Annotated in this window: 51 protein-coding genes and 2 pseudogenes (2 of these 53 cut by a window edge); 11 read left to right on the top strand and 42 right to left on the bottom strand. The window is 40.0% G+C overall.

Annotated features, from left to right (window positions below; all coding sequences use genetic code 11):
• Positions 1-503, top strand: the end of a protein-coding gene (locus tag VLA57_RS11220; RefSeq protein WP_011513008.1) for a D-alanyl-D-alanine carboxypeptidase family protein. It extends 664 nt beyond the left edge of the window; only the last 503 of its 1,167 coding nucleotides appear in the window; its start codon lies off the left edge, out of view; it ends in the stop codon at positions 501-503.
• A gap of 113 nt (positions 504-616) precedes the next feature.
• Here VLA57_RS11220 and VLA57_RS11215 read toward each other — a convergent pair whose 3' ends face one another.
• The 12 genes from VLA57_RS11215 to VLA57_RS11160 form a co-directional block, all read right to left on the bottom strand.
• Positions 617-2,473 carry a sensor histidine kinase gene (locus VLA57_RS11215; protein WP_201532098.1) on the bottom strand — a complete coding sequence of 619 codons (1,857 nt, stop codon included), beginning with the start codon at positions 2,471-2,473 and terminating at the stop codon, positions 617-619.
• 228 nt (positions 2,474-2,701) lie between these two features.
• On the bottom strand, positions 2,702-4,144 hold the full coding sequence (gene der / locus VLA57_RS11210) for a ribosome biogenesis GTPase Der (RefSeq protein WP_011513006.1): 1,443 nt from the start codon (positions 4,142-4,144) through the stop codon (positions 2,702-2,704).
• Positions 4,145-4,560: 416 nt separating this feature from the next.
• Positions 4,561-5,769, bottom strand: coding sequence for an outer membrane protein assembly factor BamB (bamB, locus tag VLA57_RS11205; protein ID WP_133105242.1), 1,209 nt, complete (start codon positions 5,767-5,769; stop codon positions 4,561-4,563).
• Positions 5,770-5,995: 226 nt separating this feature from the next.
• Positions 5,996-6,790: a YfgM family protein gene (locus VLA57_RS11200; RefSeq protein ID WP_133105243.1), complete on the bottom strand. Its 795-nt coding sequence runs from the start codon at positions 6,788-6,790 to the stop codon at positions 5,996-5,998.
• Between the two features lie 50 nt (positions 6,791-6,840).
• Entirely contained in the window at positions 6,841-8,145 is a 1,305-nt protein-coding gene (gene hisS, locus VLA57_RS11195) for a histidine--tRNA ligase (protein ID WP_133105244.1), read from the bottom strand.
• A gap of 64 nt (positions 8,146-8,209) precedes the next feature.
• Positions 8,210-9,325: a flavodoxin-dependent (E)-4-hydroxy-3-methylbut-2-enyl-diphosphate synthase gene (gene ispG / locus VLA57_RS11190; RefSeq protein ID WP_011279968.1), complete on the bottom strand. Its 1,116-nt coding sequence runs from the start codon at positions 9,323-9,325 to the stop codon at positions 8,210-8,212.
• Positions 9,326-9,416: 91 nt separating this feature from the next.
• On the bottom strand, positions 9,417-10,232 hold the full coding sequence (locus VLA57_RS11185; RefSeq protein WP_133105245.1) for a helix-turn-helix domain-containing protein: 816 nt from the start codon (positions 10,230-10,232) through the stop codon (positions 9,417-9,419).
• Positions 10,229-11,161, bottom strand: a complete 933-nt coding sequence (gene pilW, locus VLA57_RS11180) for a type IV pilus biogenesis/stability protein PilW (RefSeq protein ID WP_227673154.1) — start codon at positions 11,159-11,161, stop codon at positions 10,229-10,231. The genes VLA57_RS11185 and pilW overlap by 4 nt, the downstream gene beginning before the upstream one ends.
• 230 nt (positions 11,162-11,391) lie before the next feature.
• Entirely contained in the window at positions 11,392-12,633 is a 1,242-nt protein-coding gene (rlmN, locus tag VLA57_RS11175) for a 23S rRNA (adenine(2503)-C(2))-methyltransferase RlmN (RefSeq protein ID WP_227673033.1), read from the bottom strand.
• Positions 12,634-12,970: 337 nt separating this feature from the next.
• Positions 12,971-13,402 (bottom strand): nucleoside-diphosphate kinase, encoded by a 432-nt coding sequence (ndk, locus tag VLA57_RS11170; RefSeq protein ID WP_011512998.1) that lies wholly within the window; start codon positions 13,400-13,402, stop codon positions 12,971-12,973.
• 299 nt (positions 13,403-13,701) lie between these two features.
• Complete coding sequence (locus tag VLA57_RS11165) at positions 13,702-14,991, bottom strand: adenylosuccinate synthase (protein WP_133105247.1); 1,290 nt, start codon at positions 14,989-14,991, stop codon at positions 13,702-13,704.
• Between the two features lie 184 nt (positions 14,992-15,175).
• The gene (locus tag VLA57_RS11160) at positions 15,176-16,480 is read right to left on the bottom strand and encodes an ATP phosphoribosyltransferase regulatory subunit (RefSeq protein WP_333954962.1); all 1,305 of its coding nucleotides are present in this window, start codon (positions 16,478-16,480) and stop codon (positions 15,176-15,178) included.
• A gap of 507 nt (positions 16,481-16,987) precedes the next feature.
• Here VLA57_RS11160 and VLA57_RS11155 point away from each other — a divergent pair.
• Together VLA57_RS11155 and corA are read left to right on the top strand one after the other, a co-directional pair.
• Entirely contained in the window at positions 16,988-17,377 is a 390-nt protein-coding gene (locus tag VLA57_RS11155) for a DUF2237 family protein (RefSeq protein WP_133105248.1), read from the top strand.
• Positions 17,378-17,438: 61 nt separating this feature from the next.
• A complete protein-coding gene (gene corA, locus VLA57_RS11150; protein ID WP_133105249.1) occupies positions 17,439-18,653 on the top strand; it encodes a magnesium/cobalt transporter CorA in 1,215 nt (404 codons plus the stop codon).
• 131 nt (positions 18,654-18,784) lie between these two features.
• Here the strand turns inward: corA and VLA57_RS11145 are convergent, their stop codons facing one another.
• The 14 genes and pseudogenes from VLA57_RS11145 to VLA57_RS11080 form a co-directional block, all read right to left on the bottom strand.
• A complete protein-coding gene (locus VLA57_RS11145; RefSeq protein WP_133105250.1) occupies positions 18,785-19,282 on the bottom strand; it encodes a phosphate-starvation-inducible PsiE family protein in 498 nt (165 codons plus the stop codon).
• A gap of 160 nt (positions 19,283-19,442) precedes the next feature.
• Complete coding sequence (gene folD, locus VLA57_RS11140; RefSeq protein WP_201532100.1) at positions 19,443-20,339, bottom strand: bifunctional methylenetetrahydrofolate dehydrogenase/methenyltetrahydrofolate cyclohydrolase FolD; 897 nt, start codon at positions 20,337-20,339, stop codon at positions 19,443-19,445.
• 394 nt (positions 20,340-20,733) lie between these two features.
• Positions 20,734-22,176, bottom strand: a complete 1,443-nt coding sequence (locus tag VLA57_RS11135) for a capsule assembly Wzi family protein (RefSeq protein ID WP_333954960.1) — start codon at positions 22,174-22,176, stop codon at positions 20,734-20,736.
• A 261-nt stretch (positions 22,177-22,437) separates the two neighbouring features.
• Positions 22,438-23,634, bottom strand: a complete 1,197-nt coding sequence (locus VLA57_RS11130; RefSeq protein WP_333954959.1) for a DegT/DnrJ/EryC1/StrS family aminotransferase — start codon at positions 23,632-23,634, stop codon at positions 22,438-22,440.
• An 83-nt stretch (positions 23,635-23,717) separates the two neighbouring features.
• Positions 23,718-24,377, bottom strand: coding sequence for an acetyltransferase (locus tag VLA57_RS11125; RefSeq protein ID WP_333954958.1), 660 nt, complete (start codon positions 24,375-24,377; stop codon positions 23,718-23,720).
• On the bottom strand, positions 24,370-24,993 hold the full coding sequence (locus VLA57_RS11120; RefSeq protein ID WP_333954957.1) for a sugar transferase: 624 nt from the start codon (positions 24,991-24,993) through the stop codon (positions 24,370-24,372). The genes VLA57_RS11125 and VLA57_RS11120 overlap by 8 nt, the downstream gene beginning before the upstream one ends.
• A gap of 105 nt (positions 24,994-25,098) precedes the next feature.
• Positions 25,099-26,220 (bottom strand): glycosyltransferase family 4 protein, encoded by a 1,122-nt coding sequence (locus tag VLA57_RS11115; RefSeq protein WP_333954955.1) that lies wholly within the window; start codon positions 26,218-26,220, stop codon positions 25,099-25,101.
• On the bottom strand, positions 26,213-27,106 hold the full coding sequence (locus VLA57_RS11110) for a glycosyltransferase family 2 protein (protein ID WP_333954954.1): 894 nt from the start codon (positions 27,104-27,106) through the stop codon (positions 26,213-26,215). The genes VLA57_RS11115 and VLA57_RS11110 overlap by 8 nt, the downstream gene beginning before the upstream one ends.
• Positions 27,106-28,146, bottom strand: coding sequence for an EpsG family protein (locus VLA57_RS11105; protein WP_333954953.1), 1,041 nt, complete (start codon positions 28,144-28,146; stop codon positions 27,106-27,108). Before VLA57_RS11105 ends, VLA57_RS11110 begins: the two co-directional genes overlap by 1 nt.
• 52 nt (positions 28,147-28,198) lie before the next feature.
• Positions 28,199-29,079: pseudogene (locus VLA57_RS11100) on the bottom strand (IS982 family transposase).
• Positions 29,080-29,143: 64 nt separating this feature from the next.
• On the bottom strand, positions 29,144-30,259 hold the full coding sequence (locus VLA57_RS11095) for a glycosyltransferase (protein WP_333954952.1): 1,116 nt from the start codon (positions 30,257-30,259) through the stop codon (positions 29,144-29,146).
• Positions 30,259-32,037 (bottom strand): hypothetical protein, encoded by a 1,779-nt coding sequence (locus VLA57_RS11090; protein WP_333954951.1) that lies wholly within the window; start codon positions 32,035-32,037, stop codon positions 30,259-30,261. The genes VLA57_RS11095 and VLA57_RS11090 overlap by 1 nt, the downstream gene beginning before the upstream one ends.
• Positions 32,038-32,086: 49 nt before the next feature.
• Complete coding sequence (locus VLA57_RS11085) at positions 32,087-33,091, bottom strand: glycosyltransferase family 2 protein (protein ID WP_333954949.1); 1,005 nt, start codon at positions 33,089-33,091, stop codon at positions 32,087-32,089.
• Complete coding sequence (locus VLA57_RS11080) at positions 33,088-34,092, bottom strand: polysaccharide pyruvyl transferase family protein (protein WP_333954948.1); 1,005 nt, start codon at positions 34,090-34,092, stop codon at positions 33,088-33,090. Before VLA57_RS11080 ends, VLA57_RS11085 begins: the two co-directional genes overlap by 4 nt.
• A 320-nt stretch (positions 34,093-34,412) precedes the next feature.
• Here VLA57_RS11080 and VLA57_RS11075 point away from each other — a divergent pair, with 320 nt between their 5' ends.
• The 4 genes and pseudogenes from VLA57_RS11075 (at position 34,413) to VLA57_RS11060 (ending at position 36,167) form a co-directional block, all read left to right on the top strand.
• A complete protein-coding gene (locus VLA57_RS11075; protein ID WP_333954946.1) occupies positions 34,413-34,718 on the top strand; it encodes an IS630 transposase-related protein in 306 nt (101 codons plus the stop codon).
• Between the two features lie 86 nt (positions 34,719-34,804).
• Positions 34,805-35,257, top strand: a pseudogene (locus VLA57_RS11070) (transposase).
• A 77-nt stretch (positions 35,258-35,334) separates the two neighbouring features.
• The gene (locus tag VLA57_RS11065; RefSeq protein ID WP_333954945.1) at positions 35,335-35,775 is read left to right on the top strand and encodes a helix-turn-helix domain-containing protein; all 441 of its coding nucleotides are present in this window, start codon (positions 35,335-35,337) and stop codon (positions 35,773-35,775) included.
• 8 nt (positions 35,776-35,783) lie between these two features.
• On the top strand, positions 35,784-36,167 hold the full coding sequence (locus tag VLA57_RS11060; protein ID WP_333954944.1) for a transposase family protein: 384 nt from the start codon (positions 35,784-35,786) through the stop codon (positions 36,165-36,167).
• 87 nt (positions 36,168-36,254) lie between these two features.
• Here the strand turns inward: VLA57_RS11060 and VLA57_RS11055 are convergent, their stop codons facing one another.
• Entirely contained in the window at positions 36,255-37,223 is a 969-nt protein-coding gene (locus VLA57_RS11055; RefSeq protein WP_333954942.1) for a glycosyltransferase family 2 protein, read from the bottom strand.
• A gap of 114 nt (positions 37,224-37,337) precedes the next feature.
• Here VLA57_RS11055 and VLA57_RS11050 point away from each other — a divergent pair, with 114 nt between their 5' ends.
• Together VLA57_RS11050 and VLA57_RS11045 are read left to right on the top strand one after the other, a co-directional pair.
• A complete protein-coding gene (locus tag VLA57_RS11050; protein WP_192529622.1) occupies positions 37,338-37,688 on the top strand; it encodes an IS630 transposase-related protein in 351 nt (116 codons plus the stop codon).
• Positions 37,663-38,187, top strand: a complete 525-nt coding sequence (locus VLA57_RS11045) for a transposase (protein WP_333955006.1) — start codon at positions 37,663-37,665, stop codon at positions 38,185-38,187. The genes VLA57_RS11050 and VLA57_RS11045 overlap by 26 nt, the downstream gene beginning before the upstream one ends.
• Positions 38,188-38,378: 191 nt before the next feature.
• On the opposite strand, the gene VLA57_RS11040 is transcribed toward VLA57_RS11045, so the two are convergent.
• From VLA57_RS11040 to VLA57_RS11000, 9 genes are all read right to left on the bottom strand, one after another.
• Positions 38,379-39,191, bottom strand: a complete 813-nt coding sequence (locus VLA57_RS11040; protein ID WP_333954940.1) for a glycosyltransferase family 25 protein — start codon at positions 39,189-39,191, stop codon at positions 38,379-38,381.
• 1 nt (position 39,192) lies between these two features.
• Positions 39,193-40,134: a polysaccharide pyruvyl transferase family protein gene (locus tag VLA57_RS11035; RefSeq protein ID WP_333955005.1), complete on the bottom strand. Its 942-nt coding sequence runs from the start codon at positions 40,132-40,134 to the stop codon at positions 39,193-39,195.
• A gap of 70 nt (positions 40,135-40,204) precedes the next feature.
• Positions 40,205-42,004, bottom strand: a complete 1,800-nt coding sequence (locus tag VLA57_RS11030) for an ABC transporter ATP-binding protein (RefSeq protein ID WP_333954939.1) — start codon at positions 42,002-42,004, stop codon at positions 40,205-40,207.
• Between the two features lie 11 nt (positions 42,005-42,015).
• A complete protein-coding gene (locus VLA57_RS11025) occupies positions 42,016-43,059 on the bottom strand; it encodes an NAD-dependent epimerase/dehydratase family protein (RefSeq protein WP_333954937.1) in 1,044 nt (347 codons plus the stop codon).
• Positions 43,060-43,081: 22 nt separating this feature from the next.
• Entirely contained in the window at positions 43,082-44,359 is a 1,278-nt protein-coding gene (gene tviB, locus VLA57_RS11020; RefSeq protein ID WP_333954936.1) for a Vi polysaccharide biosynthesis UDP-N-acetylglucosamine C-6 dehydrogenase TviB, read from the bottom strand.
• Between the two features lie 64 nt (positions 44,360-44,423).
• Positions 44,424-46,385, bottom strand: coding sequence for a polysaccharide biosynthesis protein (locus tag VLA57_RS11015; RefSeq protein WP_333954934.1), 1,962 nt, complete (start codon positions 46,383-46,385; stop codon positions 44,424-44,426).
• Positions 46,386-46,437: 52 nt separating this feature from the next.
• A complete protein-coding gene (locus tag VLA57_RS11010) occupies positions 46,438-48,705 on the bottom strand; it encodes a polysaccharide biosynthesis tyrosine autokinase (protein ID WP_333954933.1) in 2,268 nt (755 codons plus the stop codon).
• A 74-nt stretch (positions 48,706-48,779) separates the two neighbouring features.
• Positions 48,780-49,211 (bottom strand): low molecular weight protein-tyrosine-phosphatase, encoded by a 432-nt coding sequence (locus VLA57_RS11005; RefSeq protein WP_201551143.1) that lies wholly within the window; start codon positions 49,209-49,211, stop codon positions 48,780-48,782.
• Positions 49,212-49,230: 19 nt separating this feature from the next.
• Positions 49,231-50,307, bottom strand: coding sequence for a polysaccharide biosynthesis/export family protein (locus tag VLA57_RS11000; RefSeq protein WP_333954932.1), 1,077 nt, complete (start codon positions 50,305-50,307; stop codon positions 49,231-49,233).
• Between the two features lie 575 nt (positions 50,308-50,882).
• Here VLA57_RS11000 and rluB point away from each other — a divergent pair.
• Positions 50,883-51,836, top strand: a complete 954-nt coding sequence (rluB, locus tag VLA57_RS10995; RefSeq protein WP_133105277.1) for a 23S rRNA pseudouridine(2605) synthase RluB — start codon at positions 50,883-50,885, stop codon at positions 51,834-51,836.
• 105 nt (positions 51,837-51,941) lie between these two features.
• Here rluB and VLA57_RS10990 read toward each other — a convergent pair whose 3' ends face one another.
• The 3 genes from VLA57_RS10990 to VLA57_RS10980 form a co-directional block, all read right to left on the bottom strand.
• Positions 51,942-52,499, bottom strand: a complete 558-nt coding sequence (locus VLA57_RS10990; protein ID WP_133105278.1) for a hypothetical protein — start codon at positions 52,497-52,499, stop codon at positions 51,942-51,944.
• Between the two features lie 83 nt (positions 52,500-52,582).
• Entirely contained in the window at positions 52,583-53,194 is a 612-nt protein-coding gene (locus VLA57_RS10985; RefSeq protein WP_333954931.1) for a hypothetical protein, read from the bottom strand.
• A gap of 312 nt (positions 53,195-53,506) precedes the next feature.
• On the bottom strand, positions 53,507-54,265 hold the full coding sequence (locus tag VLA57_RS10980) for a hypothetical protein (RefSeq protein ID WP_333955004.1): 759 nt from the start codon (positions 54,263-54,265) through the stop codon (positions 53,507-53,509).
• Between the two features lie 144 nt (positions 54,266-54,409).
• On the opposite strand from VLA57_RS10980, the gene VLA57_RS10975 reads away from it, so the two are divergent.
• Positions 54,410-55,012 carry a LysE/ArgO family amino acid transporter gene (locus tag VLA57_RS10975; RefSeq protein WP_133105281.1) on the top strand — a complete coding sequence of 201 codons (603 nt, stop codon included), beginning with the start codon at positions 54,410-54,412 and terminating at the stop codon, positions 55,010-55,012.
• A gap of 128 nt (positions 55,013-55,140) precedes the next feature.
• On the opposite strand, the gene VLA57_RS10970 is transcribed toward VLA57_RS10975, so the two are convergent.
• The 3 genes from VLA57_RS10970 to VLA57_RS10960 all read right to left on the bottom strand — a co-directional run.
• The gene (locus VLA57_RS10970) at positions 55,141-55,782 is read right to left on the bottom strand and encodes a MarC family protein (protein ID WP_083759462.1); all 642 of its coding nucleotides are present in this window, start codon (positions 55,780-55,782) and stop codon (positions 55,141-55,143) included.
• A 394-nt stretch (positions 55,783-56,176) separates the two neighbouring features.
• Entirely contained in the window at positions 56,177-57,037 is an 861-nt protein-coding gene (gene nadC / locus VLA57_RS10965) for a carboxylating nicotinate-nucleotide diphosphorylase (protein ID WP_333954929.1), read from the bottom strand.
• Between the two features lie 153 nt (positions 57,038-57,190).
• A protein-coding gene (locus VLA57_RS10960; RefSeq protein ID WP_011512952.1) for an NUDIX hydrolase crosses the window boundary here: on the bottom strand, positions 57,191-57,671 show its 3' end. Its footprint extends 611 nt past the window's final position; only the last 481 of its 1,092 coding nucleotides appear in the window; its start codon lies off the right edge, out of view — the gene reads right to left on this strand; it ends in the stop codon at positions 57,191-57,193.

The following is a 57,671-nucleotide window of genomic DNA, read 5'->3' as shown; positions in this document are numbered from 1 at the left end:
ACCCTACTGTTGATGGTCTAAAAACAGGACATACGGATGCAGCTGGGTATTGCTTAGCAGCCTCGAGCAACCGTGAAGGTATGCGCTTAATCTCTGTCATTATGGGCACTGAAAGTCAGCAAGCACGTGCTGATCAGTCGCGTGAATTGCTCAATTGGGGTTTTGGTCACTTCACAACGGTTACTCAAGCACCTGCTGGTCAGTTTGTCAGCAAAGTTCCTGTCTGGTTTGGTGAAGCAAAAGAGATAGAAGTAGCGACTGGTGATAATTTGCAGATTTTGACCACTAAAACTCAAAAGAATAAAATCACTACTGTGGTCGATATTCCTGAAAGCTTAGAAGCGCCTATCAAAAAGGGTCAAGAAATCGGTAAAATGATGGCTGTGATAGATGGCAAAGCAGTGGCTTCTGTGCCTGTGATTGCGACAAGCGATATTGAGCAATCAGGCTTTATGAGCCGTATCTGGCAACGTTTTTCTCGTTGGACCCAGAACTTATTTTAAGCACAATGATAGCGTTTTGAAATAATGCTTTTATCATGAAGTTCAACATAAAAAAGACGTCTCATATCGAGGCGTCTTTTTTATGTCTACTTACTTTGTAAGTCTACCTATTGTTATGACCATGTCAGCCAGCTTTTTAGTAAATCACTTAGCGCTTTGTCTTCATATTTGGCAACTTCGCAGTAGTCTATACCTGCAGCCTTTAGACCAAACTCAAAATCGGCTAAATATTTTGCTTGCTGCTGTGGATACCAAAACACCAGTAACGTTCGATATTCTGTCTCAGCCGCACGAATATGACTCGCTAATGAGGCTGCTTTTCTGGGGAACACATCTTCTGCAAACATCAGCATGTCAAATTGCTTTGCATGTACCTCATCTATAACCAGCTGTTCATGTTGATAGCAGGCCACATCAGCACCCAAATGCTGTAATTGATCTACCAACAACCCTTTTTCATGATAGTAGTAATAAATAATTTTTAAGCCGCGCAGATGTTGCTGTTGTTGAGAATGGTGTTGATTAGACATAGGAATAGTAACTGTAAAATTCGTACCAACACCTAAAATGCTATCCACTTCAATGCTAGCCCCCATCAGCTGAGCCATTTGCTTAACCACTGGTAGACCAATTCCCGACCCTTCGTATTGACGGGTTTGCGATGAATCTACCTGAAAAAATGGATTAAAAATATCTTCAATAAAACTGCTATCAATCCCGATACCACTGTCCTTTACGCTAATCTGCCAGCGATTGCTGTTATCAAAATGGGTCAGTTGCGACGTAATGGTGATTTGACCTGCTGGTGTGAACTTCATGGCGTTACTGACCAGTATCGCTAAAATTTGCTGTATTCTTTCAGCATCGCCTTCGAGGATATAATCGTTATGATGGATATGACTGATTAACGTTAAGCCCTTTTTCTTAATAGCTGGCTCAAACTCTGCCAATAAGTCAGCGATTAGTTGCAATGGATTAAATTCGTGCACATGTAGGCTGATTTGACCTTTCTGGATTTGATTTAACTGAATAATTTGATCTAAGGTTAAGACCAGCTTTTCACTACCCTCTCGAATAATATCAACCGCGTCTCTTTGCTCGTGATTTAACTTTTCATCATCTAGTAGCTGTAAGCCGCCAACGATCGCATTTAGTGAAGTTTTTAGCTCATGGGTAATCATACTTTGAAAATTATGTAGCTGCACATCAAGCGACACATCTTTATGATGCAGTTGTTGCTCGAAAGCCGCAAGTGCCTCATAATCTTGCTTTGCGATTTGTAGGCGATCAAATAGGGTAATAAAAGCCTGTTTAATCTGTACCAACTCCTGAAACTCAAAACGCTGCTGAATCAGAGGTAACTGCTCAATATCTGGATTTTTTATAACTATATCGCAAGCTGCCGTCAGATTGGCGATATCTTTTGACGGCCAATTCAGCTTACGCAGGATAAACAACGCCCAAATAATCGCCAATAGCGTTGTCATAAGCCATAGCAGTAGGTTCTTTTTAATCCAATTTTCACGCAGCGTCGCCACATCTAAAGTGATATTCAGATAACCAACCAAAGCATCTTCTTTAGGTGAAATAATTTTATTAGTAGGATCGCCAACGACTGGATAGTTAAAGCTAACTGTATTAGCAAATAATGCATTTTTCCAATCATCTCTTAATTGATTGGCTTCAACAATAGGCTGAGAGGTGGTATAAAATAAAATGCTCTCAATGCCTTGTTCTTTTTCTAATAAAAAACGTATTTGTTCATCGACGATATCGGTGGAATCTGCTATCGATGCGCTGATGGTCAGTAATGTCGCTAAATCCTGAATATGCTGGCGCGTATCTTTGTAATAGTGAACAAAGCCATAAATAAAAGACACTAATAGACCTGCTAAAACAGCCAAAACCATGGTCTGCATGATAGAGTGCCAGATAAGCGTAGGAAGTGTTTGATGCGGGCGGTTGTTCATATCACTCAACTGAGTTAGACAACTTTTGATTATAGTACAGGTATTTTATAGCGGTTATAAGTGAAAATTGATATTTTAAGGCAATTAATAAATAGTGCCCTAAATTGCAAAATGCCATGACAACTGATGCAGCCGTCATGACGAAGCACATTTAAAAAGCCTGATAGATAGTATCAAAGGATTTTTATCGGCTAGCTACTACTCGCCAAAAGCGCAAATATGATTGCATTAACGCTTTTTATCTTTGTTGGTAAATCTCGGCTTATCTTTGGTGGTAAATTTCTGCGCACGATTACGTTCACGTTGACGTAACTGTTGGGTTTTGGCTTTGGTTGGCGTATCGCTTTTATTAGCATACGGGTTTTCATTCAGTTTAAAGACCACGTTTAGTGGCGTGCCTTCTAACTTAAATACCTGACGGAATTGATTTTCAAGATAGCGCTGATAGCTCTTAGGTAACGAACCAGTTTGATTGCCATGAATGACGATAACGGGCGGATTGTGTCCACCGATATGCGCATAACGCAACTTAATACGGCGACCAGCGACCGTTGGCGGTGGATTGGCAGTAACAGCATCTTGCAAAATCTGCGTCAAACGGTTGGTTGATACCTCAAACATTGACGATTGATAAGCACGCAAAATAGACGGATATAAATTACCCACGCCTGTACCATGCAATGCTGAGATTTGATGAACTTTTACGTAAGGGATAAAGTTAAAACGGCGATCCATCTCAATCTTGATATAGTTCTTTTGATCAGCAGTCAGACCATCCCACTTATTAATTGCAACCACTAGCGCACGACCTGCATCCAACGCATAGCCAATCATATGCAAATCTTGATCGACAATACCTTCATGAGCATCAATAACAATAACGGTTACGTTAGAGTCTTCAATCGCTTGTAAGGTTTTGATAACTGAGAATTTCTCAACTTTTTCATCGATTTTACCACGGCGACGAACACCAGCCGTATCAATCAATACATAATCTTTACCTTCACGCGTATATGGGATATAGATACTATCACGAGTGGTACCCGGCATATCAAAGACGACAACGCGGTCTTCACCAAGCAAACGGTTGACTAGCGTCGATTTACCAACGTTTGGACGACCGATAATAGCAAGTTTCAAACCTCTTGGCTCAACCACATTTTCTTGACTAGGCATATCAGCGGTTAATACTTCGAGCAGATTGCCGACCCCGCGACCGTGACTTGCCGCCATTGGATATGGTTCGCCTAGACCTAATGCATAAAATTCAGCAGGCGCCGAATCATGCACACCATCGACTTTGTTGGCAACGACATATACAGGCTTGCCAAGGGTGTGTAAAAACTTACCAATCTCGGCATCGGCACCAATCATCCCTGCGCGTGCATCAACCACAAATACAATGATATCGGCTTCATGAATGGCAGTATACGACTGCTCAGACATATAATCATCAATATCTCCTCTGCCATCGTCCGCTTCACCAATACCACCGGTATCAACGACAATAAAAGCTTTGTCTTCGTAGGTCGCATCACCGTATTGACGGTCACGAGTCAATCCTGACAAATCAGCAACCAATGCCTGCCGACTTTTAGTGAACTGATTAAATAAGGTGGATTTACCGACGTTTGGACGACCAATTAAGGCGACCACAGGCTTGATACTCATGGGTTACTCTCAGTGAAAGGCACAATGACGGACAGTGCAACTACTTAGATACAATCTCTTTTACAACGTAAATTTACCGTTATAAAAAAGCAAAAAGTAGCAGCCGTTGACCGCAAATTTAAATGAATGATAAGATAAAACGATAGTCAGAAAATAGTTCTTGGCTATCTTACAATGAATAAATGATATTCAGAGGAATGCATCATATATGGATATTATCTGTCACTATTATATATAGATAACGCCAATAATGCACCGGTCGCATAGCGTACGCGAAAGCCGATATGTAAACAAGCAATTTTACAAGGCATTAAACGCTGACTATGCAGCGTTTTCTGTTCATTTTACTACTAGGCCACCTATTTAATGAGCAATATAGAAAAATGCCCATTAAATAGGACTGCAAGTGACTAAGATTAGCGTGCCAACTGCCAAATCGCTACTTGACCTGAGGTGCTTTGGGTCATTAAGCGGCTGCCTTGCACTTGCAAATTGGTCAATGCGCCTTTGGTCTGTACACGGCTGACAATCTTACCCGTGGCTGGGTCAAATAAATGCACAACCCCATCAAAATCACCAACTGCGATATAGTTACCAATCATCACAGGATTGGTCAAATGGCGATAGGCCAATTCTTCACTTTCCCAGAGAACAGCACCATTACTGCGGTTGTAAGCAACCACTTTACCGTCTAAGCTTGTCGCAACCACTTGCTGATTGTTGACTGCAAGCGCTTTTAAACTGGCAAGCTCATTAACAAACATCACTTGGCGCGATGCCAAATCAATACCGAGTAACTGACCACTATAGCTAATGGCAAATAACTGATTGTTATCTACAATTGGCATACCATCAACATCGCTCATGCGTTCAACTTCGCTGCTGCCTGTACCCACACCAACGCGTCTTGACCATAGCGGCAAACCATTATCTACCGTGACAGCATGTAAGCGTCCATCGGCAGTCGCTAGCAACGCTGTCTTAGCATCTAATAACGTTGGTGCAGCGCTACCGCGTACACTAATCGCTGGAACTTGGGTAGCAAACTGCCAAACTGACTGACCAGTCTGCAGCGATAAGCCATGTAGAAAACCATCATTGGCTGACAAGATAACGCGGTTATTGCTAATGAGCGCTGGCGTTAATACTGAACCAGTAAGCTGTTGCTGCCAGCGTTTTGCACCTGTTACACTATCGAATGCCATAACCAGACCGCCACGAGTACTAATAATAGCAGTTTGGCTTAGCTCGTCTATCGCAACACCACCTGTAATCTGGTCGCCAACATTTACTGACCATAAACGCTGACCAGCTTTGTCAAAACCCACCAAATCACCACCGCGCGAGGCAGTAACGATTTGCGAATTGGCATAGCCGACTTGCAAAGTAAGCGGATCTTTTTTACTGACGTTTTTATTACCAAGGTCGGTACTAAAAACCGGCTGCAATACGCTAACAGGTTGCACGATTTGTACCAATTTTACAGGGTCGTTGACGACTGGCTTGATACCTCGATTACACCCAATGACCGCAGTTGCCATCACTGCAATTACGGCTACATGCATGGCCGTTGAGCGCATGGTCTTGGCTTTGATGGTTTTGTTAAAGCGAATAGCTTGAGTCATTATAGGTCTCACTACAAATAAATTAATCATTAATAAATTAGCATTTAATCAGTGATAAAAAACGATAATAACTTAGTACAAATAAGTATTAGTTACCACCATATTACTTCCGACTGATTAGGCTACTTCCTTTGTAGAACGGTTTGAGGTATTACCATGTCTATCGAAATTAGTACTCAAATTTTTGATACTAAGTCTTTATTGCCGAATATTTAGCACTACTATTTTATGCACCAGCACCGGTATTGGCTGCTACTGAATCTTCGCTTACTGGTGCTTGCGATGTTGCCGTAGACTCTTGAATAAGGCTGGTCTGCTCAGCGATAGGCTCAGGGACGATACCCAAACTTTCCATTTTCAATGCCAATACTGCGCGAGTTTCTTGACGCTCACGTAATAAGCTCCAAGCATTATTATAGGATTTAATCGCTGAATCTGAATTGTCTTGTGCCAAATAAATATCACCCAATAATTCTTGCTGACTGGCTTCAAATGAGCTTGGCATATCACGACTGGCTTCTGTCAATGCTGCTTTTGCATCGCCTGCTGCCAAAAGCGTGGTCGCATAGCGCAAACGGGTAATTGCCTCTAGACCTGCATCACCCAAATCTATCGCCAATGCCTTTTTAAAGGTCTCGCCTGCTGCTTTAAAATCATCATTGTCAACTTGCTGACGCGCTTTAATCATTAAAGCCTGCCAAGCATAGACCGATTCTCCATGAGTGCCAACTAAAGTATCAATGTTCTTATCTAGCTGAGTACGACTCTTCTCTAACGATGCTTTTGCCTCCGCTCCTAGATCTGGATTTTGCGATGCCAAGCTCACTTCTTCATTAAGACGTTGAATATCCGCATATTGATCGGCTGCAACGGTATCGACACGTGCATGATTATCCTGCCAATAAGTCCAGCCAAAATAAGCGGCTAACGCCAATAAAATCGCGGTGACAATATAGCTGCCATACTGCTTTAACGCTTGCATTGAGTTGTCTGCATTCGGCGAATTAGGGGTCAGAGCCATATACTTTTACCTGATCAATTTATATTAAAGTGCTAATGCTACGCTCACTACTATTTATGGCGAGAAAAGTTATCTTTATCCGACAGCCAATCTTGCGCTGCTGTTTTTTGTTCGCCAGTTTGCATATCTTTGATGCTAATGGTTTTATCATCCAGCTCTTGCTGGGCGATAATAACGGTCAATGCAGCACCTGACTTATCCGCCTTTTTCATTTGTGCTTTTAAGCTGGTGGCACTTGCCATTTTGACGCGCAAATCTGGACGGCTATAACGCAGGTTTTGCGCATAACTAATACCCGCACTATAAACCTCAGGATGGGCGACCACAAATACATCACAAGCAGGCATATCAGCAATAGGTGCGACAACTTCCATAAGAAGTAATAAACGCTCAAGTCCCATGGCAAAACCAACTGCAGGTTCAGATTTAACCGGTTTATTATCACCTTTACCATCACGGTTATCAGCAGATTTTAGCTGTCCAACCAAACCATCATAGCGACCGCCGGCACAGACAGTTGCTTGGCTACCAAGTTTGTCAGTCACCCACTCAAAAACAGTTTTATTATAGTAATCAAGACCACGCACCAGATGCGGGTTGATTTCAAAGTTGATACCAAGCTCCGTTAAATAAGCTTGTACTTGCTTAAAATGCGCCACGCTTTCTTCACCTAAAAAGTCAGCAAGCTTAGGCGCGTCTACCAATAGGGCTTGGGTGCTGGCTTCTTTGCTGTCTAAAATACGTAGCGGATTGGTCGTCAGGCGGCGCTTACTATCCTCATCTAACTGCTCTTGCTTATCGGTCAGATAGGTGACCAACGCTTCACGATAAGCATGACGCTCATCAATTTCGCCCAGACTATTTAGTTGCAAACGCATCTCATCTTTTAGACCCAGCTCTTGCCACATCAAATGAGTCATCGCAATCAGCTCGGCATCAGCGTCTGGTAAGGCACTACCAAAGCTTTCAACACCTATTTGATGAAATTGACGATAGCGACCCTTTTGTGGGCGTTCATAGCGGAACATTGGACCAATATACCAAAGCTTAGGCGTATCACCGCGTAGTAGATTGTGCTCATTCACCGCTCGTACTGCCCCTGCCGTACCTTCAGGACGCAAGGTAAGCGGCGTTGGTGGATCAGATTTATCGGTAAAGCTATACATCTCTTTTTCAACGATATCCGTAGCACCGCCGATCGCGCGAGCAAACAAATCGGTTTGCTCAACGATAGGCAAGCGAATATGCTCATAACCGTATCTGCCTAGCACATTAGCCAATATAGACTCTAGATACAGCCATTTTGCAGACTGTGCAGGCAAAATATCATTAAACCCTTTAATCGCTTTAATCATGGTACAGTTATGTCCTTTAAGTTTTAACAAACAGCTCTATAATTTTTATTAATAAAACGCTTTATTATCTAACACGTATAATCTCGTTTTCGCGTTTTTTTGCTAATTCTTCTGCATGGGCGCGTACCATACCTTCTATCTCATCAACCAGATTATCTGTATCAATCAGATGACTTTTTTCGCCCATACGATAAACCAATGATTTTGGTGCGGCGCCAACAATACCGATATCAGCTTCCTTCGCTTCACCTGGACCATTTACCTTACAGCCAATCACTGATAAGTTCATTGGTTCACGAATATCCTCTAAACGCGACTCTAACGCGGTCATCACTCTAATCACGTCGAACTCTTGACGTGAGCAGCTTGGGCAAGCAATGAAATTGACACCATTAGAGCGAATATTGAGCGATTTTAAGATATCAAAGCCAATCTTAATTTCTTCTTCTGGCTCTGCAGCTAAGGAGATACGAATCGTATCACCAATACCGTCTAATAATAAACCACCCAGCGCGATAGCAGATTTGACCGAACCAGTACGGTAAACACCAGCTTCAGTCACACCTAAATGCAGAGGATTATCAATTTGTGCTGAAATCAGACGATAGGCATCCATGGTCAAAAATACGTTGCTGGCTTTAACCGATACTTTATATTGATCAAAATTAAGACGTTCTAATATATCAATATGACGCATTGCCGATTCGAGCATCGCTGCGCCATTTGGCTCTTTATACTTACGCTGAATGTCTTTTTCTAAAGAGCCAGCATTGACGCCGATACGAATAGGAATATTGTAATGCTTGGCACAGGCGACTACTTCGCGTACTTTAGCGTCACTACCGATATTGCCCGGGTTAATACGTAAACAATCTGCGCCCGCTGCCGCAACGGCTAAAGCAATTTTGTGGTCAAAATGCACATCTGCTATCAAGGGTACGCTGACCAACTTGCGAATTTCACCAAACGCTTTAACGGTATCCATCGTGGGAGTAGAAACTCGCATCAAATCAGCGCCTGCTTCAACACAGCGCTCAATTTGGGCAACAGTCGCTGCCACATCGCAGGTATCGGTATTGGTCATACTTTGCACACTAATCGGCGCATCACCACCAATCGCGACATCACCGACATATATTTTCTTCGTAAGACGACGGTTAATAGGTGCTGACGTTGACATAGACAAACCCTTTCATGAAAGCAGTAAAAACGAGAATAACAATAAAAACAAGGTAATACTATTTACTTTAAAAACTGAACCAATTGATAAATTAAGGTGCCAATTCAAAACTGGCTTGGCTACCATTTGCATAGCTGTTTAAAGCGACAGATTGCTGATTAAGCATCAAGCGCACGTTATTGATATCATCGATCTGTACATTAAAAGGTGGCATACCTGATAACTGATAATCACCCGCATTCTGCGAGCCCGCTATCAAGCTGCTACCAGTAGCATCTGTAATAGTGACGACAGCAGCATCCGTCAGCTTAACATCCAAAGTGGCAGGAGCAACGTCGCCACCGCCCAAGTTTAGTGCTGAACCTGAAGCGCTAACACCTGTAACATCGGTATTAATAGCTGCGCCTTGTGCTTGTTCTACTGCTGAGATATCTTCAGAGCTAGATATAGGCTGCTCGGTATTTTCCTTGCTGGCATTACTAACCATACGGAATAGGAAAATCGCTAAAATAATGACACCGATCACTGCGATAATTAGTAGCGGATTAAAGCGAATACGATTGTGTGTATCACGCTGTAGCGTACCCATAGGCTGCAGTGGCGACTGAGTATTATTAGCCGAACGCGATTTCAGCTCATTTGGGTAAGCGGCATCAAAGCTACTGGCTATTCTGACTGGGTCGAGACCCAAATATTTGGCATAGTTGATCGCAAAACCGCGCGCAAACGCCACTTGCGGTAAATCTGCAAAATCTTCATTTTCTAACGCTTGCAGGTGACGTTTTAAAATAAACAATTCATTTGCCGCGTCGTCCAAGCTTACTTGCTTAGCTTTGCGAGCTTGCTGCAACATGGCACCAAATGATCCCTGAGCGTTAAAGTTTGTGTTTGATGATGGGGTGGTCATTTCCATGGTGCCTCTGGATTGTTAAGCCAAGTCTTTAGTTGTTTTGCTTCATCACTTAATGGATAAGCAGATAAAAGTTGCTGTGCCAATTGTTGGCGTGTCTTGATGTTTTTTTGCGCTGCCGCCAATTTGATGCCTTGTAGGAGCAAGCGTGGACTAGCACCCTGCCCTTGTACCAATATCAAGGTCTCATCATAGAGCCTTTGTGCCTGCTCAATACGCTGCTGCTCAAGTAATAAATCAACCAGTTCAATATGCGCAATAACGCTATTTCGATTGCCATCTAAAGCCCGTAAAAAAGCCTTTGCCGCTGCAGGATGGTCATTGAGCTGAAGGTAGGTACGACCTAAGTTCTCTAACGCCCCAATACGACCTTCGTAACCAAGGGCAGCACCTGCGGTTTCAAACTGCTCAGCTGCCTCTTTATAACGCTTCATCTGAGATAAATACACGCCATAATTATTGTGAGCTTGATCAAAATCTTTATCGAGCGCAATGGCTTTTTTAAAGTATTGATCCGCTTTTTCAAGATTAAGACGGCTGCCTTCTTGCTGCAACAAAACGCCCATCATATCATAGGCGGGCGCATGACGGCTATCGGCAGCAAAGGCTTTTTCGAGCTGTCTTTGGGCAGCATCAAGCTCGTTTTTGCGGATATATTGTGCAGCAAGTGTCGTTCGAACGCGAGCAATTTCTTGCTGATCCAATTTACGGTTGTCATTGGGTTGCGTTGAGGTTTGATAAGGCGTGCCCGTTATTAGATCGTTGGTTGGCGTGCTTTGACAACCAGAAATCAATAAAGCGCTTAGCGTGCCAGCAAGCAATACACGATGAGCGCTTTTTCTAACAAAAACTGTAGCGCCCAACTGTCTCGCTGCATGAGAAAGAGATGTTTGATACTTGAACTGACAAGAATTTTTAGAAGTCATTATAGCCGCCATCATAAAACTGTGATTCAATGCGCTGAATTAATGCGTTCGATCATAGAGGAATCAGTTTAATAGATTTAGCCTCCATAAGTACAATTTAGTTGTCATTAATTGTCTTGTTCCCTTAGCGTCAGCATTGGCGACTACATTTTATTACCGTTGTGATGCAAAAAAGACAGCTCAACATCTATATTCCAGAAAAAAATTGCGCAGTCAGTCTCACTATGTCATCAGATATTCTCGCGATCCTTGATGCTTTGCTGCCATGCGGCTGAACGACGCGTTCTATCAGCGACTTGCCCAACCAATTGCCCACAAGCGGCGTCAATATCATCGCCACGCGTTTGACGAATCGTACAAACAAAACCTGCTTCACTTAATATATTACTAAAAGCATGAATACGATTATTACTCGACTTATCATAATTTGCATGTGGGAACGGGTTAAACGGTATCAGGTTAATCTTACTGGGTAAATCACCCAACAATGTGACCAATTGCTCAGCATGCTCATTACTATCATTGACACCATCTAGCATCACATATTCAATAGTCACGTGTTTCTTGTGGCGTGGGTTCACATCAAAAACGTAATTTCTCGCCGCTGCCATGAGCTGCTCTAATGGATATTTTTTATTAATCGGCACTAATTCATTACGCAGCTCGTCATTTGGCGCATGTAATGAAATCGCTAAAGCCACGTCAAGCTCCTGTGCCAACTCGTACATTTTTGGCACCACACCTGAAGTCGACAAAGTAACACGGCGCTTTGATAAACCATAAGCATGGTCACTGAGCATCAATTCCATCGAGCTGACAACAGGACGGTAGTTTAGTAACGGCTCACCCATACCCATCATGACGACGTTGGTGACGTTGTTTTCCCACAAGCTATGGTCAACATTTTCTAAACTATCATTTTCATCAGTCATATAAGAGGCATTTGCCACCCATAATTGTCCAAGAATCTCAGCCGCCGTCAAATCGCGCTCAAAGCCCTGCTTACCCGTACTACAAAAACTACAGTCAAGTGCACAGCCCACTTGCGAAGAGACACACAAGGTTTTACGACCGTTTAATTTGCTATCATCTGCGGGAATCAATACGGTCTCAACCAATGAACCGCCAGTGACTTCAAATACCCATTTACGCGTGCCGTCATCACTATATTGACGATGAATCACTTTTGGCGGAATGACACAGGCATTGGCTGATAATTTATCACGCAAAGATTTACTCAGATTGGTCATTTGCTCAAAATCAGTGACACCCTGCTGATATATCCACTTGATGACTTGCGTCGAGCGAAACGGCTTTTCGCCAATACTCTTAAAGTAATCCGCCAGTTGCGCTTGTGTCATACCTAGTAGATTGGTTTTCGCCTGCGCTTCATCTACCAGTTTTATACTCTTAGTAGTTTTAGCAGGTACATGTTGGACGTCAGTTTGAATAGGGCTTTGAGCAGTTGACATAATAAATAACCTTTTTGCATCTACTGGTATGAGCGATGCAATTGTTGAGATGGGTGTTGCTAGACGTACTCAATATATGAGTGCATGAGCAATCCGTTATGAGCGCATTTTTTACCAAAAACTGAAAGCAATATGCTGATAAAGGATTGATAACGCTATATAAAACTAATAATGAGGGAGAAAAGCTAAAATTTCAACACATAGTCAGACTATTATAATAGCTAAAACGGCTTATACCAAAAGATATAAGCCGTTTCGCTACACTAATTATTAATCAGCGCTATTATTATGCATAACAACCATTATGCACAAAAGTGGCTATTAATAAATACTGCTATTAACGCGTACGTGCACACACTTCTTCTTCATTGAAGAAGTAGCTGATTTCACGTGCTGCTGATTCAGCTGAATCTGAACCATGAACCGCGTTTTCATCGATGCTGCTAGCGAAATCAGCACGGATAGTGCCTTCAGCTGCGTCTTTTGGGTTAGTCGCGCCCATGATATCACGATGCGTAGCGATCGCATTTTCGCCTTCTAATACTGATACCAGTACTGGACCTGACGTCATAAATGATACTAGGTCGTTGTAGAATGGACGCTCAGCGTGCTCAGCGTAAAAACCGCCCGCTTTTTTATCATCAAGTTGCATCATTTTAGCAGCAACAATTTTTAGACCTGATTTTTCAAAACGATCGTAGATAGCGCCAATGTTGTTGCCAGCGACTGCGTCAGGTTTGATGATAGATAGAGTACGTTCGTTAGCCATGAAAAGCTCCTAATAAATAAGTGAGAAGTTAAATAATTTACATTGTCTGTGATCATTGCGCTGAGCGAATTCATTTATGAATGTCCAATGCGGATACGCAATACGATGCTCAGCGAATGATTGCTGCCTATTATAATGATTAAGACTGTAAATGATAGGATTAATTTACGGTTGTAACTTGCACAAAAGTAAATTGGATAAGCTTTTACTGCTCATCAATCTTTGATTTATCAAAAACAAAACCCCAATGTTTAGCATTAGGGTTTTGTGAATTAAACATATAATAGCGTTATAACCAATTAAGCATCATACGGGTCACGTAATACAATCGTCTCTTCACGATCAGGACCGGTTGAGATGATATCAACTGGGCAACCAATCAATGCTTCAATACGTTTGATATATATTTTGGCATTTTCAGGCAGCTCATCGTAGTTAGTGATACCAACCGTTGATTCGCTCCAGCCTTGTAGCGTTTCATACTTTGGCGTTACCGCTTCGTAGAACTCTGCATCATGCGCGCCTGCACACTCAGTCTCAGGTAAGTTATAACCCACACCGATTAGCAATTCTTCTAGACCATCTAACACGTCAAGCTTGGTTAGGCAGATACCTGACATAGAGTTAAGTACCACTGCACGGCGTAATGCTTCAGCATCGAACCAACCACAGCGACGCGCGCGACCAGTCGTGGCGCCAAACTCATGACCGACTTTGGCTAAATGTGCACCAACATCATCAAACAATTCAGTTGGGAATGGACCGCTACCAACACGGGTGGTATAGGCTTTCGTGATACCAAGGACATAATCTAAATATAATGGACCGATACCCGTACCTGTAGATACACCACCAGCAGTCACGCTTGAGCTGGTTACAAACGGATAAGTACCGTGATCGATATCAAGTAATGTACCTTGCGCGCCTTCAAACATTAGGTTCTTGCCAGCAAGACGCAATTGGTTCAAATCTTCAGTGACATCAGTTACCATGCCTCTGATTTCTTCTTTCCACTCTTTACAAAGCTTAAGCGTCTCATCAAAATCAATCGCTTCAACTTTATAATACTGAGTCAGTTGGAAGTTATGATATTCGATTAAGTTACGTAGTTTTTCTTCTAAGTCATCACGGAACAAATCAGCAAGCTTGATGGCACGGCGCGCAACTTTATCTTCATAAGCTGGTCCAATACCACGACCAGTCGTACCGATTTTACCACTACCGCGCTTGGCTTCACGCGCTTGATCAAGGGCAACATGATATGGCATGATTAATGGGCAGTTAGGAGAAATACGCAGACGCTCACGTACTGGTACGCCATTCTCTTCTAAACCTTTCATCTCTTTAAGTAGTGCATCAGGTGCTAATACCACGCCATTACCGATAAAGCAGGTAACGTCTTCACGCAAAATACCAGATGGGATTAGGTGTAAGACGGTGGTTTTACCATCTACAACTAACGTATGTCCAGCGTTATGTCCGCCTTGGAAGCGTGCAACTGCTGAGGCTTTTTCGGTTAGTAAATCGACGATTTTACCTTTACCTTCATCGCCCCATTGGCTACCTAAAACTACGACATTCTTACCCATGATAAATCCTTACCTTAATATATTGAGGTGTGTGCAATAAGTGTTTAAAACTACCTATCAAAACGAAAGTAATGCTAAAAACGATACTTTAAACAAAGTATATTTTTAACGACTTAATCACTAAATATCTTTTTATAGCAAACGCTTTTTTTATAGCATTCATAAATGTTAAATATTTTCAAAGTTAAACCGCGTGTAGCTGCCATTGGTTATCGACAAGGCTTAAACGATGAGTCATACCCACTGGAATATCTTTTGCCGTTAATGGCATGGTCACGCGATAGCCCTGCTGACGTAAGCTTGCCACTTGCTGTAATAATAGCTGCAGCTGCTCACTACCCAAATCCTTGAAAGCGTCATAATCGACCAGCACAATAACAGGTGCATCAAGCTGAGTATGCGCGAGCAAACGGCTGACATCCATACTAAAGCCGGTCGCTTGACGTGGCTGATTCGTGGCTAATTGATTACTTTTCATACCATCAAAGCGCCCGCCACGTACCAGCGGCTGAGTTTCACTATTGATATAACCATTGAACACAATGCCCGTATGATAATGATAGCCTGACAGCTCGGTCACATCGATACTGACCGCACACTGCCACTGTACTTGCAAGTGCGCTTTTAGACGTTGCAGCTCATCAATAGCTGTGACAATTTGAGCGTCTTGTTGCGCATTCTCTGACAATCTGCCAAGCAGATTTGCAATGTCATGACCAAAGCGCGCCAAGGTATAAAAATCGCTACCCAGCGGTAGCGCTTGGCAAACCTGCTTAAGCTCTGGCAAGTTCTTATTCGCATAAAGCTGCATCAATTGCTCAGTATCACTTTCTGATAATACTGCCAATTCTGCCAAGCGCTTAAATATCGCTACATGACCCAAATCAACGTGTAATGCTGCGCTCATCTCTAGGCTATTGAGCATGCTAAATAAGACATCAATCAGCTCAATATCTGCTGCAATGTACTCACAACCAAATATCTCAGCGCCTAATTGCAACGGTGTACGTGAACCAAAAAGCCCCGATGGCAAGGTATGAATGACATCGCCTGCATAGCAATAACGCGCGATTCCATCACCGCCATGATGTGCATCAATACGTAGAATCTGCGGCGTGATATCCGCGCGTATACCCATTAAGCGACCAGTTAGCTGATCGATAATCTTAAAGGTTTGACGCTTTAGATCTTCTGAGGCACCGCTCAGTAGTGATTCGGTAAACTCAATCATTGGCGGATTGACCAACTGATAGCCATGGCTGATAAGTTGCTGGATCAATTGATGTCTAAGCACTTCTTGCTTATGGGCGTCTTCAAATAACACATCGACCACCCCATCAGGCAACAACCAGCTATTAGCAACATCGCTGGCAAGATTGCTAAGATAAGGTAAACGGTTGGGTGCGGCGGTATTATCAGCGGGCTGAGTAGCCGCTTGCTTGAGGGTATTTTGCAGGGCAGGTTTTGCAGAATCAGAACTGGCAGACACAATAAATCCTTGTTTGGCGTATCGCTTACCAAAAGCGCGGTAAAGATGCGGTACTTAAAGGTTATATTTCCAATTGCATAGACATCAGGCGTTTTTTATTTTTCACGCGCAACATCACTGACCCAATTATTGATAAGCAAACTAGGTAACCGCAAAAGGGTGAGTAATAGTATTAGTTGGGATGATAAGACGAGTATCTTTATGCGCTAAAATTTATGTGATAGAAAACTATGATAAATAATCAAGGCACTTTATGCTTTAGTTTAGCATAGCAGCTAAGCTTCGCCTAGTGACAATTAACGGCAATCGCCATCTAATTTATTCTATTAACCTTAAAAACTGTCTTTTTTATGACAGATTTATCATCATAAATACCGTATTTCTATAGAGACAATATAGTGTTAACGGCGCAATATTTCCTTTAACTATCTGTTGCATCTATCGTTGAATAACGTCTTAGATGTGCACTCATGTTACACTAGCCTATATTTTTATTTTGGAAGCCTTATGTCCTCTGATTATCATCCAAATCCTGCTACCAACCAAGCCAATGTGCTTGGCACTGCCCTAGCCAGCTGTTGTTTTGATCCGCTTACCGGTTATTATCGTAATGGCTTTTGTCATACGGGCAACCATGATGTTGGTCAACATACCGTTTGCGCCAAAATGACCAGCGAGTTTTTAAACTTTTCAGCCAGTCGCGGTAACGATTTGATTACGCCATTGCCCGAGTATGGTTTCGCCGGTCTACAACCAGGTGACTACTGGTGTATTTGTGCGCTACGTTGGGTTGAAGCACTCGATTTAGGCATGGCACCACAAATCAAGCTTGAAGCATGTCATGAGAGCTTATTAAATTTGGTCGATATTGAGACGCTAAAACGCTTTGCCTTGTAATCCGCATCAGTTGCAGAAGTTATTTTATATTTATTTTTATACTTAGACAGAAGGAGTAGGTATGAATCAAGATGATGACCTGATTGTCAAAACGGCAACGCGTATCACACCTGAGTCTAATGTCAGTCTTATTGACGCCACTATCATAGACGAGCACTCCTATTTAGACAATTATGACAGCTATATCTATGGCGATTCTGATGCAACGGTCGAGGACACTATTGAGACCATGACCGTCTATGATCCAGACTCTGAACGCTATGAGGATATTGAGCCACTCAGTGCTAATGAAGTGGTCAATTGTTATGCTTATTCCCGTAAAACCGGTGAGCAGCTTAATAAAATAGCGCTCAGGGATGTCAGTCGCGCCTTGAGCAATAGCGGTCAGTTTATCTGGTTAGGTCTTTATGAGCCTAGCTTACAGACAATATCCGAGGTAAAAGAAGCCTTTGATCTGCATGAGCTTTCAATCGAAGATGCCTTTGCCGATCATCAGCGCGCCAAAGTTGAAAGCTATGATAATGATACGATATTTGTGGTATTGCGTACTGCTAAGCTTGAAGGTAATGTCATCCGCTATGGGACTACCGCGATATTTATGGGTAAAAACTATCTGATTACGATTCGTAATGGTCCTTCTAACTCCTATGCGCCGGTACGTGAGCACTGTAATCGCCGCCCTGAAAAACTTCGTATGGGACCTATATTTGTCTTGCACGCTGTTATTGATTTTATCGTCGATAACTATATGCCAGTGACCGACCGCTTAGGCAGCTATTTACGTGAGCAAGAGCGTAATATTTTTACTTATGAATTTAATAAAGAAACGCTTAGAAATCTATATGAATTAAAATCACAATTGGTGCATATGCGTGCAGTAATTTTACCAGTGCAGGATATCTGTAGCTTTTTTATAAACCATCAAAAAAGCGATCTGGTCTCACCATTTTCGCATGCTGCAAAACCCTACTTTCGAGATGTGAATGACCATTTACTGCATTCTTTAGATGCCATCAATGGTTTAAATGAGATGCTCAGTGTGGTGATGAATACCTATCTTGCTATGGTAAATATGGGACAGAATGAGGTGGTTCGCAAGCTTGCTGCTTGGGCAGGTATTTTGGCAGTACCGACGGCGATTGCGGGTATCTATGGGATGAACTTCGACTTTATGCCTGAGCTACACTGGCAATATTCTTACTTTATCATCATGGCGGTTATCATTTCACTATGTAGCTTTTTATACCTTAACTTTAAGCGCTTAGGCTGGTTATAAGATAGTGTTTTAGATGAAAAAAGGGCTGCCATATATATATGGAAGCCCTTTTTTTATTAACAGATATTAACTATCGTTAGTAACTCATCGACACCTATCATCCCTTTATTCATGATATTTATCGATAAAAATTATTTAAGAGACTGCTTATTATCAACACAAGGCAAATGATGCTCAGTACTGGTCACTTGATGGTCTTTCAAATAATCTTCTGGTCGCCCAAACATCTTAGCCGTCCAAGTTAATATAACAATTGACGCACTCAGCACCATAATGGCAAAGGAAATCGTTGCTAACAGCCATAAGTGAAAGTTATCTGATACCGCCTGTACATCGACGACTAAATGTCGCGATAACGCCGTAATCGCAATAAATATCAAGAACTGCACTGGCAAACGATGAGTCTTAAAATAGATCCCTATCATCGCTAACAGCTCTAGATAAATAAAGAGTAATAAGATGTCTTTCAAATCCGCTGAACCTTTTTGAAAGATGACAAAGAATTCTTTGCCCGCTGTCCAAACCACCACTACACTGATTAAAAATAAGATTATGTAATGAGAGACATCGACGAACTCTCTACCAATACCTTGTAATCGCTCATGAATATCCACGTTATTTTTAGCCATGTTAGATCCTATCAACGGTAAAGGGGTTGATTTAGCCTGAGTCTTTGTGCTGTCTACTGTGAAGTCTCAGGCTCCTTATCTATCGGCAATCGGTGCTCTTATGCTTAACTCATTAACTCATTAACTCATTAACTCATTAACTCATTAACTGATTAACTGATTAACTATTGTCTAAACCGGCAGCTTTTTCAGCAGCATCAACGGTCTGGCGAATAAGGGTATTAATCGTCATAGGCCCAACGCCACCTGGTACAGGCGTATAAGCACTAGCGATATTTTCTACACCTTGCAATTCGATATCGCCGACGCCGCCATTATCCGTTGGATGAAAGCCTGCATCAATGACCACAGCACCCGCTTTAATCCACTCTGCTTTAATCAATTCAGGTACGCCGACTGCACCAACTACGATATCAGCACGCTTAATATGAGACTCTAAATCTTGCGTTCTTGAATGGCAGATTGTTACTGTACAGTTGGCATTTAATAGCATCATCGCCATTGGTTTACCTAAAATGGCACTACGACCTACTACCACGGCCTCCAAACCAGCCAGCTCAATATTATGCTGCTCTAGTAAATGCATGATACCTTGCGGGGTACATGAGCCATAAGCGGACTGCTGCATTGCCATACGACCAAAGCCAAGACAGGTCACACCATCGACGTCTTTTGCCAAGTCAATCTGCTCAAAGCAAGCACGCTCATCAATATGAGCCGGTACTGGGTGCTGCAGCAAAATACCATGAACATCTGGACTGCTATTCAGCTCGTCTATTTTTGCTATCAGCTCTGCAGTCGTTGTCGCACTTGGCATCTCAACCCTAATAGAATCCATACCGACACGTTTACAAGCATTGCCTTTCATACGTACATAGGTCGCAGAAGCCGGATCATCGCCGACCAATATCGTCGCTAAGCTTGGTGTACGTCCTGTCTTAGCTTTAATAGCGTCTACACGCGTACTCAGTTGCTGTTCTATTTGTTTAGCAAGTGCTTTACCGTCCAAAACGGTAGCAGATCCTTGGGCAGTTGACGTAATAGACGCAATTGACATAGTAACTCCAATAGAGGGTGCGATAAAAAAAGTAAAGACAGCGCCGCAATTGCTTGCATGCCTGTCTTATCCTTGATCAAGGTATGATTGATACTCATATTGTACCTGCCTGAGCCAAAAAATCCTAGCACCCTATATTCGATTCAATTTAAAAAGAACACCGTACTGCTGGGATAAATTTTACGAAGCCTCTGGAGTGCGAAGCGCACAGCAAGCGAGAGAAATTTATCCCAGTGTAATGCTATTCTAAGCATAACTCCTTTATATTGAACTCACTATATTAAAAAGCCATAATTAAAAAACAATAACGTGACCATAAAAAAGTCGATCTATTAAATATTAATAGACCGACTTTTTGTTTTCAAGCACTGTCGTGCATTGATTAAGCAAGCATTTAATAAGTCTGCAGCTCAATACCTATACCTACGCCAACATCAGTGGACTGGATATCTGAATCTACGGCCCAAATTCGGCTAGAGATAAGTGCTTTGGGATTGTATTGATGCTCCCAAGCCACATCAATACTGGTCAACTTATCAGTCTTTGGAAATGCTTGATTAATGGCTTCATCGGCTTGATTCACCTTAGCATGCTGTACTTTTGCATTGATAAAGTTACGGTTATCGAGCCATAAGCGACCACCAAGCGCAATACTTTCCGCATCGCCGCCTAGCGCATAGCCTAATGGGAAACCTTGCTGATAATAGCCGTCGGTATAAATACTATGATCATAAGAGATGCCGCGTACCTCACCACTAGTTCGAGTATCCGTATATTCTGCATACAGCTGGTACGGTTTGCCATATGCAGCAGACGCATAATCAACACCGGCTAGATACATATTTTTCGCGGGCAAGCCGCCTGCTTCATCTTCACCCACGTACTGTGCATAAACGCCTGCAGGTACATTCACTAATGGCGCTAAACTTAAGCGCGCATCGAAACCGCCCAACTGATTAGCGGGATCGCCTCGCTCGTTGCCACCATTATCTTTGGTTCCTAAAAGAGCATCAGTAAAGGAGCCAAAACTCTCTGGACGACCCTCACCGCCCCACATAAAGGTACGAGAAGCCCCGACTTCTAACCATTCCCAAGGGCTAGCGGTAAGTCTTGCACCAAACAGCTTAGCATCAGGAATCGCTTCATAATCTTCAAACTGACCTGCAAATAGCTGATATTGCCAAGGTCCGACCCACGATAAATATTGTGATGTCGGTGCAGCTTGTTGGTCACGCTGCATGGTAAAACCTGCGACCGGCAAGCTTGCATCGCCTCGAATCAGGCTACCATCATGACCAGGTCCCCACCATGTAGGAATTTTACCTGCAATCAACCATTGATTAGCTGCGGTACCAGCAAGATATGAGCCTTCAAAGCTAACGTCTGAGCCATCTTCAATGAGTTTGTCATTTTTTAGATTGGCTTGTAGATTAAATTCCCACTCTGCTTCGCTAAGTGACACCCCAACGCTTGCTTGTTGACCAGCAAGTTGATCATCAGCAAATTTTTGTGGTAGCTGATCTCTATCGGTTTGTATATGCAGTGCTGCCGAGCCTTTTACTACTGAGTCGCGGTTTTGATTCAATCGCGTTTGTACCGACTGCAGGATCTGCTGCTGCGCTGGCGTCTGGGCATTAGCGCTATTTAAAGCGCGTTTGATCTCATTAGCGGTCAGCGGCCAAGTACTGGTGCTAATCTGCGCGACCCCTTGAGTATTGAGCCAGTCAAGGTCTGCCTTGAGTTTAAGATCATTCATATACAGATTTTGTGCCGATGCCAACATCGACACTGAGGATAAGACACTCAAACCCAATAAAATGCTTAGCTTCTTGTCCATGGTCACATACTCTTCGGTTATAAAGGGTTTATTATAAAAGCTAATGGTTTATAAATGCTAGGGGTCAAACAGTAATCTGCATTAACGTCACTGAATTCAACCACTAATATATTATTGGTCATGCACAGTTGATTCTAAATAAAGTAAATACATCATGTTTTGATGCAGGACTGGTATAAATTTTTCTGGCGTGCTGTGCCTGCGCAGACAGAGGCTGCAAAAAATTCATTCCAGTCCCGCTGTATCGTTTTTATACTGGGCTTAGTATATGTTAGCAAATACGTTATCAATCGCCTTTACTGTTTGCTTAATCTCTTCTTCCGTTAGCGTAGGATGCACTAAGAACATCAAGCTGGTTTCACCCAATTGTTTTGCCATTGGCAATCTGCTTTCAGGACGTAAGCCTGTATTATCAAATGCTTTTTCCAGATATACCTCAGAAGCGGATCCTGAAAAACAAGGCACCCCTAAGTCATTTATCTCTTGAATAATACGATCTCGTGACCACTCTTTCGGTAGGTTATCTGACTGCACATAGACGTAAAGCTTATAATAAGCGTGGGTAGAATCTGCAAACTGCACTGATTCTTCTAATCTAGGTACAGAAAGATAGCCTTTTGCTTCCCATTGAGCACAGGCATCTAAGATAGCTTGAGCATTAACCGTACGTTTGGCTGTCCAATCAGGCATTCTCGTTAATTGAATACGACCAATCACACCTTGCATTTCAGTCATGCGCCAATTGGTACCAAAGCTTTCATGTAGCCAGCGATAGCCTGGTGGATGCTCGGTCTCGTAAACCGCCGCGTAGCTTTTGCCATGGTCTTTATAAGCCCACATCTTGCGCCATAACTGCTCATCATTAGTGGTGACCATACCGCCCTCACCGCCTGTGGTCATCACTTTATCTTGGCAAAAGCTCCACGCACCGATATGGCCGATACTACCAACACTACGACCCTTATAACGCGCACCGTGCGCCTGTGCACAGTCCTCTATCACATATAGATTATGCTGTTCTGCCAACGCCATGATGCCATCCATATCACAAGGCCAACCTGCCAAATGCACACAGACGATAGCTTTGGTTTTATCTGTCAGTACTGCGGCGATTGACTCAGGGGTGATATTACCGGTAGCCTCATCGACATCAGCAAAAATAGGGGTCGCTCCCGCATTAACCACTGATGAGATACTCGCAATAAAGGTACGCGGCGTGACGATTACTTCATCGCCTGCGCCGATATCTAACGCTTGTAAGGCAACGTCTAATGCCAACGTACCATTACCCATTGCAATGGCATATTTGCTATCAGCCCATTTAGCGAATTCCGTCTCAAACTGACGACACTCTTGCCCTGTCCAGTAGTTTACCTTATTAGATAATAATACTTGACTGACCGCATCAGCCTCTTCTTGAGTAAAGCTTGGCCAAGGTGAAAATGGGGTGTTTAACATAGTTGCCTCGATGGTGCTTATTTATAATTGACGATTAATAACTTATAACGAAATATTTAATTCTGAGTTTTTATTTATACTTTTTATTTATTGAGGGGTCTTGCAGGATTACCAATCACGACTGCGCCAGCTGGGACGTCTTTGGTAACAACCGCTCCCATTCCTACAATGGCACCTTTACCAATAATTAATGGCTTATCAGGTGTGCCTTGTTTGATGACTGCCCCTGTGCCGATATAAGCATGGTCATGGATATGAATATTGCCATTGCAACTGACACGTGGGGCAAAGGTGACATAGTCGCCAATCACGCAATCATGTTCGACATAGCTATATAGATTGGCATGGAAGCATTTACCGATAGTCACATTCGCAGCGATAGTGACAAATGGACTGATCGCAGCACCGGCAGCTATACTGACTGCATCCATAATTAAGGTGGTCGTTCCTTTTACTGTCCACAACGAGATACCATCTTGAACCAATTTATCTGCAATTTTTTGACGAATGCTGCTATTAGCAATGGCAATCAGGACAAATTTATCATCACAATTTATACTCTTAAATTTTGCATAATTCATCGCCGTATAGCCGTTAACATTAGTATCTTTATCTAATGCGTCGTCAATAAATACGATTTGGCTATTTTCTTGAGCATCTAATCTTTGTAATTGATCAACGGCTACCGGCATTAAGCTACGACCACAGCCTGAGGCACCATAGACGGCAAATACTTTACTCATAGCTATTTTCTAAAGCGGACTGGTCTTGAGAGCCAGTGAACTTACTCATTGTCGCTTCACCATCAGCGCTAATACCGTCTTTGATGACTACTTTTTTTACTGTTTTAAGTAGTATCTTGATATCTAACCAAAGCGATTGATTGTCTACATACCACGTATCAAGCTCAAACTTTTTATCCCAACCAATAGCGTTACGTCCATTCACTTGCGCATAACCCGTAATCCCAGGGCGTACATCATGACGACGCGCTTGCTCTTTACTATATAGCGGCAGATATTCCATCAATAACGGGCGTGGTCCGACTAAGCTCATATCGCCTCTGACAACATTCCACAGCTCAGGCAGCTCATCCAAACTACTATTACGTAGCATTTTACCAAAGTCAGTCAAGCGCTCACTATCAGGCAAAGGATTGCCAGCACTATCTATGGCATCCTTCATGGTACGAAACTTAATCATCTCAAACGGCTTACCGTCTAGACCCGGGCGGGTTTGACGAAATAGCACTGGCGAGCCTAAGTTCTTTTTAACTTTGTAAGCAGTGATGGCGTATACCGGAGATAAAGCGACCAAAGCGGTGGTCGCAGCAGTGATATCGAAAAGGCGTTTGATCATAGTTTTACTCCAATATGAAATAGATATTAGCAGCAATTTTATTTCGTTTATAAGCTTGTCTTATTGGATTGTTTGGTTGAATATAGTTTAAATGGTATGCCTATACTATAAAAACTTATTATAAATCTTCGACATAGCTTTTAGTGAGTTCTTAATCTCAAATTTGGTCGCTTTCTTGACAGCTTCTACAGACATTCTGCGACGAAACTCTTGATCTTCGGACATTTTATATATCGCATTAGATAAAGCTATAGGATCGTTTTGTGGCACTAAAATACCATTTTCTTCGTGATCTATTACTGTACGATGGCCTCTGTCAATAGTAGCAATCACAGGCACTCCACACATCATAGCCTCGACTAGATTTATGCCTAGACCTTCTTGACGGCTAGAAGACATCGCTACATCAGAAACTTGATAGTATTTTTCTACGTTAGTCACAAAACCTAAAAATCGTACTTGTTTATCAAGATCATTATCTACCACATACTGTTTGATCTCATCTAACAAGACACCTCTTCCAGCAAGAAGTAATATGAAATTATCCATTTTATTCAATAGCAACTTAATAGCATCAATCAGCAACCTATGATTTTTTCTCTCAATAAATTCAGCCGCATATATCATCACAAATGTATCTTCGTCTATATCAAGGCTCTCTTTTAATGATGCCTTTTGCTTTTGTGATGGTGGTTCAAATCTACTAGCATCTACTCCAATACCTGGTATCAAATAATAGTCAGTAGAGGCCGAGCCTTTTTTACTTATAATATCTAAGTCTTCTTGATTGATACAAACAATCGCATCCGTTAGATATGACATCATCACTTCAATAGGGTAGTAGGTTAACCACGACCACTTGCTACCTCCTTTGAAAAAATGAAAACCATGAGCTGTATATATTAATCTTGCCCCCTTCTTTCTTGACTCAACCGAAGCTAATCTAGATAGCACACTAGCCATAGGCGTATGACAAGTAATCAAAGAATAATTATTCTCGTTTATTACCTCACGAAGCTCGAACAGACTACTAATATGAGTTAAAGATAATGGAGACCTTTCAAACTCTATATCCCATACCTTAGAAACGTTAGAATCAGAGAAACCTCCTCTACAAGCTACGTGGACTTCATAACCTTGATCGTGAAACCATTCCAAGTAGGGTCTATGAAAAGCATGAAGATGAACAGCAACTGATGCTACAAAAAGAACTTTCTTCTTAATCATAATCAACACCTGGAACTGTCGTTGAATTGACTTTAGTCATCAACTTGTTAAACTGCGCTATGCTTTCAGAACTAGCATTCTTTTTATTTCTTCGATGAAGTAGGTAGTCGAGAGTGCCCGTAATATTCATAGCTTTAACCACACCAGACTTCACATATGACTTAGTAATATATTTCAACTTATCACGTTTTTTATTAATCATACGAGCATGATTATTTCTCTCTAGCTTATAGGCTCGCAAAAGTTTTTGAGGAGTAACATTACCCTCTTCTCTATACATATATAACGGTTCTTTAATAGAAATAGCACGAAAGTCTCCTACTTTTGCAGCTCTGAGCCATAGATCACTATCTTGCCCTAAAGGCAGTGATTCATTATAAGTGTTACGTTCGTACCAACTTTTACGAGCTATAAGACCTGCATGCAAAAATCCTTGAGATTTATCTATTAGCCCTTCAAAAGTGTAGTTTTGCTCATCAGCACCTCTATAACCATTAAAAGAGCCATCGTCTTTTATTGAATATGTACCGCATGAAGCAAGATCATATTTTTCATTATTAATTAAAATCTCTAATAGAGTCTCTATTCTATTTGGCGCCATCATATCATCAGCATCCATACGGGCGATGAAGTCATACTTAGCCATACTTACTAATTGGTTAAGACGCCCTGCTAATTTGCGGTTTTCACCATCTGAATAGACAGTAACTCTAGGATCATCTATCGATTGTGCTATCTCTAATGAGCGATCTGTCGACCCGTCATCAATTAATATAAGCTCCCAACTTTCATGAGTCTGTGCAAATACAGAACGGACTGCATCTAATAACGTAGATTCTGCATTATAAAAAGGAATACAAATGGTCACATAAATATCTTTAGGCATTAAAATATCTCAAAAATAGGATTAATAATATATGGAGACAAGTTACTAAAAGCAGAGGTGGTTAAGATAAAATAAATAATAAACAAAATTACTGCCGAACTAGTTATATAGATATTATTTATTCTCTTAAATATTATTGGTAATATTAAAATCAGTGTCCAAGTAAAATAGGTAAGCAAACGCTGTGGCCCTGAAGGGTTTGCACCTAACATAGCAATGGGTATAATAAAAACCACTCCAATAGCATAAAAGGCAAACAGTTGCATAAACTGTTTATCTCTAACCTTATATATGCGGATGATAAAATATATCACGAATATAAGTATCGTATAGAAGCCTAGTGTCACATAACCACCACCTTCTTGATCTGCAGCGGCATAACTCTCATACCTTTTATTAGAAGCAGAAACATATTCGATTAAAAACCTACTAACAAATAATGAACCTAAAAAGGTTGCTAAGATCTTATAAATAGGTTTTATTCTTAGATTTACTAAAAAGTAAAATGGGATCATAAATAATGCAGTGTTATGAAATAACGAAGCTAAAAAACATATTATTAGATAGGGAATCAATCTTTTTTCTAATAGATAGGGTAAGGCAAGAGCAAATATAGCCATCGCTAAACCCTGTCGCAAACCATTAAAAAAGAAAGTATAGACGCCTAAAGTTATAAACAAAAATATAGAAAACCAATAATTCACGCTGTATTTTTTTATAATAGTGAGATAGCAATAGACAACTATTAAAGCCGTAATAAAAAACAGCCAAAAATAATTATGAGTTAACCTTAACAGAGTATATTCAAGTAATTGGTACCCAGGCTCGATCAGTGTATCAAATTGGAAATTATAAATATCTAAACTATATCTAAAGTCTTTAGTGTAAGTTCCTGAATCCGTACCCACACGAAAACTACGAATTCCGGCGAACAGAGATAAGGTTATTAGAGGTAACCAAAAAGACTTACGGCCTAAAGCTTTCTGTTCTAACAATATCCAAAATACAACGAAGCTAAGAACTAATAGATACGGCAGCATTTAGCCCTCTTTAGAATAGGTACAAAATAATTTATAGATTTATACCCCACTCTCAACTTGAAATAAGCAAATCAAACTGAAGAGGCGGATTACCAAGTTTTTTGTTGAGTACAAAGCACAGATTGTGTGAAAGAATCTTACGAATCAATCGATGAGACAAATGCCATAAATCTCTTGCTCGTACCCTTTGTATATTAAATCGTTCTGATAACTGACCAATGACTGTTTCAACGATACGGCGGGCTTTCATCAGCCGTCTTACCACAGGTTTGGGTCTATCCTCTTTCATGTTAGCTCTGAGTGGCGTTTGTAAATCTACTCCTTGAGCGTCGTAGTACGATGTCAGACTCGGGCTGATATACCCTTTATCAGCGCCAAGTAGCCCATGAATATGAGTGGTGATTTCTGGGGCAACCGCTCTTTCATCAACATTAGCAGGAGCAAAGGTAAAGCCTTTAATCATGCCCGATAAGTTAACAAGCAAATGTCCCTCAAAGCCATAGTATCTCTCTTGCTTAGCCGCACAGTAGCTAAAAGCCGCTAAGTCTTGATAGTTTTTATGCCGATAAGCGCGTCCATAATGACAGACGGGTATCGGAAAGCCATCCATAAAATGAATGTTGTCACGGCCTTCAATTTGACTGACTTTATCTTGTATCTGCTGTTTGACTTGACACAGATTGGCGCAGTGCTTTGCGAAGTTAGGGTATGAGCCGATGGCTGGAAACCAGTCTTGCCAATGCTGGGTAAAGTATTGCCAAATCTGTTTGTCTTGATCAAGGTGTAAAAATTCACCGACCATCTCCATGCAAATGATCTCAGGATCACTTAGCTTTGCGCGTAACCTGCACCTCGCAAGGGCTGGGTGACGACTATTTTGTAATATTGCTCTACCATTAAATAGATATTGATGATAAATTCGTCTATGGGCATCTCACAACTCCATTGTATTCTTGGTCGAAAACAATAGATTAGTGAGGTGCTCTTCTTTTTTCAATCACTTTCGAAGTTGAGAGTGGGGTAGATTTATATAAAATTGTGTGAGCGTTGCTGCATTGGTTGCGACGTCAAAACCATGTACTTTCATAGAGTTAGTTATCTCTTGCTTATTAGGTTTTGTTGTCTGCAAATTTATTAGACTGTTTGCCCAGTCATTTACCGAAGCAAGAGGTAAAAACTTAACCAGTCCTAAACCTAAATCTACCTCGGTCGATACTTGGTCTGAGACTAACGCCATTAAACCCACTGTCTGACTCTCCACTAAAACTACAGGGAAACCCTCATGTAAGGACGGCATTATCATATAGTCTGCGCTAGCCATCAGTTCTGTGATATCAGTGCGCACGCCTAAAAATTTAATATTATTCTCTAACGATCTATCTTTTACTTGTTGCTTTAGATCATCTTCTAGTGGACCCTGGCCTACTATGTACAAAGCAAAATCAATATGACGGTTTTTTAGCTGTTCAGCTATTTTCAAAGAAAACTGATGATTTTTCACTTCATTCAGTCGGCCAACCTGAATAATCTTTATGCCATTATCACCCAATTCTCGACTGATATAATTTCGTGACTTGTCAGCTACTCCTATCATTTTTTTTATATCGACAGCGTTTGGTAGTAACCATACTTCCTTACTAGTACCAAATAAATATTTGGCAGCCAATTCACCGCAGGCAATTTTATAAGTAGCTACTTTGCGATTGGTAAATAGAGCCCACTTTTCATATATTTTTTTAACCGTATTAGATTGACCGTTACTAGTACTATGAGAATGTGAGATACGATGCTTTACTCCAGCTCCCTTAGCAGACAAAAGGTGAAATGCATTACTTAATAACATATGCGCATGGACAATTTCATACTCTGGGTGCTGTCTTAAAAATCTTTGAAGCTTCAACATGCGCTCAATAGGGTTATTAGCTATTATAGGAGTAATTTTGCCACCTAGTTCTATAATCTCACCATCGTAATCACCGGCTTCACCTGCGAAGGTTATGAAGTCAAATTGAATTTGAGTACGGTCGATATGCCGATATAAATTCATTAGCATCGTTTCTGCCCCAGCACGATCCATTTTACCAACTATTTGTAAAATTCGTTTGGCAGCCATTATACACTTCCTTTGATGCTCTTCGCATCAGATTCATACATGGTGATAACTTTTTCTGCTAAAACCATACGATAAGCGATAGTTATTACGGATAGCTTCTTAGAGCGCTTAGATTTAAGATAGGCTTTAGGTAAAGCTGGTAAATGGTTAGACAACAACGTCTGAATTTTTTGAGAAACTAAAGCCTTCTTGGAAACTGCTGAATGTTGTTTTTCTAATGATAGGAATTCCTGCTTAGAAAGAACCTCGTGAACAGACTCAACCAAACTCGAAGAAAGGTATTTATCTTCTATAAGAAGTGCAAGCTTATCCAGTAAATACTTTTGACCTTTCTTATTATTAAAGTACGAATCCATCGATCGTAAAGAACCTACTGCATTAGAAGAAACTCTACTACGGTCATATTTTTGCCAAAGCTTTTTAATATGTAGCTTGTCTCCTTTATCTTTGTCAGGCAATCCCATATATAGGTTAAATAAAGACCAACTTAGCATTGGACTTCTACTCTCTGTAAATCCACTTATCTGATCTGAGAAGGCTGATATTACTATAGGCAGACGCCAGCTAGTATAAAGTCGATCTCTCCATCTTATTAACGACTCTCCATCCAGACGCTTCATTACATACTCATTTTGCAAGTCTATATATTTTTTTAAGCTAAAATCTATTGAATTCGCATAATCTGTAAATAGCTCTAAACCTTGATGGGCTCTTGCTTGGATAGGATTAATATCTAAACCTTCAGTAAATGGAATATCACCTCTTATGATCATTCGATATCCACTTTGAAAAAACTCATTCCACATTTTGTAACCATCTGCAAATGCATTAAAATGATCTATGCGTCCTTCGCTTGATTCTATAAAACGATCTAGAACTTGATCATAATCATCAATCTCATGAGGTAGAGACATATCTAACAGATCTTTCTTATAAAAGCTTGCTACGCGCTGTGCAGCTACTTTATCATCAAAAATACCTTTCTGTTTTGGCGCGCCCCAGTTGACCAAAGACAAATTATTATCGAGATCTAAATTTTTACTGAGCGCCAAGAGCAAGCGGCTATCCAGTCCTCCAGATAAGGGCATTAATACTTGACCTTTGGGATATTGATTAATGATTTGGTTGAGCGACTTTGTCACTTGACTCTTATAAAGCTCAAGGTAGTCACTCATTTTCGTACTACCCGACGGAGGTAGATCCATACCTGGTTTCTGTGTTGAGTCAATGTACCAATCAGTAACGTTAAACCTGTATTCTAAATGCGGGAGGACCTGTTTAATATCCTTATCCCAAGAAATAAACGGCCCCTGAGACCCTGAAGAAAGATACCAAGCAAGCGTTTCTTCATTAAGGTTAAAAGAACCTTTGAGAGTAACGACTGCACGTTGCGAGGTAGAAACTATAAGCTTGGTATCATCGAGGTAATACCATAAAGCCCGCGAACCAAACTGATCTGAAAAAAACGATGCTCCTTCTTTAGTGTTTTTGATGATCGCGTAAGATCCGTCAGACTTAGGACTACATGTATCTGAATGGTCACTGGCTGACTGGTGTAGCCAACCAATAATTAATGCGCCTTTTTCTGGTTTAGCAATATTCTCACTATTCTGAATAGCATAAAAAGAGTGCGATTCATCTGGCCATACTTCTACCGTATTTTGACTTTTCCCTTTAATAACTACTGGCGTTATTAAGTTGCAAGTTTGTTCAAGAGCTTGAAGTATATTTGTTGATTCAACAGTTTTTCGAGTTTTAACAAAGATATAGTTTGCCATGGGAGACTTTCTTTTATAGTTTATTTTGTAATAGAAAACAGTAAGGTTATTAGCGAGCTTGCCTACGTGCTGAAGATAGTTGATTAATAGCTTTTCGCAGGCTTATAACAGCTGGCATAGCGATATTTACAGGCAGCTTTAAACTTAGGAGTAGAAGCCGAACTTTAAGTGAAGGTGAACTATAATTGTCATACTTACTCATTACTTCAATATGTTCTTTTGCTTTTATAACACCCTCTTCAAGGTATTGACTATCTATCGTCGTTAATACAAACCAGATTCCCCTGTAAATCTTGTTCGCTAGAACGGTTTTAGCTTGTAAAGATAGTGAATACTGTTCAGCTATCTTTACAACCAATCGATGGGATGAAAATATATGGAGCAGCTTCTGATCACCTGATCCAGTAATAGAATCACCACGTTGACGATAATGGTAATATCCGTCGCTAACTACGACAATTTCAGATGCTACGGAACCTATTTCCCAATGAAATGGCCAGTCTTCATAATATTGCCCTACAGGAAACTGTAAACCTTTACTACGTACCAATTCAGTACGCATAAATTTTAACCAAGCAAAATGTGGATACTTAAAATAATCTGTTTGAGCTATAGACTTGTAGCCATTAAGCCTATTTTTTAATTCTGGAATCACCTGTACTGGCTCGCCATCCTGAAAAGGCTTGACCGTAAGTAAGACAACATCAGCAACCGACTCCAATGCTCCTTGCAAACAAGCCTCAACCAAGTTCAAATCAATGATATCGTCAGAATCAACGAACATCATATATTCGCCTGTCGCAGATTCCATACCTGTATTACGGGCAGCAGATAGACCACCATTTTCGCTATGTTGAATTAGTTTTATTCGGTTGTCTTTGAGGTATGGTTGAAGTGCTTGTTTGGAATTATCAGTGGAGCAATCTTCGACTACAATAATTTCAAGATTTTTATAAGTTTGCTGCGTGACGGAGTCAAGGCAAGTATCGATATAGATTTCCACGTTATACACTGGAATGATAATGCTTACTAACGGTTTTTCTGTCATATTCATATATTAATCAGCACTTTTTTCAGATCGTTGTATACAGTTATATCAACTGGAGAATCTTTTAAATTGCCTTTGGGCACTGATAGTAGCTTGGTAATAGATTCATCAATACTATCAACTTTATCTAACTCTAAAAAAGTCAGTCTTGGGTGATCACGCAGCCAATCCAGCTGCGTTTGTCTGATCTTATGATTGGAGTTTGGTAGTACTAAGCATGGTGTCCCTGAAAGCAAACATAAAATCATACCATGTAGGCGGTCAGTGACTACTAACTTAGCAGCACGAAATTGACTGAGCTTGTCAGCTAGTAGTTTTGCACAGTGGATCTCATTTAGTTGTGAACCACCAGCATGGGTATCAGTCTTCTCGATTTTGTAACCCGTATCAGCCAAGGCTTTATCAACGATAGCATATTGCGTAGTCGTTAGAGCGACCTCTTTATCATCTCGTAAACATCGTAAAATACCTGAAGGCTCTAAAATATCTGTAGCGCCAAGTGACGCTGCTGTGGCGCTCATCACGATATCTGGCACTAAGCCAATATTAACGTTATTGTATCGATTAAAAAGCTCAATAAGCTTAGTCTGCGTAATAGACTCTCTTGCAAAAACATATATATCCGGATGTTTAGAATATGTCTTTACGATGGTTTTCAAGGCACGTTTGGACTTAGTAGAGTTATCCCAATCAAGCGTCTGTGGAAAACAGACTATACGATTAGAGGGAAAAGACTTAATAACTAACTGGCGCAGCTCCTCGATATCAGCATAGATGCCGCCCATGTTGCCACCACCAATAATAGTAACAATATCATCGGCCTTTACTTGCTTCTTAATAGAGCTAAGTACAAACCTTGTTTGGCTGATAGGGATACTGACAACATGATAGCTACTAAGTACATTTTCAAGATATTGCTTTTGAGCATAGGAAATAGCGATGTCGCCAATATTTCCGTAGTCTGCGGATAAGAAAATGAAGCAGCGCTTTCCATTTGTTAATGTCAAATCTCTTTCATTAATATACGCTGACAAAGATTGCTTTATCCTGAGTGGAATTAGTTTTTTTACGATGGTAACGTTCACTTGAGGCATTCCTTATCTTTTTCATATTAAAATATTTATAGGTGGTTTTTCTATTTCTATCTACTTATTTTAATATATAGAAGCACTTGTATTAGACTGCTCTAACTCTCAAAGAATAGAGAGTATTAAATCTATGTTGTACTCTAAATATACTTCTCTACCTTGATTATGTTACTTAGTATAGTCTAATCCAAAGAAAACCGATACAATCCTATTAACAATTGCATTTAATTAAATAAACGATGACTTATTCAATAGACTATCGCAAACAGGTACTTTCTAGCATCACTGATGGTATGACCATACGAGAAGCTGCGCTATTTTATGGACTTAGCACCAGCACCATTCACAGCTGGCAGAAGAAATTAGCGCCTAAAACAACCAGAAATAAAGCACCGACTAAAATACCTGATGACGCATTAATTGAAGACGTAAAAAGATATCCAGATGATTATAACTATGAAAGAGCTCGTCGCTTGAACTGTAGTAAAACGGGCATCTTCAATGCTTTAAAGCGTCTTGGTATCAGTCAAAAAAAAAGACCTTAGAACATCCAAAAGCGTGTCCGATAAAAAGAGCGATATTCCAGAGTAGGCTTGATCGCTTTACTCAGCAAGGCTATCCCATTGTCTATATGGATGAAAGCGGCTTTGAGGCTGAAACCATTCGTTCTCATGGCTATGCACCGATTGGTAAACCCTGTATCGATAGCTACAACTGGCAAGCAAAGAAGCGTACTAATGTCATCGGAGCTCTCTATGAAAAAATGCTATTTGCGCTTGAGTACGTTGAGTAGAATATCAATAGCAATATATTTTATGATTGGTGTAAGTTCACACTTATTCCAAGTCTTAAAACCAAGTGCGTGATTGTCATGGATAACGCTCGGTTTCATAAAAGCAGATGTATCCAAAAACTACTCAACAGACATGGACATCGTATTCTTTGGCTGCCGCCGTACAGCCCTGATCTAAACCCTATTGAAAAGAAGTGGGCACAAGCGAAATTTCTGCGCCAAGGGTGGATGGAGAATAATCCACCTAAACTGTTTCATGATATGGGCTGTATCGATTTTATAACGACTTAACTATAGTACAATAGACCTCTTGCAAAAGTAGCAAAGGGTTTTACAATAACTCATACACTCACAACTGGCTAGGAACCATGCCAAACATAGATAAGCTACTCGAACAAAATAACGCAGGCTTCAAACGCTACACGGGCATTCATAAAGCGACCTTTTATGAAATGCTTGAGGCCATGCAGCAGCATGAAACCCAAAAGACCAAATCAGGTAGACCAAGCGTGCTTAGTCTTGAGGCGCAAATATTACTAGCCCTTACTTATTGGCGTGAATACCGGACGCTGTACCACATCAGTATGGACTTTGGTATTCATGAGTCTTCTGCTAGCCGTATTATTCGTAAAGTAGAATATGTTCTTATCAATTCAGGCAAGTTTGAATTACCTAAAAAGCTGCCTAGTAGAGTCGATGACGACATCAATTGGTCAGTCGTCATTGACGATGCAACCGAAACCCCTATTGAGCGTCCAAAAAAAACCAAAGAGACTACTATAGCGGCAATAAGAAACAACACACCTTAAAAGCGCAAGTGATCGTCCACTGGAAAACAGGCTTAATATTAGATGTTCAAACGTCCAAAGGGTCAATCCACGATTTTAAGCTGTATAAAGATACTTGTCCTGACTGGCTTCCTTGTGACCCTAAGCTATTAGGGGATAGTGGCTATCAGGGCATTGCAAAGTTACATGAACAGAGCTTCACCCCCTTTAAAAAGCCACGTGGGGGTCAATTGTTAGAGCTCTGCAAACAAGCCAATCAGTATCTCGCTAAGTTTCGCATTATGGTTGAACACAAAATAGGCTTAATCAAACGGTTCAAAATCGTGGCTCATAAATATCGTAACCGTCGTCAGCGCTACGATCTTAGAATGAAGCTATTCGCCAGTATTGTTAATTTCGAGCTTGGCTTATGACTTTTGCAAGAGGTCTAATAAGTTAACACATTACATATGTCTAGACTATTTTATATCAAAAACTTACTTTTTTATGCTTTACTAAAACTAAGTTTCATATTTTGATTTTGTTAAGTGATGTTTTATCCTTAAAACACCTATGACAATTTCAATATTTATATAAGCTAGTCTTGAGAATTGAGTATAGAAAATATCTTTATTAGATCTATATAAATTATCATAAACCTCCTGAAGCTCATCTATATATTTATGACGCTCCTGGAAATACAGTGCTTTGATAAAAAAACTTTTTAGCAAAATATTAATCTTCTTTTTATATACTTTCTTTAGTTTAAATTCACGAACATAGTTGCATAATTCCGCTAAAAATAATAAATTATCTTGTAATACCTTTATACTCATAGGGCTTCTGCTTACTGATTCTGTACTTAAAACCATATTATAAAGTGCTTTATTATAAATAGTTATTCTTTGTATATGGCAATATAAACTATAAACAAATAATCCATCCTCATTGTACTTCATACTCTCATTAAAAAACAAATTATTATCTTTAACAATTTTTCTTTTAGTGAAATTTAAGCATGCAGATGCAGGATCTATTTTTACGTTATTAAAAAAAACTTTTAATTCATCGTATACTCTAAGTTCTTTCACATTTCTACTTCTAATTAGATCTTCGTCTTTGTAAATATTACATCCATAATAAACAATATCAGAATTAGTTTTTTTTGCTATAGTTAATAATTCCTCCAAAGCATTTAATTCTAAAAAATCGTCACTGTCTAAAAATAATAGCCAATCTCCTTTAGCTAATCTAATACCTAAATTTCTTGCAGAGCTGACGCCTGCATTTTCTTTTATAATAAGGTTAATCCGATCATCTTCTTTACTATACCTTTTACATATAGAAGTAGACCCATCTGTACTACCATCATCAATTACAATCACCTCAATATTGGAATATGTCTGATGAATGACAGAGTTTAAACATTTATCTAAATATTTTTTTTTATTATAGACTGGTATAATTACGCTAATTTCAGGTTCACTCATTACTGAATCCATATTATAAATTTTTGTATATCAAGCACTTGTTATTAACTATAGTCAATTCCATCTAAAAGTGTTATAGACTAATTAACAAATTCAATTGTTATTATAAAGACCATGACTTACTCACTAGATTTCCGCAAACAAGTACTAAAAAGCTTAGACGAGGGTATGACCTTTGCCGAGGCAGCTAAATTCTATAACCTCAGCCCAACCACCATACAAAACTGGAAGAGACGTGTTCATAGTAAAACAACCAGGCAAACCAAACCCTATAAAATACCAGATGACGTGCTACTCAATGATGTCAAAGAACATCCTGATGATTATCAGTACGAGCGAGCACGTCGTTTAAATTGTAGTAAAACAGGCATTCATCATGCCCTAAAGCGCCTAGGCATCAGTCAAAAAAAAGACTTTAGAACATCCAAAAGCCTGTCCGATCAAAAGAGCGGCGTATCAGAATAAGCTTGAGCACTTTAAGCAGCAAGGCTACCCCATCGTCTATATATACGCGCGTGGCTTTGAGTCTGAAACCATTCGCTCTCATGGTTATGCACCGATTGGTAAACCCTGTATCGATAGCTACAACTGGCAAGGTAAAAAGCGAACCAACGTTATTGGTGCTCTGTATGAAAAGATGCTGTTTGCGCTTGATTACTTTGAGACAAACATCAACAGCATCGTCTTCTATCACTGGTGCAAACAAACCCTAATCCCAAGTCTTAAAACCAAATGCGTGATTGTGATGGATAACGCTCGATTTCATAAGAGTAAGCGTATTCAAAAGCTACTAAACAGGCACGGGCATCGTATTCTTTGGTTGCCGCCGTACAGCCCAGACCTAAACCCTATCGAAAAGAAATGGGCTCAGGTGAAGTTTCTACGCCAAGGCTGGATGGAAAACGACTTATCCAAATTGTTTTATGATGTTTGCCCTAACCATAACAATTTTATTTTGAGCTGACTATATGTAATTACTTCTAGCTATATTAAAGATAACTTATGCTATTCATTAGCAGTATTCTAAAATAGTAATAATTAAAAAAATAACAGCTCTTAATATATTAAAAGCACTTTAGAAACCGAAAAACAAATACGATTCTTACTCGAATATTTCAACCAGAATACTCATATCAAAATACAAACTATTAACATCTACAATAACTTATCTTTTACCTCCACATGTTTATAACAGTTTAAAAAAAGCAATCTAAAGCGCCATTTTATAGACATCTCAACTCTCGACAGTATGGGAATTTTTCTTTTTTTACAACTTGAAATATAATTTTTTTGTGCAACCTCTCTTTCTTCTTGTATATGGCTTGAAGAAAGATCTGTTGGATGATCAACGAAGTTAGCCAGATATATTTCGTGTATAACTCTATTTTTTACTAGGTAATCCCAATCATCAGCAAGTATGAATATATCTTCAGATAGCTTTAAAATCTTATCTGCTGTCTTTGAACTTATCAAATAGCAACAAGTTCTATAAATAAATTGTTCGCTTTTTATAGTTTTATAAAATTTTTGTTTGCCTATCATAATATTATTTTTCTTACTTTTAATAACTTGAAAATCCGGGAAACCATTCTGACCTCCAAGCATGTGGAGTGCTTTTTTGTTCAATCCTACATCTTGAAAACTCTCAATAAATACTTTAAATCTCTCATCTAGTATAACATCATCTTCTAATATACAGGCCCAATTTAGATTATTATCTATCATATTTTGATACGCTTTAAGATGACTTAAAGTACATCCAATTTCTCCAGGTGTTGCCGAGAAATCTCTATCAGCAATCTTCCCTTTACTTTTATTTCTAAATGAGCTCAAGCTGCTATCTGGTAAACTCTTTCCATAGATAGCATCTAAAAAACTAAACTCAAGACCGAAACTCTTTAAAGTTTTACTGATAACTTCTCTCTTTTCAATATCTTGCTTTAATGAAACTATATAAATATGTAGCATCTCACTCTTCCCAAATAGATGTTATATCTAAACTTTTTGTCCATAAATCATAATATGAAGTATTCTTTCCATAACTATTATCTATAATGGAAGAAGGAACATCAACTAAGCAAGATAAAATATGGCCATGTAGACGTGAAGTTACTATTTTCTCATAACTTGAAAACCTCTTTGACATTCTATAGACCAAAAGCTGTGAGTGGATACTCCACAATCTAAATATTGCTTTATCTATTTTACTAGATTTTAGCTTATTATTTAATCTAATCATCTTATGAATAGCATATGCCACTCTATGATCATTTTTAATAAGCAAATCGCTCCAATCGAAACAGTCATAAGATTTCATTTTTTCTTTGAGTGCTGATTGTATAGGATTCTTTTCAATATCATTGCGAAGAAAGTATAAAACAGATTTACTCTTTTTAGATTTAGGTAACTCACCATAAAGCTCATGCGCCATGTCTGGCATCAGATAGCTCTGATTAGAGAACCCTTTGAAAATACTGTAGGTGGCTTCATCACGAGCAAACATAATCACATTATCATGAGCCTGAAAAACTTCTTCTGATTTTTTTTGGTTTTCAATGTTTTTGTAGTAAGCAGTTTGTGGCAAAATAATTATTTTATTATGAGGAAACGACTTTATAAGTTGTTCTCTTAGGTTTTGATGTACAGGGTATAAATCACCAAAATTACCTCCTCCATGGCATATGATAGTTGTCTTAGGCGTTATTCTTTTTTTCAATAGCTCAATATTCGTATTATAAGTAGATAAGTGAGCTTTTACATTAAGTGAATTATTTTTAAAAAAACTTATTGTTCCAAGTAAGATTAGTAAATCTCCTACGTTAGAATGTAAAGGAAAGTCTACAAAAATAATATCTTCTTTATCTTCTATGAAACCTAAAATATCATTGAGTTTACTTTTTAAAGAATACATATTTTCCAAAATGACAACTCCATCCAGTTAATTTATTTTTAATAAAATCAAGAATAAAACCTACTATTACTTAAGAATGCTGTGCCATTTTTTTAAATTGAACATTCTTTTCTACCAATTGCTGATATGTACCGTAATCTATTATTTTACCTTGCTCCATAAAGTAGATGAGATCACACTTCTGTACCGTTTTTAGACGATGAGCAATCATAATTATAGTTTTTTTGCCGCTGAACTCATGTATGGCATCCATCACTATCTTTTCAGTGATACCATCTAGCGCACTGGTTGCTTCGTCAAAGACTAATACTTCGGCCTCGTGATAAAGTGCTCGCGCAATCCCAATACGTTGGCGCTGACCACCTGAGAGCTGTACTCCGCGCTCACCTACTTTAGTATGGACGCCTTCTGGTAGCTCCTCGACCAACTCATTAAGGTTGGCTAGAGCTATCGCTTTATTTACTTCCTCTAGGTTAATATCTTTCTTCGGAACACCGAAGGCAATATTTTCAGCAATGGTTCCTTCGCTCAAAAATATGCTTTGCGGTACAAAGCCTAGTAAGTCTTGCCAAGCGCGTTTGTTGTCGGCAGTGATTGGAATATCATCAACATACAGACTGCCCTGTTGCGGGGTTAGCAAACCAAGTAATATGTCTATTAAAGTGGACTTACCAGAACCTGATGAACCAACTAAACCAATCACACTATTGACAGGAATGTCCATATTAACGCAATTTACTGCCGCTCTGTCTTTATCAGGATAACTAAACTTTATATCCTTTAGAGTAATACTTTTACTTAGAGATATCGCTGTAGCTATTGAGGCTTTACTGATGGTTTTTTGGTTTTCAAAAGAGTGCTTTAAATCGTCTTTAACAGCCTCAAACGCAGCAGTGTTTCCTTTGATACTGGAAACACTAGAATAAATCTGTTGTAAAGCTGGCAACAGTTTAAATGCTGCCAGTGCGTAAACGGCTAAGATTGGTAACACCTCCCCTAAATTGCCAGAATGCAACTTTATCAATACCAGTATCAGGGATACCATTGCACCAAAGGCTATAAGCTCTATAAAATAACGAGGCACTTGGCTAATTGCTATGTTGGTACCTTGAGCACGTGCAAATATCTTACCACTATCTTGGAAACGTTCTACAAAGTCATGACTGCGGTTGAGTAATAGAACATCTTTTATACCACCAAAACCTTCATTCATGAGTCTAAATCTATCGGTAGCAACTTGAGATAACTTTTGCCCATTACTTACTAGTTTTTTGCGAACCAGCCTAAACAGTATGAAGTATGCTAATGAAAATATAGATAAACCTAATATAGCTACGATTGGATCATAAATAATAATACTAATAGCTATGAATAGAGCCAATACCACCTTAGCGTTCATTTGCATAAGAGGCTGAACTATACCATTACTGATCCTCATAGCTTCCATAGATACTTGTTTGGTCAGTTGTGCGCTGCTACCACTAGCGTGAAACTGCCAGTTTTGTTGCATATAATAAGCGTAAAGACGATCCGCTATTTCAGTACCAATACGAGCGCCAAAGATAGACAGCTTCCAAATGGTAAACATAGAAACTATAGTAGAAAAAGTCAACATTAATAGAACAATCAATCCTGTATAGAATAAAAATTCCATAGGATTACTTAAACCAGACATTTGATAGAGTTCAGAGAAGATACTTTCTCCTTCTAATATGCTTATATCGCCAACTAGAGCCATAAAAGGAGCGATAGAAGCTATCCCTAATAGTTCAGTAAAAGCCATAACAACAACTAACACTTGTAACGTATAAAACTGCTTTAATTGTCTATCCGTAAACAAAGAAAAGAGCTGTTTAATTACTTTCAACATAATTTTTTCAACTACAGGTTATTTTGTAAGAAAGTAACATACCAAGGCATAGCCTTAGTAATACCATGAATAATATCAAATTGTGGCGCATAGCCTAACGCATTTTGTATTTTGCTAATATCAGCCTGACTATGACGCACATCCCCTTCTCTAAAATCTCGATAGACGGGTTCTTGAGTGTAGCTAACGCCATTAGTACTTAAGTGCTCTTTAAGTGCTGAAAACAGTGTATTAAGGGTAGTACGACCACCGACTGCTACATTGTATACTTGGTTCTTGGCTTCATCATTGGCAGTTGCTGCTAGGATATTGGCTTGTACGGCATTTTCAATAAAATTAAAGTCGCGACTGGTATCGCCATCGCCATTAATGAATACTTCATCACCTGCGATCATAGCGGCCGTCCACTTTGGGATCACTGCAGCATAAGCACCATCCGGTGTTTGGCGTTTGCCAAAGATATTGAAATAACGCAGACCAATCGTCTTAAAGCCATAAGTACGAGCAAACACATCAGCATATAGCTCATTGACATACTTAGTCACTGCATAGGGAGACAACGGATTGCCAATAGCATCTTCTACTTTTGGTAAGGCTGGATGATCGCCATACGTTGAGCTACTCGCCGCATAAGTAAAGCTAGCTACCGTAGCATCACGAGCTGCTACGAGCATATTTAAGTAGCCTGAGATATTGGTATCATTAGTATTGATAGGGTCAGCGATAGAGCGTGGCACCGAACCTAGTGCTGCTTGATGTAACACATAGTCCACGTCTGCACACGCAGTTTGGCAGTCATCCAAATTACGAATATCGCCTTCTATAAAGGTAAAGTTCTGCCACTGATCTTTGCTTACCAAACCCTGTACTTCATCTAGATTATGCTGAAAACCCGTCGCAAAATTATCTAGACCGACTACTTTTTGATTTAGTAACAATAGCTCTTCTAGTAAATTAGAGCCAATAAATCCCGCGACACCAGTAATTAACCATGTTTTTGGCTCGTTAATTAATACTTTTTGAACTTTTTCATATGCAGTGAACATCATAACCATTACTTTCCGTATTTTTATAGATTTATAGGCGGATATCAGTGACTTCTTTGGTAAAGACATACTTTAAATCATAAAGCACGTGTTCATTCTTTCCAAATGCTCTAATCTGCTCTACACCCAGCTCGACAAACTCATTATGCGCGACGGCTAAGATGATACCATCATAGTTATTCATAGCGGGCTTGCTAATAGGCGTCACATTATATTCACGCGCAGCTTCTGCTTTATCTACCCAAGGATCATAGACATCAACTTCGATATTATATTCTTCTAGCTCATGGACAATGTCGATGACCTTGGTATTACGCACATCGGGGCAGTTTTCTTTGAAACTCAGCCCTAAGACCAGAACTTTTGCCCCTTCAACTTGAATACGCTTTTTAATCATGGTTTTTACCAACTGCGTGACCACATACTCACCCATGCTGTCATTCAAGCGACGACCGGCCAATATAATCTCTGGGTTATAACCAATCGCTTGCGCTTTATGAGTCAAGTAATAAGGATCTACACCGATGCAGTGACCACCAACGAGGCCTGGACGAAATGGTAAGAAGTTCCACTTGGTGCCAGCCGCTTCTAAGACTGCTTGGGTATCGATACCCATTTTATTAAAAATGACGGCTAACTCATTAATTAAGGCAATATTGACATCTCTTTGGGTATTTTCAATCACCTTTGCCGCTTCCGCTACTTTGATGCTTGCTGCTTTATGAGTGCCGGCAGTAATAATTAAATTGTATACTTCATCCACAAAATCAGCGACTTCAGGTGTTGAGCCCGCCGTTACTTTTAAAATATTGGTAACACGGTGCTCTTTATCACCAGGATTGATACGTTCAGGACTATAACCGGCATAAAAGTCTTGATTGAAGGTTAATCCAGAAACTTTCTCTAGCACCGGAATACAAACTTCTTCTGTGGCACCCGGATAGACGGTCGATTCATAAACCACAATATCGTCTTTTTTAAGTAGACTACCGATAGCTTCTGAGGCTTTAATTAAAGGCGTAAGATCAGGCTGTTTATAATCATCGATAGGCGTCGGTACCGTAACAATAAAAAAGTTACAATCCTTAAGCGTTTGTATCTCTGAGCTATAATTCAAATGCGATGCTTGAGTCAGCTCTTCATCACTGACTTCCAAGGTATGATCTGTACCTGCACACAGGGCCTCTATACGACTGGCATTAATATCAAAGCCTACTACTGGCAGATGCTTACCAAACTCAACGGCTAAAGGCAGACCTACATAGCCAAGTCCGATAACTGCTATTTTTATATTTTTAATATCTAGCATAATTTTCCTTTGTTCATCTAACCAATTTTAGTTGAAAAATAGTATTTAGGGTGCTTATTAACAGCTATGCAGCTTTAGAGCCTTCTTGATAACCTGCTACAAACTGCTTAAACTGTTGTTTTAGCCAAGGAACATCAAATTGTTTTTGCTTTTCAGTCAGCTCAAACAATACTGATTCAAGCTCATCCAATGGAAAGTGGTGTTCTAGCGCTTGCATGATAAGGGGATGATCAGTTGATTCAACATTATCTTCACCAATGATGAGCTCTTCATAAAGCTTTTCTCCATCTCTAAGTCCGGTAAAGATGACTTCGATATCGCCCTCAGGATGGGCAGCATCTTTAATATCAAAACCACTTAAGTGAATCATTCGCTGTGCCAAGTCAACGATCTTGACTGGTTCTCCCATATCAAGCACAAACACCTCACCACCTGATGCCATTGCACCTGCTTGGATGACTAAGTTTGCCGCTTCTGGAATCGTCATAAAATAACGGGTCACATCAGGATGGGTGACCGTAATCGGTTTACCTTGTTCGATCTGCTTGGTAAATAACGGTACTACAGAACCGGACGAGCCTAGAACATTACCAAAACGCACCATACTAATGCAGGTCTGGCTATCTGTCTGGCTTAGCGCTTGGCAAACCAATTCTGCCAAGCGCTTAGAAGCGCCCATTACATTGGTCGGTCTTACAGCTTTATCGGTAGAGATAAGTACGAAGGTTTCAACATTGGCCTGGATAGCAGCTCGGGCACAGTGATAAGTACCTTTAGTATTATTAATAACACCTTCAAAGGGGTTGTGTTCAACCATAGGTACATGTTTGTAAGCGGCAGCATGATAAACCGTTTGTATATGATACAGGTTCAGTATTCTAAGCAGGTTCGATTCATTGGTGACGTTACCGATGACCGCAATAATTTCAATATTTTTATAGGCAGGCGTATTGGCTTGCTTTATTGTTAATTCTTGATGAATACTATAAAGCGCAAATTCAGATAGCTCATAGAGCACGATACATTTAGGCTGGTTCTTAATTACTTGACGGCACAATTCACTACCGATAGAGCCACCTGCACCAGTGACCAACACGCACTTACCCTTGATATTCATCTGCAGCAATTTAGCGTCAGGTTCAACAGTCTGTCTGTCTAACACATCCAATATGTCTACTTTGCGCATGCTACTGACGGTCACTTTTTCGTCAGCAATTTCCTCTAAGCTTGGCAATTCTTTTATTTTTAGAGCAATACCTGAGAGCTTATCTATAATCTGGCGTTTTTGCGCGCGACTGATAGAAGGAATAGCTAAAAACACCTGAGCAATATCTAGCACATCAATCAAGCTTATCAATTCATGAGCAGGGTAAATCTTTTTGCCGAGTAAGTAAGCACCAGTAAGTTGAGGATCATCATCAATATAAGCCACAACATTATATTTATGCGAATTTCTAAGACCCTCTAATAAGTCTCGACCGGCCTCTCCCGCACCATAGATAACAACATTATCATAAACACCATTGTCTTTAAGGCGACGCTGAGCTCTACCGCTCCAGCGCATTAAAATCTCACGAATAATAAGACGACTATTCCATAACCAGATAAAGAAGAAAAACAGAAAAATAATAGGAACGGAGCGCGGTATATCTTCTAAAGGATTTAAATAAATGATGATCTCGTAGACAACCATAAGCAAAAAGAACAGCTTTGCCACACTACCCATCACCGTATCTAAAAAACCACGTGCTATCCCTTTATAGAAACCAATCAGATATAAACCGATGATGGGCAGCGTACCATAAGATAATAATATGATAGGACTAATGTTATGAGCGATATCGCCATAGCGCAACGATAAAGCTAAGAACAGGCACACTAAAGATGCTACCAAGTCTGTAGTGAGTAAAATCGCTCGTTTTACACTACGGGGCAACGATAACAAGTATTCTGCTATACGTTGTAGCCAGCCAGTTTTGCCATGAAGTGATGGATAATCACTTGACGGTTTTGAATTAGTAGACATAACACTCAACCACTTAAAAACGTGAATTTTGGTAGAATTACCAAAAAGCTAACTATTGGTTATTACCATAAGCATAGCTATAGTGATAACTATATTTGCTCATAATCCCTTGCTGTACATCGTTGAGAATAATACCGTCAACTTGTATGTTGGCTTTATTCATCTGATTGACTGCATAAACCAACTGCCCTTCTATCGAGTCATCATATCTTGTGACCATTAACACTTTGTCAGCGTGCTGCGCTAGTATCATGGCATCAGAAGCTGCCAATATCGGTGGTGAGTCAATAATAATATAATCATAATGCAGGTTTAGTTCTGTCATTAAATGATCAAAACTGCCATTAGCCAATAGTGATGCTGGGTTACGTGGATGCTGACCGCGTGGCATAAAATCGATATTATCTATGCCAGTCGGATGGATAAAGCTTGCTAGATGACCAGACTCTTGGACAGCATCGACTTTTACTAGCTGAGTCGTATCTCTCGATAGATGAGTCGTATCTTGTGTTAAATAATCGGCCAAACCGTTATGTTGGTCCATATTAAATACTTTATGCAACTCACCCAAACGCATATCCGCATCTATGATTAAGGTTTTTTTATCCAACTGCGCAAATACTTCTGTTAAGTTAGACGAGATAAAAGACTTACCGACCCCCGGACTTTCACCAGTAATCAAAATAACTTTGGCACGCTGACCAGCTCGCCCTTGGCTTGGCATCCCAAACATCAGATTGGTTCTTAAGCTCTTAATGGCTTCATAACTTAAGCTATTATTGTCTGCATAAGCGAGTAATCGATTGGGTGATTTTTTCTTACTAAACCTTGTGAGCACTGGAGAACGAGGAATGGTTGCAATAACAGGTACGCCTGTCTTAGCCTCAAGACGCTCAGGGTCTTTGACCACGTTTCTAAGCATGTTTTTAACAAGCACTAGCATCGTACCAAGCATCGTACCTAATAAAGTAGCCAATACCCAAATCAGCAGTTTTTTCGGCGCAATAGTTCTATAGGTATTGATTGGTAAGTCAATAATACGCACATAGCCAACTTCACCAGCTTTAACAATCTTTAACTGTTGGTAGTTCTTCAGCATTGTGAGATAGATTTCCTTATTGATCTCTACATCTTCTGAGCGCTGTAAAAACTCACGCTGGACTTCAGGTAAACCAGCAACTTTGCTATTTATTTCCTGCTTTCTATTATTTAGTACTTTTAACTGATCATTAATTTGAATAACTAAAGGATGCTCTTCCGTATAATAGGTAGTTAAGTCCGCCTTCTTTAGCTTTAATTCATTAAGTTGAGAGTCAATTTGAGACTTCTCTCCAACTAGTAATGCTGCTTCCTGACCAATATCAATAGTGCCATATTTTTCACGGAACCTATTAAATACCACTTGTGATGCTTCAAGTTTCTGCTTCAGGATAGGTATTTGTGACTCCATAAAACTAAGTGTTCTAGTAGTCTCTTCAGAACCACGAGACTCATTTTGAGCGATATAGGATAAAATAATTTCCTTCAAAACCAAGCTTACCTGCTCTTGACTATTGCCTGTCATTGACAGCTCAACAATACCTGTTTGCTGCCCCTTTTCAACAACCGATAAAGCAGATTTTATAGACTCTGTAGCATTCTGCAGGGATAGCTTAACAATATTAATTCCATGGTCATTAACAGGTAAGTCATTCACTGTAATTTCGATAATACCATCAACACCCTTAAAAACATGAGCTTGCCCTATCTGTCCTTTAAAGTCATCAAATCCATTACTCAATAAAAACCCATCACTCTTATTAGATCGCACTAAAGTAAAAGAACGATTAAGATACGCCTTCGACACATTAAATTGACTAATCTGTACTTGGCCATCTGACGTTTTTAGCGTTACACCTTCAGGTATATTTACTTGAACAGTAGTAGTATTGCTTTTTATTCGATCAAATTTACCAACAGCAGGATCGCTTAAACGAATATCCAGATGTAGTAAATCCACGACAGGCTTTAATACCATTCGCGACTTAATCAGTTCAGTTTCAGTTTGCGCTTTACTACTCTCTGCTGACACTAGATCTGAGATATTAGAACCTAACGCTGAGATACTTTGTGACTTTTGATCAATTTGAATAAGTGCATCTGACTTAAAAGTAGGATTCACATATCTGCTATACAAGATACCTATTATCAAACCTAAAACAGCAAAGAATACGATAGTTTTCCAGCCACGTAAAATGGCAAAAAGTAGCGCCATTAAATCGATTTCGTCATTGTCTTCTTTAACAGGAGAGTTTGATACATTCTTTGAATCTGTAGTCATAACGGTAGGTTCATCACTTAAGGTAATCGTTTAGTATTAATCTTTTATAATAATTATTTATTTACAACAGTTATTTAGCTAACTTTATCAGCCCATTGTTTTATACCTTCAACAATGTCTAGATGTGCAATCTCAAATGCACTTAACTCATGCTGGTAAGGATCCGCAATGTCTTTATTCATCCAGTGACCAAGCTTAAAGGTTTTACCGCGGCAAAAAGGCCAGCGCTCTTCAATCCATTTGGTCTGACCATCTGACATAGTAAAAATAAGATCCACTTTTTTTGCCAGCTGCTCATCAATTTGCTTAGCAACATGATTGGTGATATCAATCTGCTGCTTTGACATAATTTCTAGCGCAGCAGGATCGGCAGGATGCCCAACCAAAGCACCCACCCCTGCAGAGTCAATCGTTTTATTGGGAAAACGCTGCTTCAATAGCGCTTCTGCCATTGGACTACGACAAATATTACCCACACATACAACAAGAATATGATCAAATGCCATGATAGTTATTACCTATTATTTATAAGCCTGATAGACTTCTGACCGCTGATGTAGAAGGCAAGATGGAGCTAAGTACGCGATTCCAACGCGTCAAACCAGTAGGATCTACATAAATGATATCATTGGCACGCATCTCAAAACGACTGGCAAGTGCAAAACTGGTAATCGTCTGCATATCCACATAGTAAATATCGGTTGTTCTTGTATTAAGGTTATCGCGGACGACATATATCTTAGATGCATTAGCAGTATTAGAATTAAGTCCGTTTGACTCTCCTAAAACCTGAGCTAGACTGATACCTTGCTCGCGGATAGGTACAGGCTCTACCTTGCCAAATTCTCCTAGAACATAGACTTTATTACGGTCTTGACTATTAACATGGATTGAATCGCCATCTTGGAGATAGATTTGGTTGGCAGAACTGCCCAGTTGACGTAAAGATTGTAGGCCCAGATTATAGCTTACACCTCTACGGTTAAACACGATATTATTTGAATCAGCGGTCGGCGTTGCACCACCAGCCATAGAAATCGCACTATATAGCGAAACTGGTGCATCATTAATTGCAAATTCGCCAGGCTGCTTAACTTCACCATCAATAAAAAACTTGTTACCCCGATAATCGAGAACTTTAACCTGTGGATCTGAAAATTTCAGATAGCGCTGTAGTTGTCTCTGCAAGTTCGCCGTGAACTGCGGCACACTCATCCCTGTCGCTTTAATACGTCCAACCAGTGGGAACTGAACAAACCCCTGCTGATCTACAGGATAGCCTGATGCCCCTGCCGATGTAATATCAGGATAACCAACTAAGACAATACTAAGAATATCCCCTTTGGAGATACGATATTCTGCTCGACTAGAGTTCCTTATTAGCTGATTTAAATTACTGCTTGGTAATACTGTTTGTTTTGGAGGTAATGTCGTTAGATTTAGCGGCTGAATATTAAAATGCAGACCATTTTCAGCGATAAATGTACCACTCGGCGGCAGCTCACCTGCTTGCAGCCCAGCATTGATACTGGAGCACCCTGAAACCATACCAACTATCAATAGACACGTTATACCTAGTAACTTTGATGGATTAAAAAACATAAAAAGACCTTTATAAATCATAGATATAAGTAGTGTCTAGCATTAAAGAATCAGACAGCCATACTAAAGCGTTGCATTATGTACAAAAAAACAAAATCATAATAACATAGGTGCTTAAATATTAAACATGCAATCATGTATGTTTAATGAAAATTTTGCTTAATTATAAAGTAAATTATATGCAAATATTCTTATATTTGGCGATAGCCATCATATATAGTTAATATAGTTAAAATACCTTAAAAACGCTACGATGCTGCTGGTATCAATTTTTTGCAGCCTCTGTCTGCGTAGGCACAGCAAGCAAGAAAAATTGATATCAGCAGTACGTTATATATCGATATTGCTTTTCCCTGACTATATTTATTATTCATATAAACTAAAAAACAATATCCTATTTATTATCTTAGTAAAAGATTTGAATCAACAAGTGATATGAAACTCACTTATCTTATTCAGATATAAAATCGAGAATAATCGTAACATAGTCTGTATAACTCTTAGAAAGAGCGTATAATATGCAGTCCAATTTTATACATTGAGAAATGTAAACCCACCGATTCTAGGAAATCGTTATGAAAGATGAAAAATTACAGAAAGCACTTGCCCGTATGGGACTTGGTTCACGTCGTCAGATGGAAGAAGTCATTAAAGCAGGTCGCGTAACCGTCAATAACGGTCCTGCGACTATTGGTGATCGTGTTGAACAAGGTGATGAGATTCGCGTTGATGGTCGTCAGATTAAATATACTTCTGAAAATGAAAAGCGTCGTCGCGTTTTAGCTTATTACAAACCTGAAGGCGAAGTATGCTCGGCGAATGATCCAGAAGGTCGCCCTACCGTATTTGAACGTTTGCCAAAGCTGACTCATGATCGCTGGGTGATGGTTGGACGTTTGGATATTAATTCTACAGGGTTGTTATTATTTACCAATGATGGTGAAATGGCGCATCGCTTAATGCATCCGTCTAGCGAAGTGACCCGTGAATATGCCGTACGTGTATTGGGTGATGTTACTCCAGATATGGCACGGGCGATGACAACCGGCGTCATGTTAGAAGATGGCATGGCCAAATTTGAAGATATCAAAGAAGGCGGCGGTGAAGGCGTCAATAAGTGGCATCATGTGCAGCTTAAAGAAGGGCGTAACCGTGAAGTACGCCGTCTATTTGAGTCACAAGGTCTGAAAGTCAGCCGTCTATTACGTACCAGCTATGGCAATATTGCGTTACCAAAAGAGCTACGTACTGGTCGCTTTTTAGAGCTGGATAGAAAAGATATTAATACGTTGACAGACCTAGTGAGCTTACGCCCGCGTTATGGTACAGGTCTTCACGGTGCTGCTAAAGAGAAGCAAGAGCGTATCAGAAATAAGCCGCTGAAAGCCCGTCGTACTGACACTCGTGGCGATACTCGTAATAGCACTAGTAATAACGCCAAACCAAATAGTAGTGCCAAACCAAAAACCAGTGGTAGCCCTGCCAGTCGCGGCACCCGTAATACTCGTGACCGCAACGATAAACGCTAATCTATTTTAGATGTAGCGCAGTTAATAAAAAGCTGCCAATGATACATAATCATTGGCAGCTTTTTTGTACATGGTATTAATAAGTATTCTCTATTCGCTAACATTTTAGTGATTATGACTATCGATATAGCTTCTCATCACCCGCATATCCTGCAATTGCTGCTGCTCCATTTGCGCTAGTAAGTTATCCAAGCGCTGCTCAATACTATCTAACATTTCTTGCAACAATTTACCTGCCTCCACTCGCAGCTGAGAATTGGAGTTATTAGTGGTTGGGCCAATCGTCGTCACGCTATAATAACTGTCAAGCATTTCTGGTAACCGTGTCTGCAGCATTTTATGCAGTACGAACTGTGCTTCGGTAATTGCAGGTGTTTTTTCTGGTGATTTTAGCGCTATCTGATAGGCATCATAACTAGATACCTTCTCATCAATACGGTGCAGCTGACGTAGCTGCATATCTGTTAAAGGCTTAAGATGCTTTTTATTAAGATTTAATTGTTGCCAGCTTATATTAGATAACGATAATGGTGCATTACCATTTTGATAAATAAGTACACCTGGCGTAATGCCGACCGCTTTATGAAAAGCATGCCAGCCTTTCCTACCTAGATAGAAGACGCTCATTGTCGTTATGACACCAACGCCTATTAATACACTCATAGCAATTTACTCGTAATCGTTCAACCGTCATTGATCATCTTAGCTATTTATTACTCTCTAATATCTTTATTAACAGTGTCATCTTATAGCTTTTCGATCTGCTCTATTTTAGTAGTATTAAGCAATTGTGTATCTGTATCTACATTAGGATTGTCAAAACGCTGTTGTAGATATCGATTGGTTGCCAGTAGTTTTTGTCCATCTTGATGGTAGGATGCATTAAGCAGTTCATTAAACTGGGTGTTAATAGTTCCTAATATATCCAAAAGTGCTTCTTTGCCAGTGACATCAGAATGCTTAATTTTAGTATTATCAGCAAGTGCGCCATCCCCGACATCTAAGTCATGTAAACGGCGATAATCTGCTACTGCTTGTGGTACATGTTTATCCATCAGATTTTGAATGGTAATATAAGTTTCGTTAACTGCATCGCTATCATCTATCTTGCCATCATTATTGGTATCACCATAAATAAGTCGCAGCTTTTCACCTTTTTCATTAATTTGGGTCAATGCAGCTTTGACATCAACTGGTAAGCTTTTTTCGAGAATATAACCCAATTGCGGCATCGCTTTATACTCTAGCATTTTGGGTGCTGTCACCTTTTTTATACCACGATAGCCTAAATACAGACCTGCTGCGGGTAGCACTCCATATAAAACAAGCATGACGAGCATGGCAGTGATTTGAGTCATAAAAGTATCCTTATTATTTAATAGTATTAATTGGCAAATTTATTATTCTTGATATGGTTGCTCCACTTTTGCAAGAACACAGCGCTATTAGGATCAATTTTCTTGCTTACTGTGCCTACGCAGACAGAGGCTACGAAAATTAATCCTAGTAGCATTTTATAATATTCATATTTTTCTTATTTAAGACTGAATATAGTATTTAATGATTTTATTAAACAAAAAAATAAGGCTCTATTAAAGCCCTATATTGTTATGCATTGAGTTGTTTGTGTTTGCTGATGCTTATTTTTTAGCAGAATAGAAAAATGGCGCCTAATTTTGCGTACGGCTTTTGACATAACGATGGGTTGAAGCCAGACGATTCATCACCGTTTGATGCAGCTCCTCTAACAATTCATCAAGCTCATAATCAATCTCTAAAAACAAATCCGTCAGCATATCGCCTGCGGTCATTTTACCCTGTACTACATTATTCTTCGTACGATGTGGACTAAAACGTTGCAGCTGCTCGTAATGAAGCAAGGCTTCTGGAATACTTTCAGATATCAGCTTATCAATGACAAACTGCCGCTCATTATGTTGCTGCTTTTGCTCATCATTAAGCTCGCTACTCCACTCGCGATAGCGTTTTAGTTTGCTATTAATTCTATCTAATATAGCAACTGCTTCAATCGGCATGGCATTTAGTGTGGCTGCATCGACCACATTCACAAGCTCAGTCATAATCGGACAGCGTCCATGTTTAAGAAACCATAAGGTATCTGGGTCAAAAGGTGGTCTATTATTTGGTCGCATTTGAGCACGATTGGACAAATAACGATCGGTCAATGGCGTCGGTGCGCGAATATCAGACACTTGCGCTAAAGCATCGCAAATACGTTCGGTACGCTGCGGCTCAGTAAGCGGCGAGGCATTAGGCGTTAAAGTATTGACATCTTCTTGCTTATCACCACTATCACGATGGGCAACATCATTTTTATTATTAGTAAGTTTATTGGCAGCCGCTTGCTGAGCATTTTTAGCAGCGGCGGTTGGCAGGTCATCGTGTGCTTGCCCAAATGACTGTAGCATTCTTGTCAAACTTATGACCATAACTTACCCTGCTCCTCGCCCATTTACTGATTGCATTTGACCATTCAATACCTTATCTTAACAGCTTTTTGCCATACTACCAGTAAGCAAACGTCAGCGTTTTTAAAGGATAAGACAGCCATCATGAATATCACCGATTACAGTTCTGGTTTTTTGCTTGGCTTATCCCTGATTATCGCTATTGGTTCACAAAATGCCTTTGTTCTAAAACAAGGACTAAAACGCGAGCACATATTTTTTGTATGTCTGTTCTGCGCCGTCAGTGATGCGTTGTTGATTTCAGCTGGCGTTGGTGGTTTTGGCGCGGTAACGGCACGCTACCCGCAAGTGGTCAATATTGCCAAGGTCACGGGGGTCATATTCTTATTGGGTTACGGATTGCAAAGCTTGTATGCCAGTATACGCTTATCACACGCACTTACCGTCAATGGACAAGTCGTCACCAGTCTAAAAAAGGCATTATTACTATGCTTTGGTTTTACATGGCTAAATCCACACGTCTATTTAGATACCTTGGTGCTGGTCGGTATGGTTTCAACAGGAGCCAGTAGTAAGCTTGCCTTTGCAGTAGGAGCGGTCAGCGCTTCATTCTGCTTTTTCTTTGCACTCGGCTATGGCGCACGGTTACTCAAACCATTATTTGCCAAACCAAAAGCGTGGAATATCCTTGACGCCTTAGTCGGCATATTGATGCTATATTTGGCTTGGCATTTGTACCAAAGCTAAAACAGAGCTTTCTACTCAAGAGCCTTTATCCAAACAATGATACGCCGTTTAAAAAACAGAAAAACCAAATACTTTTTTGAAAGTAGTTGGTTTTTTGAGCGATTAAATCGCTTCTATAGACTAAAAAATTAGATCAAATCAGGAAATAGCGTACGTAGCCCATTAACGATAATTTCGATAGCAACTGCCGCCAATAGCATCCCCATGATTCGACTCATAATATTAAGCCCTGTATCACCCAATAAGCGACTGATACGACCAGCTGCCATCAATGCCAAATAACAAAATAAACTGATAAACAAACCCGCAATCAAAATGGCAGATATTTGCAAGATGCCAGAAACTTGTGATGAGTAGATAATAACGGTTGAAATACCACCCGGTCCAATCATCATAGGAATAGCAATCGGCACAACTGCGGCTGCCATCGTTGGCGGCGCACCTTGGAGATGGTCAACATCGAAGTTTTCTTGATCAGGCTTAACCGGATTACCATCGCCATTCATCATATTGAGAGCGATTAAAAACACTAAGATACCACCTGCTAACTGAAACGAGCCGATTGAAATACCCAAGACTTTGAGGAGCGTTTCGCCTGCTAAGGTGAAGAAACTGATAGTAATAAAAATGGTCAGACAAGCAACGCGTGCTACTTTACGTCGATTATTCATTGAATAACCACGCGTTGAATCTAAAAACAATGTCAATGCGCTAAAGGGGTTAATCAATACCATAAAGGCTAGGATTATCTTAATAATTTCAGTATTCACTGAGCGCTCGCTTGTCTATTAGTCAAATCGGGCAAAAAACAAGGCCATTGGGCAAGTGCATCAATGACCTAATATTCGGTAGCAGCGGCATTGTAGCATAGGCAGATAAGCCTATTAAATCATTAACTTCGCTTAATTCTCATGCCTCACCAAATCCATAGGATATCGATACAAATCTGCCCTTTCAATAGAGGGTTAATCCTTTATTAAACTTCATTAAAACAAGTCTATATAGTCGATCCATTTTTAAAAGAGTACAGCACTGCTGGGGTTAATTATTCGCAGCCTCTGTCTGCGCAGGCACAGCAAGCAAGAAAAATTAACCCCAGCAGTGCTTTATAACATTTGTACTTCTTTTATTTGGGACTCACTATACTTAGACCAAGCGTTAAAGCTAAGCGCTAAAATCCAAACCAATATCTAATGCAGTCGTGCTGTGGGTCAAATAACCCATCGCGATAAAATCAACGCCTGTTTCTGCAACGGCTTGCACTGTTTCAGGGGTGATACCACCTGATGCTTCGGTTTTAGCGCGACCTTTACACATAGCGACTGCCTGCGACAATATCTCAGGCGCCATATTATCTAATAGCACTAAGCTCACACCAGCATCTAGTGCTTGCTCTAACTGTGCTAATGTATCGACTTCCACTTCTATCGGAATCAGATGCCCAGCAAATTCTTGCGCTTGCTCAATCGCTGTTTTAATATCACCTGCGATGGCAATATGGTTGTCTTTAATCAAAATCGCATCGTCCAATCCTAAACGATGATTGCGCCCGCCGCCGCAGCGTACCGCATACTTTTGTATCATACGTAAACCTGGAATGGTTTTACGCGTACAAGTAATTTGCGCTGGATATGCTGCCACGCTATCAACAATCTTCTTAGTATCTGTTGCAATACCGCTAAGGTGAGTCATAAAGTTAAGTGCCGTACGCTCTGCTGTCAGCAAATTACGCGCATTGCCATGCACAGTTGCTAATACCGCGCCAGCTTCGACCGTTTCACCATCATGGACTTGAGCAACGAATTCTATCTGCTCATCAATCAAAGCAAAAGATAAGCGTGCTAAATCCATACCACATATCACGCCTGCTTGCCTTACCTTAATCTGTAATTGCGCTTGCATGTCGGCTGGAATAGTCGCTTGTGAAGTGACATCACCACGTCTACCCAAATCTTCTGTTAATGCCGCTTCAACCAACGGTTTAAGCAATACTCCAGCCAGTGCTGGCTCTCGTCTGATTGTCATTATTAGCCCTTATTATGCATATCTTGTAAAAAATCTTATTTAAACTCAAAATGAGCATAAATATAACGTAAAGTTTATTGGCTCGCAAGAAAATATCATAAATTAAAATTTTCAATAAATTTACATGTCTTAATAATGATAGATATTGTGCAGCTATTTACGTTTTGGCAATTTGCTGTCCATCAGCAAACTTTGCAATTCAATATCATGGCGAAAACGATAAAGTTTAGCGGGACGACCACGCTGGGCGCTAATACTCTGCCCTGTTTCTAGCACAAGATTTTGTGACTCTAGCAGCCGGCGGAAGTTTTGCTTATGTAAGCGTACACCCGATAGTGCTTCGACACTCTGCTGCAACTGCGACAAGGTGAATTCATCTGGCATTAAGCCAAAAATGAGCGGTCGATATTCAATTTTTGCACGTAGTCTTGAAATAGCCGTCGCAATTACGCGGCGATGGTCATAGTACATCGGTGACCCTATAAGCTGTGACCAGTTACTAGGCAAATTAAACGCCTTGTTAGATTCAGCACTGTCAGGTTGAACATTAGCCGAATAACTGGGTGGATAAGTTGGTGCTTCTGCAATAAGACCTGCTTCATACAACATCTCATAACGCAGAAGGACATGTTCT

The sequence above is a fragment of the Psychrobacter sp. S4(2024) genome (assembly GCF_036861305.1).
Classification (GTDB): Bacteria; Pseudomonadota; Gammaproteobacteria; order Pseudomonadales; family Moraxellaceae; genus Psychrobacter; species Psychrobacter cryohalolentis.
The sequence above is the reverse complement of the archived record's forward strand: the minus strand, read 5'-3'. Positions and strand labels throughout refer to the sequence as shown.

Bases quoted from the DNA above. Each gene is read 5' to 3' on its own strand.
- VLA57_RS11105 (WP_333954953.1), bottom strand. From the start codon at position 28,146: ATGCTGCCGTATCTATTAGTTCTTAGCTTCGTTGTATTTTGGATATTG.
- VLA57_RS10985 (WP_333954931.1), bottom strand. From the start codon at position 53,194: ATGACTCAAATCACTGCCATGCTCGTCATGCTTGTTTTATATGGAGTG.
- VLA57_RS11135 (WP_333954960.1), bottom strand. From the start codon at position 22,176: ATGGACAAGAAGCTAAGCATTTTATTGGGTTTGAGTGTCTTATCCTCA.
- VLA57_RS11125 (WP_333954958.1), bottom strand. From the start codon at position 24,377: ATGAGTAAAGTATTTGCCGTCTATGGTGCCTCAGGCTGTGGTCGTAGC.
- VLA57_RS11145 (WP_133105250.1), bottom strand. From the start codon at position 19,282: ATGGCTAAAAATAACGTGGATATTCATGAGCGATTACAAGGTATTGGT.
- VLA57_RS11165 (WP_133105247.1), bottom strand. From the start codon at position 14,991: ATGGGTAAGAATGTCGTAGTTTTAGGTAGCCAATGGGGCGATGAAGGT.
- VLA57_RS10980 (WP_333955004.1), bottom strand. From the start codon at position 54,265: ATGCTACAGTCATTTGGGCAAGCACACGATGACCTGCCAACCGCCGCT.
- VLA57_RS11015 (WP_333954934.1), bottom strand. From the start codon at position 46,385: ATGTCTACTAATTCAAAACCGTCAAGTGATTATCCATCACTTCATGGC.
- corA (WP_133105249.1), top strand. From the start codon at position 17,439: ATGAATCAAGATGATGACCTGATTGTCAAAACGGCAACGCGTATCACA.
- VLA57_RS11200 (WP_133105243.1), bottom strand. From the start codon at position 6,790: ATGGCTCTGACCCCTAATTCGCCGAATGCAGACAACTCAATGCAAGCG.
- VLA57_RS11110 (WP_333954954.1), bottom strand. From the start codon at position 27,106: ATGCCTAAAGATATTTATGTGACCATTTGTATTCCTTTTTATAATGCA.
- VLA57_RS11085 (WP_333954949.1), bottom strand. From the start codon at position 33,091: ATGAATATGACAGAAAAACCGTTAGTAAGCATTATCATTCCAGTGTAT.
- VLA57_RS11050 (WP_192529622.1), top strand. From the start codon at position 37,338: ATGACTTACTCACTAGATTTCCGCAAACAAGTACTAAAAAGCTTAGAC.
- hisS (WP_133105244.1), bottom strand. From the start codon at position 8,145: ATGATTAAAGCGATTAAAGGGTTTAATGATATTTTGCCTGCACAGTCT.
- rluB (WP_133105277.1), top strand. From the start codon at position 50,883: ATGAAAGATGAAAAATTACAGAAAGCACTTGCCCGTATGGGACTTGGT.
- der (WP_011513006.1), bottom strand. From the start codon at position 4,144: ATGAGTATCAAGCCTGTGGTCGCCTTAATTGGTCGTCCAAACGTCGGT.
- VLA57_RS11120 (WP_333954957.1), bottom strand. From the start codon at position 24,993: ATGATCAAACGCCTTTTCGATATCACTGCTGCGACCACCGCTTTGGTC.
- VLA57_RS11095 (WP_333954952.1), bottom strand. From the start codon at position 30,259: ATGGCTGCCAAACGAATTTTACAAATAGTTGGTAAAATGGATCGTGCT.
- VLA57_RS11115 (WP_333954955.1), bottom strand. From the start codon at position 26,220: ATGATTAAGAAGAAAGTTCTTTTTGTAGCATCAGTTGCTGTTCATCTT.
- VLA57_RS11185 (WP_133105245.1), bottom strand. From the start codon at position 10,232: ATGACCACCCCATCATCAAACACAAACTTTAACGCTCAGGGATCATTT.
- VLA57_RS11065 (WP_333954945.1), top strand. From the start codon at position 35,335: ATGCCAAACATAGATAAGCTACTCGAACAAAATAACGCAGGCTTCAAA.
- VLA57_RS11090 (WP_333954951.1), bottom strand. From the start codon at position 32,037: ATGGCAAACTATATCTTTGTTAAAACTCGAAAAACTGTTGAATCAACA.
- nadC (WP_333954929.1), bottom strand. From the start codon at position 57,037: ATGACAATCAGACGAGAGCCAGCACTGGCTGGAGTATTGCTTAAACCG.
- ndk (WP_011512998.1), bottom strand. From the start codon at position 13,402: ATGGCTAACGAACGTACTCTATCTATCATCAAACCTGACGCAGTCGCT.
- VLA57_RS11215 (WP_201532098.1), bottom strand. From the start codon at position 2,473: ATGAACAACCGCCCGCATCAAACACTTCCTACGCTTATCTGGCACTCT.
- VLA57_RS11130 (WP_333954959.1), bottom strand. From the start codon at position 23,634: ATGTTAAACACCCCATTTTCACCTTGGCCAAGCTTTACTCAAGAAGAG.
- bamB (WP_133105242.1), bottom strand. From the start codon at position 5,769: ATGACTCAAGCTATTCGCTTTAACAAAACCATCAAAGCCAAGACCATG.
- VLA57_RS11035 (WP_333955005.1), bottom strand. From the start codon at position 40,134: ATGTATTCTTTAAAAAGTAAACTCAATGATATTTTAGGTTTCATAGAA.
- VLA57_RS11010 (WP_333954933.1), bottom strand. From the start codon at position 48,705: ATGACTACAGATTCAAAGAATGTATCAAACTCTCCTGTTAAAGAAGAC.
- rlmN (WP_227673033.1), bottom strand. From the start codon at position 12,633: ATGTCAACTGCTCAAAGCCCTATTCAAACTGACGTCCAACATGTACCT.
- VLA57_RS11155 (WP_133105248.1), top strand. From the start codon at position 16,988: ATGTCCTCTGATTATCATCCAAATCCTGCTACCAACCAAGCCAATGTG.
- VLA57_RS10975 (WP_133105281.1), top strand. From the start codon at position 54,410: ATGAATATCACCGATTACAGTTCTGGTTTTTTGCTTGGCTTATCCCTG.
- VLA57_RS11025 (WP_333954937.1), bottom strand. From the start codon at position 43,059: ATGGTTATGATGTTCACTGCATATGAAAAAGTTCAAAAAGTATTAATT.
- pilW (WP_227673154.1), bottom strand. From the start codon at position 11,161: ATGACTTCTAAAAATTCTTGTCAGTTCAAGTATCAAACATCTCTTTCT.
- VLA57_RS11055 (WP_333954942.1), bottom strand. From the start codon at position 37,223: ATGAGTGAACCTGAAATTAGCGTAATTATACCAGTCTATAATAAAAAA.
- VLA57_RS10990 (WP_133105278.1), bottom strand. From the start codon at position 52,499: ATGAGTGTATTAATAGGCGTTGGTGTCATAACGACAATGAGCGTCTTC.
- ispG (WP_011279968.1), bottom strand. From the start codon at position 9,325: ATGTCAACGTCAGCACCTATTAACCGTCGTCTTACGAAGAAAATATAT.
- VLA57_RS11030 (WP_333954939.1), bottom strand. From the start codon at position 42,004: ATGTTGAAAGTAATTAAACAGCTCTTTTCTTTGTTTACGGATAGACAA.
- tviB (WP_333954936.1), bottom strand. From the start codon at position 44,359: ATGCTAGATATTAAAAATATAAAAATAGCAGTTATCGGACTTGGCTAT.
- VLA57_RS11005 (WP_201551143.1), bottom strand. From the start codon at position 49,211: ATGGCATTTGATCATATTCTTGTTGTATGTGTGGGTAATATTTGTCGT.
- VLA57_RS11040 (WP_333954940.1), bottom strand. From the start codon at position 39,191: ATGCTACATATTTATATAGTTTCATTAAAGCAAGATATTGAAAAGAGA.
- VLA57_RS11000 (WP_333954932.1), bottom strand. From the start codon at position 50,307: ATGTTTTTTAATCCATCAAAGTTACTAGGTATAACGTGTCTATTGATA.
- VLA57_RS11075 (WP_333954946.1), top strand. From the start codon at position 34,413: ATGACTTATTCAATAGACTATCGCAAACAGGTACTTTCTAGCATCACT.
- folD (WP_201532100.1), bottom strand. From the start codon at position 20,339: ATGTCAATTGCGTCTATTACGTCAACTGCCCAAGGATCTGCTACCGTT.